The following is a 57,150-nucleotide window of genomic DNA, read 5'->3' on the forward strand; positions in this document are numbered from 1 at the left end:
GACGCTGACCACGCCACGGGCCGGGCTGAACGCAAGGTCGCCGATTTCGACCTGGCTGCTCGGCGCTGCCGGGTGGCTGCGGCGCAATACGGCGCGCAGGCGGGCGGTCAGCTCGCGGGGGTCGCAGGGTTTGGCCAGGTAATCGTCGGCACCCAGTTCCAGGCCGAGGATCCGGTCCAATGGCTCGCCGCGTGCCGAGAGCATCAGCACCGGCAGTTCGGCGTGCTCGCTGCGCAATTGCTTGAGCAGCTCAAGGCCGCTGCCATCAGGCAACATCACGTCCAGCACCACGGCCGCCGGCGCGCATTCGGCCAGGGCCTGACGCGCACTGCGGCCATCATGGCAAGCCCGCACTACAAAACCTTCCTGGGTCAGCCAGCTGCAAAGCAGCTCGCAGAGCTCTTGGTCATCATCAATCAGTAACAGCTCGCTCATGACTCACTCAATTCAACCATTGACGGCGTCTTCTGTGTCCGCCAGTGGCAAAGATACCGCAGACTACCGAGAACAGTGCAACGTCTGCGCCAATTACACAGCACATTTGTCGGTTCGGGATGTTGACTGACGGGGTATCGGCCGCTCGTCGGATTAGATGAGGCCGATGGATACCGGCCCTGCAGGCAGGGCCGGCGGTGCAGCGGATTATGGCATGACCTGCTTGAACGGCTTGACCACCACCTTCTCATACACGCCTGCAGCCACGTACGGGTCGGCATCGGCCCAGGCTTGCGCTGCAGCCAGGCTGTCGAACTCGGCGACGATCAGGCTACCGGTAAAGCCGGCAGCGCCCGGGTCATTGCTGTCGATGGCCGGGTGTGGCCCAGCCAGGACTACGCGGCCTTCGCCTTGCAGCTGCTGCAGGCGCTCGATATGCGCAGGGCGCGCGGCCAGGCGTTTGTCCAGAGAGTTGGCGACGTCGCTGGAGATGATGGCGTAGAGCATGTCAATCCTCGGTCTTGGGGGTAGTTGAGTCGCTGTCGTGCAGGTGGCGCGACAGGTAGACGCCTTGGGCGACCAGGAAGATCACGGTCATGCCGAGGCTGCCGAACACTTTGAAGTCGACCCAGAAGTCCTGGAAGGTAAAGGCCACGAACAGGTTGGCCGCACCGCAGATCAGGAAGAAGCAGATCCACGCCAGGTTCAGCCGTGCCCAGATCGCATCCGGCAGGGTCAGGGCGTGACCCATGATGCGTTTGATCAGCACCCGATCACCGATGAAGTAGCTGCCGGCAAAAGCCAGGGCAAACAACCAGTTGACCACCGGGGCTTTCCATTTAAGGAAGGTTTCGCTGTGGAAAGCCAGGGTCAGGCCGCCGAACAGCAGGCATGCGAGCAGGGTCAGCCATTGGCCTTTTTCCAGCTTGCGCTGGCGGATCAGCAGCGCGCCGTAGACCACCAGCGAGCTTGCGATCAACACCGCAGTGGCGCTGTAGATACCGCCGAATTCGAAGCTGTGACCGGCTACTTCGAGTGGGCGCGGGTCGAGCTTGTAGACGATGAAAAACAGCAGCAACGGAATGAAATCGACGAATTGTTTCACAATGGCAGCCAGAAGCGGGATGTGACGGCATAATATCAAACATCGATTCCAGCGAAAGCGCTCCTCCATGAATGTTGATCTGCACTGTCACAGCACGGCCTCCGACGGCGCCCTGGCGCCTTCGATTCTGGTCGCCCGCGCCCACGAGCACGGCGTGCAGACTTTCGCCTTGACCGATCACGACACCATCGAAGGCCTGCCCGAGGCCCGCCAGGCCTGCATTGAGCGGGGTATGCACTGGGTCAGCGGCATCGAGTTGTCGTGTACCTGGGGCGGCGCGACCATCCACATATTGGGTTACGATTTTCCTCTCGATGCGCCGCCGTTGCTGAGCGCAATCGAAGCTTTGCACCGTGGTCGCTGGCTGCGCGCCGAAGAAATCGACCGACGCCTGGCTGCCAAGGGCATGCCCAACACCCTCGAAGGTGCTCGCGCGGTGCAGCAGGAACTCGGCGACAGCGGCAATGCTCCGGCGCGGCCGCACTTTGCCGACTACCTGGTGCGTGCCGGACACGTCAAGGACCGCGGCGAAGCGTTTCGCAAATGGCTCGGTGCCGGCAAGCTGGGCGATGTGAAGCTGCATTGGCCTACACTCGAGGAAACTGTCGCGACCCTGCGTCAGTCCAACGCTTGGGTAAGCCTGGCACATCCGATGCACTACGAACTGACCCGCAGCAAGCGTAGACGGCTGATTGCCGACTATATTCAAGCAGGCGGGCAAGCACTTGAAGTGGTCAACGGCATGATGCCGGCTGAGCAGGTGGGCACCATGTCCATCCTTACCCGTGAGTTCGGCCTGCTGGCAAGCGCTGGCAGTGATTTCCACGGCCCCGGCACCTGGGGCGAGATCGGTGCCTATCGGCCATTGCCTGAGGACCTGCCACCTCTGTGGCGTCGATTCAAGCATGAGCAGCCTATGGCGGTTTGAACAGGACGATTTAGTGAGCCAATTTTTCCAGATTCATGCGGAGAACCCGCAGCCGCGCCTGATCAAACAGGCAGTGGAAATCATTCGCAAGGGTGGGGTGGTGGTCTATCCGACCGACTCCGCCTATGCCATGGGTTGCCAGATCGGCGACAAGAGCGCCATCGAGCGGGTGCGCCGTTTGCGCCAGCTCGACAAGAACCACAACTTCACCCTGCTGTGCTGCGACCTGTCGCAAATGGGCTTATTTGCCAAGATCGACACTTCCACGTTCCGCCTGCTAAAGGCGCATGTGCCGGGGCCGTATACCTTCATCCTCAATGCCACGCGCGAAGTACCGCGCTTGTTGCTGCATGAAAAACGCCGCACCATCGGCCTGCGCGTGCCGTCCAATCCGATCGTGCTGGCGTTGCTGGCCGAGCTGGGCGAGCCATTGATGAGCGTCAGCCTGATCATGCCCGGCGACGAAGAGCCGATGAATGACCCCTACGAGATTCGCCAGGCGCTGGAACATCACGTCGACCTGATCATCGACGGCGGCTTTGGCAACGTCGAAGGGTCGACGGTGATCAACCTCAGCGGCGACGAGCCTGAAGTGATCCGGGTTGGCTGTGGCGATCCGACGCCTTTCCTGGTGGATGCGTGAATCAACTGGCGCAGCCCGAGGCAGCGGCCAGCGACCTTTCAGTACCGCAGCAACTGCAGCTGGCGCTGGTGTATGGCGAGGCGGTTACCGAGCTGCCGCTGGACCTATACATCCCCCCGCATGCGCTTGAAGTGATTCTTGAGGCATTTGAAGGCCCGCTCGATCTGCTGCTGTACCTGATTCGCAAGCAGAACATCGACATCCTTGATATTCCCGTCGCGGAAATCACCCGCCAGTACATGACCTACGTCGAGCTGATGAAGTCGGTGCGCCTCGAACTGGCCGCAGAATACCTACTGATGGCAGCCATGCTGGCCGAGATCAAGTCGCGCATGCTGTTGCCGCGCTCCAGCGAGGTTGAAGAGGAGGAGGGCGATCCGCGGGCTGAGCTGATCCGCCGCTTGCAGGAGTACGAGCGGTTCAAGGCCGCAGCCGAGGGCATCGACACTCTCGCCCGGGTTGGCCGCGACGTGATCATTCCCAAGCTGGACGCACCGCAGGCGCAGGTGCGCAAATTGCTGCCCGATGTCAGCCTGGAAGAGATTCTGCTGTCGATGGCTGAAGTCATGCGCCGCAATGACCTGTTCGAGAGCCACCAGATCAGCCGCGAGACACTCTCTACCCGTGAGCGCATGAGTGAGGTGCTCGAGCGCCTCAAGGGCGGCGCCTTTGTGCCCTTTGTCGAGTTGTTCACCGTCGAAGAGGGCAAGCTTGGTGTGGTGGTCACCTTCATGGCGATTCTGGAGCTGGTTAAGGAATCGCTGATCGAACTGGTGCAGAATGAGCCCTTCGCCCCGATCCATGTCCGTGCGCGGACCGACTGAAACAAGCCGACCCAACTCCAATGAACCTGAATGAACCGCGCGACCTGGCGTCGCTGATCGAGGCTTTTCTGCTGGCCTCCGGCAAGCCGCAATCGCTTGAACGGCTGTACGAGCTGCTCGATGAAACCGAGCGTCCGGCACCGGCTGTCTTCAAGAAGGCCCTCGAACTGCTGGCCAAGTCCTGCAATGGCCGCGCCTTTGAGCTCAAAGAGGTCGCCAGTGGCTATCGCCTGCAAATCCGCGAGAACTTTGCGCCTTGGGTAGGCCGGCTGTGGGAAGAACGGCCGCAGCGTTACTCGCGGGCCCTGCTCGAAACCATGGCGCTGATCGCTTATCGCCAGCCCATCACTCGCGGCGAGATCGAAGACGTGCGTGGTGTGGCGGTCAACACCAACATCGTCAAGACGCTGATGGAGCGCGAGTGGATCCGCATCGTCGGCTACCGTGAAGTGCCGGGGCGCCCAGCGATGTTTGCCACTACCAAGGCGTTTCTCGATCACTTCAACCTGAAGAGCCTTGACCAGTTGCCAGCCCTGGCCGAGCTTCGCGAGATGGAGCCCGAGCCCCTGCTTGACCCGGACGACGCCCCGGTGCCGGCGCATCTGCAGGCGTTGGCTGATGCCAGCCTGGGCGAGCAAGAGGTGGGCGAGCCGCCGACCGAGACCAGCTTCCGCAGCCTGCTGGTCGAGCTGGATGCGATGGAAGAAGGTCTGAAAATTGATTTTGAAGACCTGCCCGAGGCGCAGCCTGATCCATTGCCCGACGATGACGCCGAACTGAGTTGACCGTTCGGCGCAAAGCCTGGCTGCCTGCGTAAAAGGCGCTACTCTGCAGTGCGCTTGGCTGATGAACCGCGTATAGTGCGCGCCCCTCTGGCCCATTCGTGGCCAGATACCGCATTTCATTCTTACACCGGGAGGTGCCCAGATGAGTGACAAAGAGCTGCTCGATACCCAACCTATTCCTCCATCCGGCGAAAAACTGCAAAAAGTTCTCGCCCGAATCGGCGTGGGCTCGCGTCGGGATGTCGAGGCCTGGATCAGCCAGGGCCGGATCAAGGTCAACGGCGTTGCCGCGACCCTTGGTCAGCGTGTCGACATGCATGACGCGATCTCGGTCGATGGCAAGCTGATCAAGCGCGTGGAGGCCTCCGAGGCCACTCGCCGGGTGATCATGTACAACAAGCCAGATGGCGAGATCTGCACCCGTGACGACCCGGAAGGCCGTCCAACCGTGTTCGATCGCCTGCCACGGCCGAAAGAGGGCCGCTGGATCAACATCGGTCGTCTCGACATCAACACCACCGGCCTGCTGCTGTTCACCACTGATGGTGAGTTGGCCAACCGCCTGATGCACCCATCCTACGAGATGGACCGCGAGTACGCGGTACGTGTGCGCGGCGAAGTCGACGACGAAATGCTCGATCGACTCAAGGCTGGCGTGGTGCTTGAAGATGGCCCGGCGAAGTTCACCGACATCCAGAAAGCGCCGGGTGGCGAAGGCTTCAACCATTGGTACCACTGCGTGGTGATGGAAGGCCGTAACCGCGAAGTACGTCGCCTGTGGGAGTCGCAGGGTGTGATCGTCAGCCGTCTGAAGCGTGTGCGCTTCGGTCCGGTGTTCCTCAACTCCGACCTGCCAATGGGTCGCTGGCGCGAAATGAGCCAGTACGAAATCGACATCCTTGCCGCTGAAGTGGGCCTGCAGCCGGTTGCGCTGCCGACCTTGAACCTCAAGGCCAAGGACAAGATGGAGCGTATGCAGCGCAAGTCCAGCCGTCCGCTGGGCCGTGGCGAACGCGTACGCAATCTGCGCCCGGCGCAGGAAGGCCAGGCCGAGCGCCCGGCCCGTGCGCCGCGTGAAGACAGCGCGGCTGCGCGCAAGGGCAGCCGTGCCCCGGTCGCCAGTGCAGTAGCCGAGCGTCCGAGCGATGTACGCAAGCGCACCAACAAGCCTGATGGTGCCCGCACCAGTGGCGGTCGCCCAACTGGTGGCAAGCCTGCTGGCGGTGGTCGCGGCAAGCCGCGCGGCTGATAGCGTGTGATCTGGGGCCGTTTTGCGGCCCCAGTGGTTTCGATGGCAAACCCAGGCGCAATGCCTGGCAACTTTTCCATCCGCTTCGTAAAGAAATCCTTACGGAATCTCCCGATTCCCCAAGCAAACGCTCCCCGCGTAACGCAAACTTGCCAAACCCCCGCCCCAGAGCCCTCCCTGCACCCAACCAGGCCCTTGCCCAGTGCCCCGCAACACGCTGATATAGCCCCATGCCCTGTGCACAGCCCGGCCAAAGAGCCCGGCTAATAAAACAACAAATGGAGGCGCAATGTACGCCGATCAGTTCGCCACAACTGGCTCTTCCCACCGGATCGGTGCGCTTTTCCTACAGGAAATGACGCATCGCGTTGACGCCTGTGCGCTTGCGAGGGTATACAATGCGCCGCGTTTTACCTGTGACCCCCTTGCGTACCGCGCATTTCTGCTGACTCCCGGCTGACCGATCCTGGGCCTGTTGCCCGTCGCGTCCGGTGAATCCAGAAAAAATCCAAGGTAACCACCTTGCCCATTCCGCTGCGCCACGAGTGCGGTGGGTCCGATTCCGTCACAGATAAAAACAAGCAGGTGACTTCGTTCATGAGTGGACAAATCAAGCAGTCAGGCGAGCTCAAGCGGGGCCTGAAAAACCGCCACATCCAGTTGATCGCCCTCGGCGGCGCGATTGGTACCGGCCTGTTCCTCGGCTCAGCCGGAGTGATGGCGTCTGCCGGCCCGTCGATGATCCTCGGCTACGCCATCTGCGGCTTCATTGCCTTCATGATCATGCGCCAGCTCGGCGAGATGATTGTCGAGGAGCCTGTGGCAGGTTCCTTCAGCCACTTTGCGCACAAGTATTGGGGCGGTTTTGCCGGCTTCCTGTCGGGCTGGAACTGCTGGGTGCTGTACATCCTGGTGGGCATGTCGGAGCTGTCGGCAGTGGGCAAGTATGTCCATTACTGGTGGCCCGAGATCCCGACCTGGGTCACTGCGGCGGCGTTTTTCCTGCTGATCAACGCCATCAATTTGATGAACGTGAAGGTGTTCGGCGAGACCGAGTTCTGGTTCGCGATCATCAAGGTCGTGGCCATCGTCGGCATGATCGGCCTGGGCGCCTACATGCTCACCTCAGGCAGTGGCGGCCCGGAAGCGTCGGTCACCAACCTGTGGGTGCATGGCGGGTTCTTCCCCAACGGCGTCACGGGGCTGGTGATGGCGCTGGCGATCATCATGTTCTCGTTCGGCGGCCTGGAGATGCTCGGTTTTACGGCGGCCGAGGCTGACAAGCCGAAAACCGTCATCCCCAAGGCGATCAACCAGGTCATCTACCGCATCCTGATCTTCTATATCGGTGCACTGGTGATCCTGCTCTCGCTGACCCCTTGGAATACCCTGGTCGCCAGCATCGAAGCCGCCGGCGGCAGCTACGGCAGCAGCCCGTTCGTGCAGGTGTTCTCGCTGCTGGGTAGCGACGTTGCTGCGCACCTGCTCAACTTCGTGGTATTGACCGCGGCGCTGTCGGTGTACAACAGCGGCACCTACTGCAATGCGCGCATGCTCTACGGCATGGCCGAGCAGGGCGATGCGCCAGCAGGCCTGGCCAAGATCGACAAGCGCGGCGTGCCGGTTCGTTCGATTCTGGCTTCGGCAGCGGTCACCCTGGTAGCGGTGCTGCTCAACTACTTCATGCCGCAGCATGCGCTGGAGCTGCTGATGTCGCTGGTAGTGGCCGCGCTGGTGATCAACTGGGCGATGATCAGCTTCTCGCACCTCAAGTTCCGCCAGCACCTTGACCGTACAGGCCAGAAACCGCTGTTCAAGGCGTTGTGGTACCCCTACGGCAACTACCTGGTGATGGCTTTTGTGGTGCTGATCCTCGGCACCATGCTGATGATCCCGGGTATCCAGGTGTCGGTCTACGCCATCCCGGTATGGCTGCTGGTGATGTACCTGGCCTATGTCCTCAAGGGCGGCAAACGTGCCGGTCCTGCCGAGGCAGTTGTAGAGAGCGTGGCCAAGTAAACGGTCGCGGGCTTTACCCAAAACCCGATGTCAGGTCACTGACATCGGGTTTTTTATTGGCTGCGGATCAGATCTGCGCCAGCAACCAGCTACGGAATGCCCGCAGCGAGGGCAACGCTTCGTTGCGCGGCGGATAGATCAGGTAGTAGCTGCGCTGGCTGGCAAAGGCTGCGCCGGGGCTGTACAGCTCGCCTTTGGCCAATTCTTCCTCGACCAGAATTCGCGGCACCAGGCCAATGCCGATGCCGGCGCGCACCGCCTGGATCAGGTGCGAGGTCAGCTCGAAGCTCGGCCCCAGGCGCATCGATCGGTGTGGCAGCTCCTGATGGGAGAACCATTCGCCCCATGCATGAGGGTTGTTGGCCACGTTCAGCAGTACTTCCTGGCTGATCCGCGTTGGGTCCCACTGCTGGCCATCGCGAGCTGCGTCCGGCGGCAAGATCACCAGCAGTTGCTCGGCATGCAGGCGATGGCAGATCAGCCCGGGCAAGTCATTGCTGGCCACGCCGATGGCGGCATCGATTTCGCTGGTGTCGAAATTGATCGCTTCGATGCGCGAATGAATATGCACCAGCATGCCCGGGTGCGCCGCGTAAAACTCATGCAGGCGTGGCAGCAGCCATTTCGAGCCGAAGGTGGGCAGGGTGGCCAGCCGCAGGGTGCCCACGCCGGACTGGTACGCCAAGGCCTGCAAGGTCGCGCTGCGGATGCGCCCGAGCGCCTCGCTGAGCTCGCCCTGGTACAGCCGGCCGACGTCGGTGAGCTGCACCTGACGGCCCTCGCGGCGAAACAGCGTCAGGCCCAGTTGCTGTTCCAGCGCCTGGACTTGGCGGCTGACCGCGCTTTGGGTTAGCGACAGCTCGGCGGCGGCGCGGGTGTAGCTCTCATGCCGGGCGGCTGCCTCGAAGGCCAGCAGCAGTGACATCGAGGGCGTCAGGTGGCGGTAATTCATTCATAAAGCTCATCAATAGCGGCAGGAATATCCGTTTGCCCCCAGCGGCAAACTACAGGAACATTGGCCTATTCGTCATCAGTGCCTGCGCGATGCATGCCGCACTGACAGGTTTACCGTGAATCAGCCCATATCAAGAGGCCATCCAACGATGATCGCCCAGTTGCACACCAGCGCGCCTGCCGCCAATTACCCAGAATTCCTCGAAGCCCTGCGTGGCAGTGGCTTCGCCGGCCAGATCAGCGCCGACTACGCCACCCGTACCGTGCTCGCGACCGACAACTCGATTTACCAGCGCCTGCCGCAGGCGGCGGTGTTTCCGTTGCACGCAGACGACGTGGCCAAGGTTGCAGCACTGATGAGCGAGCCGCGCTTTGCCGGCATCAAGCTGACCCCGCGCGGCGGCGGCACTGGTACCAATGGCCAGTCGCTGACCGATGGCATCATCGTCGACCTGTCGCGGCACATGAACAACATCCTCGAGATCAACGTCGAGCAGCGTTGGGTGCGGGTCCAGGCGGGTGTGGTCAAAGACCAGCTCAATGCTGCGCTCAAACCGCACGGGTTGTTCTTCGCCCCCGAGCTGTCTACCTCAAACCGCGCCACCGTTGGCGGCATGATCAACACCGATGCCAGCGGCCAGGGCAGTTGCACCTACGGCAAGACCCGCGACCACGTGCTCGAACTGCACAGCGTGCTGCTCGGCGGCGAACGCCTGCACAGCCTGCCGATCGATGACGCTGCGCTGGAGCAGGCCTGTGCCGCACCCGGCCGCGCCGGTGAGGTGTATCGCATTGCTCGCGACATTCATGAAACCCAGGCAGAACTGATCGAGACCACCTTCCCCAAGCTCAATCGCTGCCTGACCGGCTATGACCTTGCGCACCTGCGCGACGAGCAGGGCCGCTTCAACCTCAATAGCGTGCTGTGCGGCGCCGAGGGTTCGCTGGGCTATGTGGTCGAAGCCAAGCTAAACGTGCTGCCGATCCCCAAATACGCAGTGCTGGTCAACGTGCGCTACAGCAGCTTCATGGATGCTCTGCGCGATGCCAATGCGCTGATGGCGCACAAGCCGCTGTCGATCGAAACGGTCGATTCCAAGGTGCTGCTGCTGGCGATGCAGGATATCGTCTGGCACAGCGTCGCCGAGTACTTCCCGGCGGATGCCGAGCGGCCAACCCTGGGCATCAACCTGATCGAGTTCTGCGGTGATGACCCTGCCGAGGTGAATGCCCGGGTGCAGGCTTTCATCGGCCATCTGCAGACTGACAAAGGTGTAGAACGGCTCGGCCACACCCTGGCCGAGGGCGCCGAGGCGGTCACCCGCGTATACACCATGCGCAAGCGCTCGGTCGGCCTGCTGGGCAACGTCGAAGGCGAAGTGCGCCCGCAGCCGTTTGTCGAAGACACCGCCGTGCCGCCCGAGCAGTTGGCCGACTACATTGCCGAGTTCCGCGCGCTGCTCGACAGCTATGGCCTGGCCTATGGCATGTTCGGCCACGTCGATGCCGGCGTACTGCACGTGCGCCCGGCATTGGACATGAAAGACCCGGCCCAGGCGGCGCTGGTCAAACCGATCTCGGATGCAGTGGCAGCGTTGACCAAGCGCTACGGTGGGCTGCTCTGGGGCGAGCATGGCAAGGGCCTGCGCTCGGAATACGTGCCGGAGTATTTCGGCGCGCTGTACCCAGCCTTGCAGCGCCTGAAGGGCGCGTTCGATCCGCACAACCAGCTCAACCCCGGCAAGATCTGCACCCCGCCGGACAGCGCCGAAGGCTTGACCAAGGTCGATGGCGTGACCCTGCGTGGTGACCTCGACCGGACCATTGACGAGCGCGTCTGGCAGAGCTTTGGCAGCGCGGTGCACTGCAACGGCAACGGCGCCTGCTACAACTACGACCCCAACGACGCCATGTGCCCGTCCTGGAAGGCCACCCGCGAGCGCCAGCATTCGCCCAAGGGCCGTGCCTCGTTGATGCGCGAGTGGCTGCGCCTGCAAGGGGCGGCGGATATCGACGTGCTGGCCGCGGCACGCAGCAAGGTCTCCTGGCTCAAGGGCTTGCCGACGCGGCTGCGCAACAACCGTGCACAGCAGCAGGGGGAGGTCGACTTTTCCCACGAGGTGTACGACGCAATGGCCGGTTGCCTGGCCTGTAAATCCTGCGCAGGCCAGTGCCCGATCAAGGTCAACGTGCCGGACTTCCGCTCGCGCTTCCTTGAGCTGTACCACGGCCGTTACCAGCGGCCACTGCGCGATTACTTGATTGGCTCGCTGGAATTCAGCATCCCGTACCTGGCCCACGCGCCGGGCCTGTACAACGCGGTGATGGGCTCGGAGTGGGTCAGCAAGTTGCTGGCCGACAAAGTCGGCATGGTCGACAGCCCATTGATCAGCCGCTTCAACTTCCAGGCGACGCTGACCCGTTGCCGTGTGCAGATGGCCACTGTGCCGACCCTGCGCGAACTGACCCCCGCCCAGCGCGAGCGCAGTATCGTGCTGGTGCAGGATGCCTTCACCCGTTACTTCGAAACGCCGCTGTTGGCGTCATTCATCGAGCTTGCCCATCGCCTCGGCCACCGTGTTTTCCTCGCGCCCTACAGCGCCAACGGCAAGCCGCTGCACGTGCAGGGCTTCCTCGGTGCGTTCGCCAAGGCGGCGATCCGCAACGGCAGCCAGCTCAAGGCACTGGCCGACTGTGGCGTGCCATTGGTAGGCCTGGACCCGGCCATGACCCTGGTGTATCGCCAGGAATACCAGAAGGTCGAGGGGCTGCAGGACTGCCCGAAAGTGCTGTTGCCGCAGGAATGGCTGATCGATGTGCTGCCTGAGCAAGTGCCAGCCACTGGCGCCAGCTTCCGCTTGATGGCGCACTGCACCGAGAAAACCAACGTACCGGCCAGCACTCGGCAATGGGAGCAGGTCTTCGCACGTATGGGCCTGACATTGGTCACCGAGGCCACCGGCTGCTGTGGCATGTCTGGCACTTATGGGCATGAGGCGCGCAACCAGCAGACCTCGCGGACTATCTTCGAGCAGTCGTGGGCGACCAAGCTGGATAAACAGGGTGAGCCCCTGGCGACTGGCTATTCCTGCCGCAGTCAGGTCAAGCGCCTGGCTGACAAGCAGTTGCGCCATCCGCTCGAAGTCGTGCTGCAGTTTGCCCTGCGCTGAATTTCAGCGAGGTGGGGGGAGTCATGGAGAGGTGACCGCAGGAGGGGGCGGTAGGTCTGGCTGATGAGGCTGGGCTTGCCAGCTGCACTCTGGACGGTGTGAAAACGTGATGAAGTGGGGTTTCCCGTGTTCAGCCGTTTTCACACTGCCGTGCGCGGTTATTCCTGATCAGCGCTGGATGTATCGTCGCCATTCTGCTCGACGGCTGGCGTCGGTTCAGAGTGGGCGGCAACGGTGTGCTCTTCGGGGTTCAGGCTTGGGAAGGGATGATTCGGGATCTCATGCATCTCGTCGTCCTCGCAAGTGTGAGTTGAAAAGGCTGCGCCAGGCGCGTGTGTAGCTTTGAAAAAGCTTGGGCAGGATACAGCAGTCGACATGACAGTTTGAACTTTTTGCCGATCAGCTGTCGGCTAGCGGGCGGATATCGGACGCAGCGCGTGGCAGGGGATGCAGTTGAAACGGCAAGCGCCCGCAGAGTCCACGGCCTCTGCGGGCGCTGCCAGGCAGGTTACTTGCGGCCTTCGGCGTTCTTGGCCACTTCATCGGTGCGGGCGCACATGATGAAGTCGTTGCGGTGCAGACCTTTGATCGAATGGCTCCACCAGGTCACAGTGACTTTGCCCCATTCGGTCATCAGACCAGGGTGGTGGCCTTCGGCTTCGGCGATTTCACCAACGGCATTGGTAAAGGCCAGGGCATGCTTGAAGTTCTTGAACAGGAATACCCGTTCCAGCTCCATATGGCCGTCACGCACTTCGATGTTCCAATCGGGGATCTGCCGGATCAGCTCGGGCAGTTCGGCTTCGCTGACCTGCGGGGCGTCGGCGCGGCAGGCTTCGCAGTGGGCTTGATTCAAGGCATTCATGATGTGGTTCCAATTCGAGTTGTTATCGTCAAGGTGGCTTCAGGCAGCAACCTTGGGTGGAAACTTGGGTGCGTGCAGGCCCAGCTGCATGCCCTGGTGGACCATGCCCATGATGTCTTCATGGGCCAGGTCGAACAGGCGCTTGAGGTTGGGCAGGACGAAGTACACCGGCTGCAGGATATCGATGCGATAAGGCGTGCGCATCGCCTCGATCGGGTCGAAGGCCTGATGCTCAGGCTCGCTGGACAGACTGTAGACGGTCTCCTTGGGTGAGGAGAGGATGCCGCCGCCGTAGATACGTTGGCCTTGCGCGGTATCCATCAAGCCGAATTCGATGGTCATCCAGTACAGCCGGGCCAGGTACACCCGCTCTTCCTTGGTCGCAGCCAGGCCCAGCTTGCCATAGGTGTGGGTGAATTCGGCGAACCATGAGTTGGTCAGCAGCGGGCAGTGGCCGAAGATTTCATGAAAGATATCCGGCTCTTGCAGGTAGTCCAGTTCTTCACGGGTGCGGATAAAGGTAGCCACCGGGAAGCGCTTGCTGGCAAGCAGTTCGAAAAAGGTCTGGAACGGGATCAATGCTGGCACGCGTGCAACCTGCCAGCCCGTGGTGGCGCCAAGCACTTTGTTGATCTCGCCCAACTGGGGAATGCGCTCATGGGGCAGCTTGAGCTGCTCGATGCCGTCCAGGTACTCCTGGCACGCACGGCCTTCGATCACCTTTAACTGGCGGGTAATCAAGGTATTCCAGACTGCGTGCTCGTCTTGCGGGTAGTCGATAAAACCGTTCGCATCGGGCTCGCGGGCCACGTAGTGCGTCTGTTTCATGTGGCTCTCCTGGTGAGGGCTTTATTGTTTTGATTGCGACTGCCCTTAGGAATATCCCGTTGCCGAAGGTTTTGCATCGGGTTAACGCGTACGTTAACCCGCTTCCGGTTGTGGTTTCGTAACGTTAATTTTACAAAATGCCGGTGATCCCGGAAAATCACGGCCATGCGCGGTAGCTAAGCGCTATTTTTGTCAGCTTATCTTTACGACTTTTCTGCGTGCCGGTTAAAAATCGGCTGCTTCGAGATCTCTACATGCGTATCAAAGTGCATTGCCAGAACCGCATCGGCATCCTGCGGGACATCCTCAACCTGCTGGTGGAGTACGGCATCAACGTGCTGCGCGGTGAGGTAGGCGGCGACCATGGCAATGCGATCTACCTGCATTGCCCGAACCTGGTGAACCTGCAGTTTCAGGCGTTACGGCCCAAGTTCGAAGTCATCACCGGCGTATTCGGCGTCAAGCGGGTCGGCCTGATGCCCAGTGAGCGCCGGCACATGGAGCTCAACGCCCTGCTGGGCGCGCTCGAGTTTCCGGTGCTGTCGGTGGACATGGGCGGCAGCATCGTCGCCGCCAACCGGGCCGCCGCGCAGTTGCTGGGCGTGCGTGTGGATGAGGTGCCGGGCTTGCCGCTGGCGCGCTATGTCGAGGACTTTGACCTGCCTGAACTGGTCCGCGCCAACCAGTCGCGGATCAACGGCCTGCGGGTCAAGCTCAAGGGCGATGTGTTTCTGGCAGATATCGCGCCGCTACAGTCCGAGCACGATGAAAGCGAAGCGCTGGCCGGTGCTGTGTTGACCCTGCACCGCGCCGACCGCATCGGCGAGCGTATCTACAATGTGCGCAAGCAGGAGCTGCGCGGCTTTGACAGTATCTTCCAAAGCTCGAAAGTAATGGCGGCGGTAGTGCGCGAGGCGCGGCGCATGGCGCCTCTGGATGCGCCGCTGTTGATTGAAGGTGAAACCGGCACGGGCAAGGAGCTGCTGGCGCGCGCCTGTCACCTGGCCAGCCCGCGCGGTCAGGCGCCGTTGATGGCGCTCAACTGTGCCGGCTTGCCGGAGTCGATGGCCGAGACCGAGCTGTTTGGCTATGGCCCGGGCGCATTCGAAGGTGCCCGCGCCGAGGGCAAGCTCGGTCTGCTCGAGCTGACCGCAGGCGGCACCTTGTTCCTCGATGGCGTTGCCGAGATGAGCCCGCGTCTGCAGGTCAAGCTGCTGCGCTTTTTGCAGGACGGCTGCTTTCGTCGGGTCGGCAGTGATGAAGAGGTATACCTGGATGTACGGGTCATCTGCGCGACCCAGGTGGACTTGTCCGAGTTGTGCGCGCGGGGTGAGTTCCGCCAGGACCTGTACCACCGCTTGAACGTGCTCTCGCTGCACATTCCGCCGCTGCGTGAATGCATGGATGGCCTGGACGGCTTGGTCGAGCATTTTCTGGATCAAGCCAGCCGGCAGATTGGCTGCCCACTACCCAAGTTGGTGTCGGCGGCCATGGATAAACTCGCGCACTATCACTGGCCGGGCAATGTGCGCCAACTTGAGAATGTACTGTTTCAAGCCGTTTCATTGTGTGAGGGCGGTGTGGTTAAAAGTGAGCATATCCGTTTGCCGGATTATGGTGTGCGCCAACCGTTGGGCGAGTTTTCCCTGGATGGGCAACTTGCTGATATTGTCGGGCGTTTTGAAAGGGCGGTGTTGGAATCGTTGTTGGCGGAGTTTCCAAGTAGTCGTGCGTTGGGTAAACGCTTGGGCGTTTCACATACGACCATCGCTAATAAGTTGCGAGAATATGCGCTAGGTAAAGCAGCGGATCAATAGTGCGGATTAAGCGAAAGGGGCCTTGCGGGCCCCTGTTTCATGCTGCTTAACCGTTCGAGCAGCCGTTGCCCATCACTCGGTATTCGAGAATGTGCTGTTGGCCCTGCGAGTCTTCATAGGTCATGCGGGCCGGTACCACTTCGCAGACATTGGGCACCGCGCTCATCGAGATAACGCGGGCGATGTCCAGGTGCTGCGAGTAGTTGTACTGTTCAACCGGGATCTGCTTGGCGTTGTTTGCAAGGTCGTCGGCCAGTGCCGCGGTGCTGCAAAGAGTGCCAAGTGCCAATACCAGTAACGCTTTCATTTTCAGTTTACCTATACAGGGGCGAGAGGGTGCACGCAGCGCGTTTGGCGCTGCGCGTAAAACGATAATCAAGGGTTTTAATTATCTTGGGATTAACACCTGCCGGGTGGGGGCTACTGTCGGAAGTTAATCGCCTTGCCGTTGTTGGCGAGATGAATTTTAGGCCGCGGTGTACGGCTGAAACAGAGCGGGTTTTGATAAAGACTGTTGGCAGATTCTGTAACAATCCTGCGCCGCTGTGCTGTGACCAGACTGGCGAAGTGCTGGCATGGTTGATCTAGAGCCATCGCTGAGGGAGCAGTGGGTAAAGGAGGGGGACGCTACTACCAACGTCGAATGGCCCTGAGCACTCTGTTACAGTTAAAAACGGTTCCATACAAAAACAACTATTACACCGAGGTATCACAGATGAGTGCGGCTCCACTGTATCCCGTTCGTCCCGAGGTTGCGGCGACCACCCTGACCGACGAGGCCACCTACAAGGCCATGTACCAGCAATCGGTGATCAACCCCGATGGTTTCTGGCGCGAGCAGGCTCAGCGGCTGGACTGGATCAAGCCGTTCACCAAGGTCAAGCAGACCTCGTTCGACGACCATCATGTCGATATCAAATGGTTCGCCGATGGCACCCTCAACGTTTCCTACAACTGCCTGGACCGTCACCTTGAAGAGCGTGGCGATCAGGTAGCAATCATCTGGGAGGGCGACGACCCTTCCGAGAGCCGCAACATCACCTACCGCGAACTGCACGAGCAGGTCTGCAAGTTCGCCAACGCCTTGCGTGGCCAGGACGTGCACCGCGGTGACGTGGTGACCATCTACATGCCGATGATCCCCGAAGCTGTGGTCGCCATGCTGGCCTGTGCCCGCATCGGTGCGATCCATTCGGTAGTCTTCGGTGGTTTCTCGCCAGAAGCACTTGCGGGGCGGATCATCGACTGCAAGTCGAAGATCGTCATCACTGCCGACGAGGGCCTGCGAGGCGGTCGCCGTACTCCGCTCAAGGGCAACGTCGACCTGGCGCTGACCAACCCGGAAACCAGCAGCGTGCAGAAGATCATCGTCTGCAAGCGCACCGGCGGCGACATCGCCTGGCACCAGCATCGCGATATCTGGTACGAAGACCTGATGAAGGTTGCTTCCAGCCACTGCGCACCGAAAGAAATGGGCGCCGAAGAAGCGCTGTTCATCCTCTACACCTCAGGTTCCACCGGCAAGCCAAAGGGCGTCTTGCACACCACCGGCGGCTACATGGTTTACGCCGCGCTGACCCATGAGCGGGTATTCGACTACCGCCCGGGTGAAGTCTACTGGTGCACCGCCGACGTCGGCTGGATCACCGGCCACAGCTACATCGTCTACGGCCCGCTGGCCAACGGCGCTACCACCCTGTTGTTCGAGGGTGTGCCAAACTATCCGGACATCACTCGTGTGTCGAAGATCATCGACAAGCACAAGGTCAATATCCTCTACACCGCACCGACCGCGATCCGCGCAATGATGGCTGAGGGGCAGGCTGCAGTCGAAGGTGCCGATGGCTCAAGCCTGCGCCTGCTCGGCTCGGTCGGCGAGCCGATCAACCCGGAAGCCTGGAACTGGTACCACCAGGCCGTAGGCAAGGGCCGTTGCCCGATCGTCGACACCTGGTGGCAGACCGAAACCGGCGGCATCCTCATCAGCCCGCTGCCAGGCGCGACTGGCCTCAAGCCGGGCTCGGCGACGCGGCCGTTCTTCGGTGTGGTGCCGGCGCTGGTCGACAACCTCGGCAACCTGATTGATGGTGCGGCCGAGGGTAACCTGGTGATTCTCGATTCGTGGCCAGGCCAGTCGCGCTCGCTGTATGGCGATCACGACCGCTTCGTCGATACCTATTTCAAGACCTTCCGCGGCATGTACTTCACCGGCGACGGCGCCCGTCGCGATGAAGATGGATACTACTGGATCACCGGTCGTGTGGATGACGTGCTCAACGTTTCCGGCCACCGCATGGGTACCGCCGAGATCGAAAGCGCGATGGTCGCTCATGCAAAGGTCGCCGAGGCGGCGGTGGTGGGTGTGCCGCACGACATCAAGGGGCAGGGCATCTATGTCTATGTCACCCTCAACTCCGGTATCGAGCCTAGCGAGCAGTTGCGCCTTGAGCTGAAAAACTGGGTGCGCAAGGAGATCGGCCCGATTGCTTCGCCGGATGTTATCCAGTGGGCGCCAGGGCTGCCGAAGACCCGCTCGGGCAAGATCATGCGGCGGATCCTGCGCAAGATCGCCACGGCTGAGTACGATGCCTTGGGTGATATTTCGACCTTGGCCGACCCTGGTGTGGTGCAGCATTTGATCGATACGCACAAGTCGATGAACCTGGCTTCGGCTTGATCAAACGGTGTGGAGGGGGCGCGCAGCAGCCCCACTCCCCAAGGCCCCGCTTCGGCGGGGTTTTTGCATTCTGTTACTTCGACATTCATCGGTAACCGATTCTGTCACCGCCCCTGCACCAAGGCGGGGCGTGGCTACCCACTCGGGCCCCAAAACAGGGCTGCCGTAGCTGTCAGCAAAACCGATGACACGCTGCACTTGCCGTATTACAAGGCTTTGCCAATAATAGGCGCACTTATTGCTTCGTTTACAGGTTGTTTCCTTTTCGCTCTTGCATAAATCGTAAGGGCTGTCAATATCGCCCGCTACTGTTTCATGCGCTTCTATAACTAGTTGTCGCTTTGAAGAAATATCGACTAACGGGCTGTCGTTAGAATGCCACTCACTCGCTCGTGGTCTGCGGCCCTGGTCGATACCTCTCGCGGCTTGCGTTGTACCCATTCGCATTCGGGCAGCTGTTACCCCCCTGCCTTGTATTGCCCCGTACCGATGGAGTTACCTGATGAAGAAGCTTGCACTGCTTGGCGCCCTGGCGCTGTCCGTGTTTTCCCTGGTATCGCACGCCGATGAAAAACCGCTGAAAATCGGTATCGAGGCCGCTTACCCTCCGTTTGCTTTCAAGCAGCCTGATGGCAGCATTGCCGGCTTTGACTACGACATCGGCAATGCCCTGTGCACCGAGATGAAGGTCAAGTGCACCTGGGTCGAGCAAGAGTTCGACGGCCTGATCCCGGCACTCAAGGTGCGCAAGATCGACGCGATCCTGTCGTCGATGTCGATCACCGACGATCGCAAGAAGTCGGTCGACTTCACCAATCGCTACTACCTGACCCCGGCACGTCTGGTGATGAAAGACGGCACCACCGTCAGCGACTCGCTGGCCGAGCTCAAGGGCAAGAAGATCGGCGTGCAGCGCGGCTCGATCCACAACCGCTTCGCCAATGAAGTACTGGCCCCGCAAGGCGCAACTGTCGTGCCTTACGGCACGCAGAACGAAATCTACCTGGATGTCGCTGCCGGTCGTCTCGATGGCACTGTCGCCGACGCCACCCTGCTCGAAGACGGCTTTCTCAAGACCGACGCTGGCAAGGGCTTTGCCTTTGTAGGTCCGGCCTTCACCGACGCCAAGTACTTCGGCGACGGCATCGGTATCGCCGTGCGCAAGGGTGACAAGGCCAACCTCGATCGGATCAACGCTGCCATTGCCGCGATTCGCGCCAACGGCGAGTACAAGAAGATCCAGGACAAATACTTCAATTTCGACATCTACGGGCCTGAGGCCAAGTAAGACGTCGGACCGCAACTGTGCAATGGTGCAAACAGCAGAGGCTCTGAGGTTTGCACCATTTTTCATTCCCTAGGTCTGAGGAATCCCAATCATGTTGAAAGGCTACGGGGCAGTCATCCTCGATGGGGCGTGGCTGACGCTACAGCTCGCCCTGTCGTCGATGGCCCTGGCCATCGTGCTCGGTCTGATCGGCGTGGCGCTGCGCCTGTCGCCGGTGCGCTGGCTGGCCTGGCTCGGCGATATGTATGCCACGGTCATCCGCGGCATCCCGGATCTGGTGTTGATCCTGCTGATTTTCTACGGTGGCCAGGACTTGCTCAATCGGCTCGCGCCACTGTTGGGCTATGACGACTACATCGACCTCAACCCGCTGGCTGCCGGTATCGGTACGCTGGGGTTCATCTTTGGCGCGTACCTGTCGGAAACCTTCCGCGGCGCGTTCCTGGGTATCCCCAAAGGGCAGGCCGAAGCCGGTGTGGCTTACGGCATGAGCAGCCGCCAGGTGTTCTTCCGGGTGATGGTGCCGCAGATGATCCGCCTGGCCATTCCGGGCTTCACCAACAACTGGCTGGTATTGACCAAGGCGACCGCGTTGATCTCGGTGGTCGGTCTGCAAGACATGATGTTCAAGGCCAAGCAGGCGGCTGATGCCACCCGCGAACCCTTCACTTTCTTCCTGGCGGTGGCTGCGCTGTACCTGGTGCTCACCAGTGTTTCGCTGCTGGCGTTGAAATACCTTGAACGGCGCTACTCGGTAGGCGTCAAGGCGGCAGAACTATGATCTTTGACTACAACGTCATCTGGGAAGCCATGCCGCTGTACCTGGGCGGCTTGCTGACGACCCTGAAATTGCTGGCGTTCTCGCTGCTGTTCGGTTTGCTGGCAGCGGTACCGCTGGGGCTGATGCGGGTGTCCAAGCAGCCGCTGGTGAATGTGCCGGCCTGGCTCTACACCTATGTCATTCGCGGCACGCCAATGCTGGTGCAGCTGTTCTTGATCTACTACGGCCTGGCTCAGTTCGAGGCAGTGCGCGAGAGTATCTTCTGGCCGTGGCTGTCCAGCGCGACTTTCTGCGCGTGCCTGGCGTTTGCCGTCAATACCAGCGCCTATACCGCTGAGATCATCGCCGGCAGCCTCAAGGCCACGCCCCATGGCGAGATCGAAGCTGCCAAGGCGATGGGTATGTCGCGCTACAAGATGTACCGCCGGATCCTGCTGCCGTCGGCCATGCGCCGCGCGCTGCCGCAGTACAGCAACGAAGTGATCATGATGCTGCAGACCACCAGCCTGGCCTCGATCGTGACCCTGATCGACATCACCGGCGCGGCGCGTACCGTCAATGCCCAGTACTACCTGCCTTTCGAGGCCTACATCACCGCGGGTGTGTTCTACCTGTGCCTGACCTTCATTCTGGTGCGCCTGTTCAAGATGGCCGAACGCCGCTGGCTGGGCTACCTGGCGCCGCGCAAGCACTGACCGCTCTGTGAGAACCGACAGCATGTACAAACTCGAAGTCCAAGACCTGCACAAGCGCTACGGCAGCCATGAAGTGCTCAAGGGCGTGTCCCTGGCGGCCAAGGCCGGCGATGTGATCAGCATCATCGGCTCCAGCGGTTCGGGCAAGTCGACCTTCCTGCGTTGCATCAACCTGCTCGAGCAACCGCATGCGGGCAAGATTCTGCTCAACAACGAAGAGCTCAAGCTGGTTGCCGGCAAGGAAGGCGCGCTCAAGGCGGCCGATCCGCGCCAGTTGCAGCGGATGCGTTCGCGCCTGTCGATGGTGTTTCAGCATTTCAATCTGTGGGCGCACATGACCGCGCTCGAGAACATCATCGAAGCGCCGGTGCATGTGCTCGGCATGAACAAGAAAGAAGCCCTGGAGAAAGCCGAGCATTACCTAGCCAAGGTCGGCGTCTCGCACCGCAAGGACGCCTACCCTGGGCATATGTCCGGTGGTGAGCAGCAACGTGTGGCGATTGCCCGTGCGCTGGCCATGGAGCCGGAGGTGATGCTGTTCGACGAGCCGACCTCGGCACTCGACCCGGAGCTGGTCGGTGATGTGCTCAAGGTCATGCAGTCGTTGGCCCAGGAGGGCCGCACCATGGTCGTGGTGACCCACGAAATGGGCTTTGCCCGCGAGGTCTCCAATCAGCTGGTGTTCCTGCATAAAGGCATCGTCGAGGAGCGTGGCAATCCGCGTGAAGTGCTGGTCAATCCGCAGTCGGAACGGCTCCAGCAGTTTCTCTCGGGCAGCTTGAAGTAACGCTGCACCTTTGCACCAGAATAGGGCATGCTGCGCAGCGAGCGCAGCCATCCCCGGCGCAACTGACGCCACCTCTTCTCAGGTTTCGGACCACGCCCTATGACCACCCAGCGTATCGGCTTTCTCATCTGGCCCAACACCCGGCCGCTGACCTTGGCCCTGGCCGAAGAAGCACTGCTGGTGGCTCAGCGGGTACATCCGGAAGTTATCTACGATCTGGTGTTTCTCCAGGCTGAGCCTGGCGAGCAGCAGGGCTGGCAGTTGCCGGGCGAGGCCTGGAATGGTCGGCTCGAAGGTTTCCAGAAGCTCTTCGTGCTGGCTGACGAGCCGCCGCAGGCGGTCACGGCCGCGCTGTCGTCCGGGCTCAAGCAGCTGGCTCGCAGCGGTTGCGTCATTGCCGGGCTGTCGGCGGGCGTCTATCCCCTGGCGCAGCTCGGCCTGCTCGATGGTTATCGCGCGGCGGTACATTGGCGCTGGCAGGATGATTTTGCCGAACGCTTCCCCAAGGTGATTGCCACCAGCCATCTGTTCGACTGGGACCGTGATCGCCTGACCGCCTGTGGTGGTATGGCCGTGGTCGACCTGCTGCTGGCCGTGCTGGCCCGTGACCATGGCGCCGAGCTTGCCGGTGCGGTGTCCGAGGAGCTGGTGGTCGAGCGCATTCGCGAGGGCGGCGAGCGGCAGCGTATCCCGCTGCAGAACCGCCTTGGCTCGAGCCATCCCAAGCTGACCCAGGCCGTGCTGTTGATGGAAGCCAACATCGAAGAGCCGCTGACCACCGATGAGATCGCCCAGCATGTGTGCGTCTCGCGGCGCCAGCTGGAGCGGATCTTCAAGCAGTACCTCAATCGCGTGCCGAGCCAGTATTATCTTGAGCTGCGCTTGAACAAGGCGCGGCAGATGTTGATGCAGACTAGCAAGTCGATCATCCAGATCGGGCTGTCGTGCGGGTTCTCGTCGGGGCCGCATTTTTCCAGCGCCTACCGCAACTTCTTCGGCGCGACGCCGCGGGAAGACCGCAACCAGCGGCGCAACAACAGCCCGTTCGAGTTGAGTTCAGCGACTTCAGTCGACAAGTAGGATGATGGGCCGTTGCATGGCCCTTCGCGGGCAAGCCCGATCCCACATTGGGTAGCGCTCAAGCCTGTGGGAGCGGGCTTGCCCGCGAAGGGTCGTGCAACGGCCCCAACTATCATGTGAACAACTGTTCTCTCAATTACCCGCCACCTCTCCCCGACAGTTCCTCGCTCCTTTACACTGCGCGATTGCGACAGTGTTTGTCGCATTGCCGAAAACCTCTGTGAAACACGGTTTAGCGCTGTAACAAGTTGTCGCTTGGCGGCAAGGACAGGCGCTGATCAGTCCTTACAATCCCCCCATCGCTCGCCAATCCCAGGCCAGCGTTTCTCTTCAGGAGACTCAGATGTCCGTTGAGCAAGCCCCGGTGCAACGTGCCGATTTCGACCAGGTCATGGTTCCCAACTACGCCCCGGCGGCGTTCATTCCGGTGCGAGGCGAGGGCTCTCGAGTCTGGGACCAGGCGGGCCGCGAACTGATCGACTTTGCCGGCGGCATCGCGGTAAACGCCCTGGGTCATTGCCATCCGGCGCTGGTCAAGGCACTGACCGAGCAGGCCAATACCCTCTGGCATGTATCCAATGTTTTCACCAACGAGCCGGCGTTGCGTCTGGCGCACAAGCTGGTCGACGCGACCTTTGCCGACAAGGCATTTTTCTGCAACTCCGGCGCCGAGGCCAACGAGGCTGCGTTCAAGCTGGCCCGTCGGGTTGCCCATGATCGCTTCGGCCCGGACAAGCACGAAATCATCTCCACCGTGAACAGCTTCCACGGTCGCACCCTGTTTACCGTCAGCGTCGGTGGCCAGCCGAAGTACTCCGACGGCTTCGGCCCGAAGATCACTGGCATCAGCCATGTGCCGTACAACGACCTTGAAGCGCTCAAGGCACAGATCTCCGACAACACCTGCGCGGTGGTGATCGAGCCGATCCAGGGTGAGAGCGGCGTAGTGCCGGCTGACCTGGCTTACCTGGAAGGTGCGCGCAAGCTGTGTGACGAGCACAACGCGCTGCTGATCTTCGACGAAGTGCAGACCGGGGTCGGCCGTACCGGCCACCTGTATGCCTACCAGCATTACGGCGTGATCCCGGACATCCTCTCCAGCGCCAAGAGCCTGGGCGGCGGCTTCCCGATCGGCGCCATGCTGACCACTGACGATATTGCCAAGCATCTGGTCGCCGGTACTCATGGCACTACCTACGGCGGCAACCCGCTGGGCTGCGCCGTGGCCTGTGCAGTACTGGATGTGATCAACACCCCGCAGACCCTGGCCGCTGTCACTGCCAAGCACGAGCGCTTCAAGGCACGCCTGGAGAAGATCGAGCTGTTCAGCCTCGTCCGCGGTGTCGGCCTGCTGATCGGCTGCGTGTTGACCGATGCCTGGAAAGGCAAGGCCAAGGACGTGCTCAACGCCGCCGAGAAAGAAGGCCTTATGGTGTTGCAGGCTGGCCCGGATGTAGTGCGTTTTGCACCGAGCCTGGTCATCGAGGATGCCGATATCGACGAAGGCCTGGACCGCTTCGAACGCGCGGTAGCCAAGCTGCTGCAAGGCTGACATACAGCGATTCTGTCGTCGCTGTCAGCAGTGCCAGCGGCGACAGCAGAATTCCAGCGCGGGTGCCTTGTCTCAGGCGGGCACCCGCCGTTTTGCCGCACCACGCTGTGCGGCCCGTATTCCCGAAAGGAGTGACACCATGCTGGTAATGCGCCCCGCGCAAATGGCTGACCTGAATGAAGTGCAGCGCATGGCTGCGGACAGCCCGGTTGGTGTCACTTCGCTGCCTGATGACGCTGCGCGTCTGGGCGACAAGATTGCCGCGTCGGAAACCTCGTTTGCCGCCGAGGTCAGCTTCAATGGCGAAGAGAGCTACTTCTTTGTGCTCGAAGACACCAGCACCGGCAAGCTGGCCGGCTGCTCGGCCATCGTCGCCTCGGCGGGCTACTCGGAGCCGTTCTACAGCTTTCGTAACGAGACCTTTGTGCATGCTTCGCGCGAGCTGAAGATCCACAACAAGATCCACGTCCTGTCGCTGTGCCACGACCTCACCGGCAACAGCCTGCTGACCAGCTTCTACGTGCTGCCGGAGCTGGTGGCCAGCGGCTTTGCCGAGCTCAATTCGCGCGGCCGCCTGCTGTTCATGGCCGCCCACCCGGAGCGCTTTGCCGACTCGGTGGTTACCGAGATCGTCGGCTACAGCGACGAGCAGGGCGAGTCGCCGTTCTGGGATTCGATCGGGCGTAACTTCTTCGACCTGAACTATTCCGACGCCGAGCGCCTGTGCGGGCTGAAGAGCCGGACCTTCCTCGCCGAGCTGATGCCGCATTATCCGATCTATGTGCCGCTGCTGCCGGACCACGCTCAGGAGGCGATGGGTCAGGTGCATCCGCGGGCGCAGATCACCTTCGACATCCTCATGCGTGAAGGCTTCGAGACCGAGCATTACATCGACATCTTCGACGGTGGCCCGACCCTGCACGCACGTGCCTCGGGGATCCGCTCGATCAGCCAGAGCCGAGTAGTCCCGGTCAAGCTCGACGAGGCCTCAGTCAAGGGTGGCCGCTCGTACCTGGTCTGCAATGGCCAGTTGCAGGACTACCGCGCCGTGTTGCTGGAGCTGGACTGGGTGCCGGGCAAGCCGGTCAGCCTGAGTAGTGAAGCGGCCGATGCCCTGGGCGTCGGTGAAGGTGCCAGCGTGCGCCTGGTCGCTGTTTGACCGGCCTGGCCATAGCGCCAGCGCTCGCGACCCGCACCCGTCTTGCGGCCGGCACAGACCGCCGCTCAAGGAGATAGCATGATCGTTCGTCCTGTACGCAGCAGCGATTTACCCGCGCTCATCGAAATGGCGCGCAGCGCCGGTACCACTGGCCTGACTACCCTGCCGGCCAACGAAGAGCGGCTGGCTCAGCGCGTGCGCTGGGCTGAAAAGAGCTTCACCGGTGAGGCCGGGCGGGCCGACACCGATTACCTGTTCGTGCTTGAAAACGACGAAGGCCTGGTGGTCGGCATCAGCGCCATCGCCGGTGCCGTCGGCCTGCGTGAACCCTGGTACAACTACCGGGTCGGCCTGACCGTCAGCGCTTCGCAGGAGCTGAATATCTACCGCGAGATCCCGACCCTGTTCCTGGCCAACGACCTCACCGGCAACTCCGAGCTGTGTTCGTTGTTCCTGCGCAGTGATCACCGCAACGGCCTCAACGGCCGCCTGCTGTCGAAGGCGCGCATGCTGTTCATCGCCGAGTTCCCTGAGCTGTTCGGCAAGAAGGTCATCGCCGAGATGCGCGGGATCTCCGACGCCGCAGGCCGCTCGCCGTTCTGGGAGTCGCTGGGCCGGCACTTCTTCAAGATGGAGTTCAGCCAGGCTGACTATCTGACCGGCGTGGGCAACAAGGCCTTCATCGCCGAATTGATGCCCAAGTTCCCGCTGTACACGTGCTTCCTTTCCGAGGCTGCACGCAGTGTGGTCGGCCGGGTACACACCGACACCGAGCCGGCGCTGGCCATGCTCGAGCGCGAAGGTTTCAACTACCAGGGCTACGTCGACATCTTCGATGCAGGCCCGGCAATCGAATGCGACACGGCGAAGATCCGTGCCGTGCGCGAAAGCCAGAATCTGGTGCTGGCAGTAGGCACTCCAGGCGATGACGCCACGCCGTACCTGATCCACAACCGCAAACGCGAAGACTGCCGCATCACCGCAGCGCCAGCGCGGCTGGCGGCCGGCACGCTGGTGGTCGACGCGCTGACGGCGAAACGCCTGCGCCTGGGCGTGGGTGACCACGTGCGCGCAGTCACCTTGTCCGCCAGTCGGGAGGCGCAGTGATGACGACCCATTACATCGCAGGGCAATGGCAGGCTGGCCAGGGTGAGGCGCTGCAGTCGCTGAACCCAGTCACCCAGGCGCTCGTCTGGGCGGGGCAGGGCGCTGCTGCTGGCCAGGTTGCCGCCGCAGTAAGTGCGGCTCGCGAGGCGTTCCCGGCCTGGGCGCTGCTCAGCCTGGAAGCACGCATCGCGGTGCTGGAAGCCTTCGCTGAGCAGCTCAAGGCCCATGCTGACGAACTGGCCCGCTGCATCGGTGAAGAAACCGGTAAGCCGTTGTGGGAGTCGGCAACCGAAGTCACCAGCATGGTCAACAAGGTGGCGATCTCGGTGCAGAGCTATCGTGAACGCACTGGTGAAAAAAACGGCCCGCTTGGCGATGCGACTGCCGTGCTGCGGCACAAGCCCCATGGCGTGGTGGCGGTGTTCGGCCCGTACAACTTCCCTGGCCATTTGCCCAACGGGCATATTGTGCCGGCGCTGCTGGCCGGTAACTGCGTGGTGTTCAAGCCAAGTGAGCTGACCCCGAAAGTGGCCGAGCTTACGGTCAAATGCTGGATCGCGGCGGGTTTGCCTGCGGGTGTGCTCAATCTGGTTCAGGGCGCCCGTGAGACTGGCGTGGCGCTGGCTGCCGATGCTGGTATCGACGGTTTGTTCTTCACCGGCTCCAGCCGCACCGGCAACCTGCTGCACCAGCAATTTGCCGGGCGCCCGGAAAAGATTCTGGCGCTGGAAATGGGTGGCAACAATCCGTTGGTGGTCGATCAGGTCAAGGATCTCGACGCGGCCGTCTATACCATCATTCAGTCGGCGTTCATTTCTGCCGGCCAACGCTGCACCTGCGCGCGTCGCTTGCTGGTGCCCGAGGGCGCCTGGGGTGACAGCCTGCTGGCGCGGCTGGTCGAGGTCTGCCGCAGCATCACGGTTGGCGCCTATGACCTGCAACCCGCGCCGTTCATGGGGTCGGTGATTTCCCTGGCGGCGGCCCAGGCCCTGCTTGATGCTCAGCAAGCGCTGATCGGCAAGGGTGCGCTGGCGCTGCTGGCGATGACTCAGCCGCAAGCAGGTGCAGCGCTGCTGACGCCTGGCATCATCGATGTCACAGGCGTTGCAGAGCGCCCTGATGAAGAGTTCTTCGGGCCGTTGCTGCAGGTCATTCGCTACGCCGACTTCGACAGCGCGATCGACCAGGCCAACGCCACCCAATACGGCCTGGCCGCCGGTTTGTTGTCTGACTCGCATGCGCGCTACCAGCACTTCTGGCTGCGTAGCCGCGCCGGTATCGTCAACTGGAACAAACAGCTCACGGGGGCCGCCAGCAGTGCGCCATTCGGTGGCGTCGGCGCCAGCGGCAACCACCGCGCCAGCGCTTACTACGCGGCCGACTACTGCGCTTACCCCGTGGCATCGCTGGAGACCGCCAGCCTCGCCTTGCCGGCGACATTGACGCCGGGCGTCACCCTATAACAAATGGTCTCGGAGCCTTGCCGATGAAATCCTATGAAGTGAATTTTGATGGCCTGGTAGGGCCGACCCACAATTACGGCGGCCTGTCGTACGGCAACGTGGCCTCGCAGAGCAACAGCCAGCAGTGCTCCAACCCGCGCGAAGCGGCGCGTCAGGGCCTGGCCAAGATGAAGGCGCTGAGCGACATGGGCTTCAAGCAGGGCGTACTCGCCCCGCAGGAGCGCCCGGACGTTGCTGCCCTGCGCCGGCTCGGCTTCAGCGGCAGTGACGCCGAGGTGATCCGTCGCGCCGCCCAGGAGGCCATGCCCTTGCTGGTTGCCAGTTGCTCGGCTTCGAGCATGTGGGTGGCCAACGCGGCAACGGTCAGCCCGAGCGCCGACACTGCCGATGGCCGCGTGCATTTCACTGCCGCCAACCTCAACTGCAAGTACCACCGCAGCATCGAGCATCCGACCACCAGCCGCGTGCTGGCGGCGATGTTCGCCGATGAGCAGGTATTCGCCCACCACCAGGCGCTGCCGGCGGTGGCCCAGTTTGGTGACGAAGGCGCGGCCAACCACACGCGCTTCTGTCGCAGCTATGGCGAGCCCGGCGTAGAGTTTTTTGTCTACGGCCGCAGTGCCTTCGACAGCCGCTACCCGGCGCCGCAGAAGTACCCGGCACGCCAGACCCTGGAAGCTTCGCAGGCCGTCGCTCGCTTGCACGGCCTCAGTGCTGATGGGGTGGTCTACGCTCAACAGAATCCAGCGGTGATCGACCAGGGCGTGTTCCATAACGACGTGATTTCGGTAGGTAACGGCGAAGTGCTGTTCTACCACGAGGATGCCTTCCTCGAGACTGATGCGGTGCTTGCCCAGCTGCAGGCTAAACTGGCCGGCAAGGGTGGCAAGTTCCAGGGCATCTGCGTGCCACGGGCGGCGGTGGCAGTGGAGGACGCGGTGCGTTCCTACCTGTTCAACAGCCAACTGCTGTCACGCGAAGACGGCTCGATGCTGCTGGTGGTGCCGGAAGAGTGCCGCAACAACCCGCGCGTCTGGGACTACCTGAGCCAGTTGACCAGCCAGGGTGGCCCGGTCAAGGAGGTCAAGGTGTTCGATCTCAAGCAGAGTATGCAGAACGGCGGCGGCCCGGCGTGCCTGCGTCTGCGCGTGGCCTTGAAAGAATCCGAGCTGGCGGCGGTCAATCCAGGGGTTATCATGTCGGCGCCGCTGTACGACAGCCTGATCCAGTGGGTCGATCGGCACTATCGCGATCGCATGAGCGACAGCGACCTGGCCGACCCGCAACTGCTCACCGAATGCCGTACGGCCCTGGATGACCTGACCCAACTGCTCAAGCTGGGCTCGGTCTATCCGTTCCAACGCCAACCCTGAAGAGAGAATTACGTAATGTCTGACGCCCTGCGCCTGATCCTGGAAGACGATGATGGCACCCAACTGGAAACCTCCTGCACGCGCTTTGCCGTGCTCTGGCAGGGCAAGGAAGTCTGGATTCAGCAGGACGGCCGCGGCCAGCTGCTGATCGGTGTGGATGTCGCTGAAGGCGATGCTGAGTTCGCCAACCTGCTGCTGCGCCCGATGGCCACCAACCTGGTCAGCCTGCAGCTGGAGATGGAGCCGGCTGAGCTGGGCGACGACGATGAGGATGGCCACGTGCACGGCCCGGATTGCGGTCACCACCACTAAGGATGTGCCTATGCTCGCCCTCGGCAAACTGCTTGACCTGACGCTTGGCGGCCGTGAGCCGGGCGAGAAGACTCAATCGACATCAGCAGGTCTGCGCCTGCGTTGGCTGGGGGAGGGCGCGCTGGAAGTGACGCCGCCGAAGGTGGACGACGGCACCTTGCACCTGCTGCTGTCGGCGGGTATTCACGGTAACGAGACCGCGCCGATCGAGTTGCTCGATCAATTGCTGCAGGGCATCGCCAGGGGCGAGATCGTGCCGCAGGCGCGAGTCCTGTTCCTGTTTGGCAGCCCAATAGCGATGCGTGCAGGCCAGCGTTACCTTGAGCAGGACCTGAACCGCTTGTTCAACGGTCGGCACGAATCGTCGAGCGGTTTCGAAGCGCTGCGTGCTGCCGAGCTGGAGCAGTACGCCCGCACGTTCTTCAGCGTGGCTGGGCGCAATCGCCTGCACTACGACCTGCACACCGCGATCCGCGGCTCGAAGATCGAGCAGTTTGCCCTGTACCCGTACAAGGACGGCCGCCAGCATTCGCGCCGCGAGTTGGCGCGCCTGAGCCAGGCCGGGATGCAGGCGGTGTTGCTGCAGAGCAAGACCTCGATCACCTTCAGTGCCTTCACCTACGAACAGCTCGAAGCCGAGGCGTTTACCTTGGAACTGGGCAAGGCGCGCCCGTTCGGGCAGAACGAAGAGGTCAACCTTGACCGTTTGCACAAGCGCCTGGTGCAGATCATCGAAGGCAAGGAGCCGGCGGTCGACGACAGTTTCGACGGCCTGCAACTGTTCAGCGTGGCCCGCGAAATCATCAAGCACAGCGACCACTTCCACCTGCACCTGCCGGATGACATCGAAAATTTCTCCGAACTGAGCAAGGGCTACCTGCTGGCCGAAGATCTGGCTGAAACTCGCTGGATCGTCGAGGAGGAAGGCGCGCGGATCATTTTCCCCAACCCCAAGGTGCGCAACGGCCTGCGTGCGGGCATTCTGATCGTGCCCGATTCAGGCCAGCGCCTGAGCTGATCCGTACCATTTGTCGCTGGCTGCGCGCTGCGCGGCCAGCCTCGAGCGGCGCATCCTGGCTGATTTTCCCTGCCCCAGCGGTAATTGGCTTGCCAGCGGCCAAACCCTCGCCTTAGCATCCCCTTCAAGTTTTTAGCCGTGCTGACCTGAAATTGCCCGCAAACGACCTTTCAGGGCGCATAAACACACTGCATCCAGCTTGCAGGACCGATATAATGCGGCCCTTTGCCGTCGTTTCGACGTGTTTGCCTTAACGGCCGCCGTTTCCGTGGAAGAACCTATGAAAAGCGCAGAAATCCGTGAAGCCTTCCTTCGCTTCTTCGAGGAGCAGGGCCACACCCGTGTTGCCTCCAGCTCCCTGATCCCGGGCAACGACCCGACCCTGCTGTTCACCAATGCCGGCATGAACCAGTTCAAGGACTGCTTCCTCGGCCAGGAAAAGCGCGCCTACACCCGCGCCGCCAGCAGCCAGAAGTGCGTCCGCGCCGGCGGCAAGCACAACGACCTGGAAAACGTCGGTTACACCGCGCGTCACCACACCTTCTTCGAAATGCTGGGCAACTTCAGCTTCGGCGACTACTTCAAGCGTGACGCGATCACCTATGCCTGGACCTTCCTGACTTCGCCGCAGTGGCTGAACCTGCCCCAGGAAAAACTCTGGGTCACGGTCTACGCCAGCGATGACGAAGCCTACGACATCTGGACCAAGGAAATCGGCGTGCCGGCCGAGCGCATGGTGCGCATTGGCGACAACAAAGGCGCGCCTTACGCTTCGGACAACTTCTGGACCATGGGCGACACCGGCCCATGCGGCCCGTGCACCGAGATCTTCTTTGACCACGGCGCCGATATCTGGGGTGGCCCACCCGGCTCGCCAGAAGAAGACGGCGACCGCTACATCGAGATCTGGAACAACGTCTTCATGCAGTTCAACCGCACCGCCGATGGCGTCCTCCACCCGCTGCCAGCGCCGTCGGTGGATACCGGCATGGGCCTGGAGCGGATCAGTGCGGTGATGCAGCATGTGCACTCGAACTACGAGATCGACCTGTTCCAGAACCTGCTGGTAGCCGCAGCCCAAGCCATCGGTTGCAGCAACGTCGGCCAGCCTTCGCTGAAAGTCGTCGCCGACCATATTCGTTCGTGCGGCTTCCTCATCGCCGATGGCGTGCTGCCGTCCAACGAAGGTCGCGGCTACGTGCTGCGCCGGATCATTCGCCGCGCTTGCCGTCACGGCAACAAACTCGGTGCCAAGGGCAGCTTCTTCTACCAGATCGTCGCTGCGCTGGTCGCCGAGATGGGCCAGGCCTTCCCTGAACTGAGCAGCCAGCAGGCGCACATCGAGCGCGTCCTCAAGAGCGAAGAAGAGCAGTTCGCCAAGACCCTCGAGCAGGGCCTGCGCATCCTCGAGCAGGACCTGGCCCAGCTGCAGGGCACTACCGTCCCGGGTGACGTGGTGTTCAAGCTGTATGACACCTATGGCTTCCCGATGGACCTGACCGCCGACATCGCCCGTGAGCGCGAGCTGACCATCGACGAAGCCGGTTTCGAGCGCGAGATGGAAGCCCAGCGCGAGCGCGCCCGCTCCGCCAGCGCCTTCGGCATGGACTACAACAGCCTGGTCAAGGTCGATGTTGCCACCGAGTTCCTCGGCTACCAGGCAACCACGGCCCAGGCCAAGGTCGTCGCGCTGTACAAGGACGGCCAAGCCGTCGAGCAGCTGCATGAAGGCGACGAAGGCGTGGTGGTGCTTGATCGCACGCCGTTCTACGCCGAGTCCGGCGGCCAGATTGGCGATGCCGGCTACCTGCAGGCCGCCGACGTGCGCTTTGATGTGCGTGATACCACCAAGACTGCCGGTGCTTTCCTGCACCATGGTGTAGTCGCCACTGGCGCGCTGCGCGTAGGCGCCGAAGTTGAAGCGCAGGTGGATGCCGAAGTGCAGCACGCCACCTCGCTGAACCACTCCGCGACTCACCTGCTGCACGCGGCGCTGCGCCAGGTGCTCGGCGATCACGTCCAGCAGAAAGGCTCGCTGGTCGACAGCCAGCGCCTGCGCTTTGACTTCAGCCACTTCGAGGCGGTCAAGCCAGAGCAGCTCAAGGCGCTGGAAGACATCGTCAACCGCGAAGTGCGCAAGAACTCCGAGGTGCAAACCGAAGAGACCGACATCGAAACCGCCAAGCGCAAAGGTGCAATGGCGTTGTTCGGCGAAAAATACGGCGACAGCGTGCGCGTGTTGAGCATGGGCGGTGATTTTTCGGTGGAGCTGTGCGGTGGTATCCATGCCAAGCGCACCGGCGACATCAGCCTGTTCAAGATCATCAGCGAAGGCGGCGTGGCTTCTGGCGTGCGCCGTATCGAAGCGATCACCGGGGCTGCGGCACTGGCTTACCTGAACGCTGCTGAAGAGCAGGTCAAGGAAGCTGCGCAATTGGTCAAGGGTAACCGTGACAACCTGATCGACAAGCTGGCGGCGGTGCTCGAGCGCAACCGTCAGCTGGAAAAACAGCTTGAACAGCTGCAGGCCAAGGCCGCCAGCGCTGCCGGAGATGATCTCTCCAACGCAGCCGTTGAGGTCAAAGGCGCCAAGATTCTCGCCGCTCGCCTTGACGGGCAGGATGGCAAGGCTCTGCTGGCGCTGGTCGATCAACTGAAGAACAAGCTCGGCCACGCAGTGATCCTGCTGGGCAGTGAGCATGAGGGCAAGGTCGTGCTGGTGGCTGGCGTGACCAAAGACCTCTCCGGCCAACTCAAGGCCGGCGATCTGATGAAGCAGGCCGCTGCGGCGGTTGGCGGTAAAGGCGGTGGTCGTCCGGACATGGCCCAGGGTGGCGGCGTCGACGTCGCTGCACTGGACAGTGCCCTGGCCCTGGCTGTGCCGTTCGCCGAACAGCGGCTTTGAGATGAAACGGCCCGCTAGTGATAGCGGGCCGTTTCAGGTTGGATTGTTTATTGGGTGCCCATCACGGGCAGAGGCAGCTTTGAAATGGCGTTGATCGTACAGAAATTTGGCGGCACCTCTGTCGGATCCATCGAGCGGATCGAGCAGGTTGCCGACAAGGTCAAGAAATTCCGCGAGGCAGGCGATGACCTGGTCGTGGTCCTGTCGGCCATGAGCGGGGAGACCAACCGCTTGCTGGACCTGGCCAAGCAGATTAGCGACAAGCCGGTTCCGCGTGAGCTGGACGTGATCGTGTCGACTGGCGAGCAGGTGACCATTGCCCTGCTGGCCATGGCCTTGATCAAGCGTGGCGTGCCGGCGGTGTCCTACACCGGCAATCAGGTGCGCATTCTCACCGACAGCGCGCACAACAAGGCGCGCATCCTGCAGATCGACGACCAGAAGATTCGTGCCGACCTCAAGGCTGGCCGTGTGGTTGTCGTGGCGGGCTTCCAGGGCGTCGACGAGAACGGCAGCATCACCACCCTCGGTCGTGGCGGTTCGGACACCACCGGTGTGGCCCTGGCGGCCGCGCTGAAGGCTGACGAGTGCCAGATCTACACCGACGTCGATGGTGTCTACACCACCGACCCGCGGGTGGTACCGCAGGCGCGCCGTCTGGAGAAGATCACCTTCGAAGAGATGCTGGAAATGGCCAGCCTCGGTTCCAAGGTGCTGCAGATCCGCTCTGTCGAATTCGCCGGCAAGTACAACGTTCCGTTGCGCGTGCTGCACAGTTTCAAGGAGGGTCCAGGTACCCTCATTACCATTGATGAAGAGGAATCCATGGAACAGCCGATCATTTCCGGTATCGCCTTCAACCGTGATGAAGCCAAGCTGACCATTCGTGGCGTGCCGGATACCCCAGGCGTTGCCTTCAAGATCCTCGGCCCGATCAGCGCTTCGAACATCGAAGTCGACATGATCGTGCAGAACGTTGCCCACGATAACACCACCGATTTTACCTTCACCGTGCACCGCAACGAGTACGAAGCGGCGCACAAGGTGTTGGAAAACACTGCGCGCGAGATCGGCGCCCGTGAAGTGATCGGCGATACCAAGATTGCCAAGGTATCGATCGTCGGCGTCGGCATGCGCTCGCACGCCGGCGTTGCCAGCCGTATGTTCGAAGCGCTGGCCAAGGAGACCATCAACATCCAGATGATCTCCACGTCCGAGATCAAGGTTTCGGTGGTCATCGAAGAGAAGTACCTCGAACTGGCCGTGCGCGCCCTGCACACCGCCTTCGAGCTGGATGCGCCTGCCCGCCAAGGCGAGTAACGCGTAGCCAGGAGGAGGGCGCGGCTTGCCGCGCCCTTCGCGTTTCCGGCCGCCGGATGGGCCCTGTCCTGTCCTCTCTGGCGGCCACACACGCTGACTGTGCGTCCCGCAGCCAGCGCGCTACCTCAGACTGTTGTCCCTGATTGAACTGCGTAAGGAGAAAGCTATGTTGATTCTGACTCGTCGGTGCGCCGAGAGCCTGATCATTGGTGACGGTGAGATCACCGTTACGGTCCTGGGTGTCAAAGGCAACCAGGTACGAATTGGCGTTAGCGCGCCCAAGGAAGTCGCGGTTCACCGCGAAGAAATCTACCTGCGAATCAAGAAAGAGAAGGACGAAGAACCAACCCTTTAATTTTTATCAGATTTTTTTTAAAAAAGGGTTTGCAAACGGGGAGGGCTCTGGTTATAGTACGCCCCGTGTTGCGGTGAGGTGGCCGAGTGGCCGAAGGCGCTCCCCTGCTAAGGGAGTATACCTCATAAGGGTATCGGGGGTTCGAATCCCCCCTTCACCGCCATTATTCGCTTAGGGCGCTTCAACTGGCCAAGATTACTAAGTCGTTGAAATTAAACGAAAAAGTACTTGGCAAATCGGTAAAGCGATCTATAATGCGCGGCAAGACATGGACTCATAGCTCAGCTGGATAGAGTACTCGGCTACGAACCGAGCGGTCGCAGGTTCGAATCCTGCTGAGTCCACCATACAACATGAAGGTTTTGCTCGCAGAGCCGGATTGTTCAACCAGTGGTAATCTGGTCTAAAACTACCAACTTGGACTCATAGCTCAGCTGGATAGAGTACTCGGCTACGAACCGAGCGGTCGCAGGTTCGAATCCTGCTGAGTCCACCATATAGCACGGTGGTTGTGCTTGCACAGGCACCTTGTTTCAACCAGTGGTAACCTGGTCTAAAACTACCAACTTGGACTCATAGCTCAGCTGGATAGAGTACTCGGCTACGAACCGAGCGGTCGCAGGTTCGAATCCTGCTGAGTCCACCATCTTCATCAAGAAGCCCGCTTTTATAGCGGGCTTTTTGTTGTCTGCAATTCACCGAATTGTCAGTAAGCCGGACTAGACTGTGCGAGTAGGCGCCCATGCGACAGGTCCTGCGCCTATGTGCTTTTTGTCTGGCGCCCACCGTCGCACTGATGGCTTTGCGCGTTGTCACAAGATAATCGCGTAAACGATTGTTCTGACCAAAAATTTAAGCAATCCGACAGCTCTTGCAGTGTATGATTGCGCCCGTCAGCCCCGCCGGGGCTTGTGGAATACCACCATGGACTTACCCAGTAGTTACCCCTTAATCCGATTTGCCAAAATAGATCTGATCGATTGATCTCCCCGGCGTGCTCCGCTGCTGGGAGTGGAGTTCGCCTATGACCGAAGTCGAAGTAAAGAAAAGCCAAGACAGCCTGCAGGATCGCCTGGCCCAGGTGATTGACCTGCTGCAGCGTCAGCGTGTTGTTGAAGACCTGACCCACCGTCAGGAGGGGCAGCACAATAGCCTGGTGGAGAGCCTCGTCCACCGCCAGAACCTGGTCGAGCTGCAACGCAAGCTCGATGACCTGCACCCTGCCGACATCGCCTACATTCTCGAAGCACTGCCGCTCGACGACCGCCTGACGGTCTGGCAGTTGGTGCGCTCTGATCGTGACGGCGACATCCTCCTGGAAGTATCCGACGCCGTCCGCCAGACCCTGATCGCCGACATGGACGATCACGAGCTGTTGGCCGCTGCCAAGGAAATGGACGCCGACGAACTCGCTGACCTGGCTCCCGAGCTGCCGCGTGACGTTGTCCACGAGCTGATGGAGACCCTCGACGCCCAGCAACGCGAGCGGGTCCGCTCGGCGCTGAGCTACGACGAGGATCAGGTCGGTGCACTGATGGACTTCGAGATGGTCACCATCCGCGAAGACGTCAGCCTGGAAGTGGTACTGCGTTACCTGCGCCGGCTCAAGGAGTTGCCAGGCCACACCGACAAGCTGTTTGTGGTCGACTCCGATGGCATGCTCAAGGGCGTGTTGCCGATCAAGCGCCTGCTGGTCAATGATCCGGACAAGCAGGTGGCTGAGGTCATGGCTACCGACCCGGTCAGTTTCCACCCTGACGACGACGCCTACGACGCCGCGCAGGCGTTCGAACGTTACGACCTGGTATCTGCCCCTGTAGTCGACAAGAGCGATCGCCTGATCGGCCGTCTGACCATCGACGAGATGGTCGACCTGATCCGTGAGGAAAGCGAAAGCGAAGTCCTCAACATGGCCGGTCTGCGCGAAGAAGAAGACATTTTCGCCTCGGTCTGGCGCTCGCTGCGCAACCGTTGGGCGTGGCTGGCGATCAACCTGATTACCGCGTTCCTCGCCTCTCGCGTGATTGGCCTGTTCGAAGGCTCGATCGAGAAGCTGGTGGCATTGGCGGCATTGATGCCGATCGTTGCTGGTATCGGCGGCAACTCGGGCAACCAGACCATCACCATGATCGTCCGCGCCATGGCGCTGGACCAGGTCAGCCCGGGCAACACCTCGCGATTGATGCGCAAGGAGCTGGCGGTGTCATTGATCAACGGCCTGGTCTGGGGTGGTGTAATCGGGGTAGTGGCGTATCTGCTCTACGGCAGCTGGTCGCTGGGCCTGGTAATGACCGGAGCAATGACTCTGAACCTGCTGTTGGCGGCGCTGATGGGGGTTTTGATCCCGATGACCTTGGTCCGCCTCGGGCGTGACCCGGCGATGGGTGCCAGTGTGATGATCACGGCAGTGACAGACAGTGGCGGCTTCTTCATCTTCCTTGGCCTGGCCACGATATTCCTGATGTAAACCCACTGCCGGCGCTTGATTGAAGAGCGCCGGCAGCCAGAAACAATAAAGCCAGCTTGCGCTGGCTTTGTTGTTTCTGGCGGTTTGATCAGGACGCGTCGGCGGCCATTTCCACGTCGTGGGCAATCAAGGCTACCAGAGCGTTTTGTTGGCGGTGGGAGAGCTGGCGGAAGCGTTGCAGCAGCTCGCGCTCGTGCAGGCTCAGCTCAGGGCTGTCCAGGCGCATGCTCAGCTCGTCGCCCAGTGCACCTTCCTGGATAAGGCTCTGTTCCAGGCGGGCAATGATCTCGGAGTTCATGCTGCGGTGATGGTTGCGGGCTACCTCGGCAATGCGCTCACGCATCCCGTCTGGCAGACGAACGACAAACTTGTCAGCGGTGCGGCTTGAATAAATAGCCTGTTTCAATGGGCGCATATAAATTGACCGGTTTACTGGTTCAGGGGAAGCGGTTGTCGAATGCCGCGCGGTGGAAATCTGACCGTCGCGACGGCAAAATGTTCAACCGTCGTGTATTTTTGGCGTTCATCATGCCTAAAATCTGCCGTTTCCTTGGCGTCAATTCTGTGACAAATAGTGATCCGCATAAAGGCTTTTTGCCAGTACCAATTATCAGAAATGAGCACTGGTTTGAAAAGTTTAGCGTTTTTCGGATCTACTGAATGTCAGACCTCTGCCGTCAAAATCTGGTAACAGTCGGAAAAGGGCAGGGATAACACCTAGAATGCGCTCGGTCCCTAACAGTGAGCATAGTGGCTATGCAATATGACGCAAGCGGCAGTCCATCGACAGTAGGTAGGTTGATATTCCTCGTTGGACCCTCTGGATCTGGAAAAGATTCCCTGATCGACGCGTCTTGGGCGAAATTGACCGAGCACGGCATCATGGTTGCTCGCCGCGTCATTACCCGCTCGCCCGAAGCACTGGGCGAGGCCGCGCAGGGTGTCAGCCCTGAGCAATTCGAGCAGATGCGCGCAGGTGGGCATTTTGCCATGTATTGGCAGGCAAATGCTTTGGCATATGGCATTCCGGCGCAGATTGATCAGTGGCTGCAGGCTGGCAAACACGTTTTGGTAAACGGATCGCGGGCTTACTTGGCCGAAGCGCGGCGACGTTACCCGGACCTGCTGGCAATCCGCCTCGAGGTAAACCCGACCGTCCTGCGTCAACGTTTGCTGGCGCGCGGCCGTGAGACCCCGCAAGCCATCGAGCAGCGTTTGCAGCGCAGCGCCAAACTGCAGGTGACCGCCGCCGCCGACGTGCATGTGCTGGACAACTCGCAGACGCTGGAGCAATCGGTCACCAGCCTGTTTGCCTTGCTACAGGCCGAAGGTTTGCTTCAAGCCTGACCGCTATGACAAGTCTTACGTGGCAAAAGCCCGAATCGGGCATGACAAACGGTCTGGCGCTGGTTAACATGCTCGCCGTCACGCTCATCGGCGCTCGCCGGTGGCACTGGTCCCAGTAGCTCAATTGGATAGAGCATCCCCCTCCTAAGGGGAAGGTTGGCCGTTCGAACCGGCCCTGGGACACCATCTCTCGCGCTGCAGGCGCCCACGCAGCACCGTCAGCTCCCCCATACATTTCCCGCCGGACCTGGCACTTTCATGCTAGATTCTCGGAAATCTCCGACCATTTCCATGCTGCAACGCCCAACTTGATCCCAAACGATCGGGATTACTGCGCTGGGCAGGCTTATTTACTACTCTGTGGAAGACATCACGATGCAGCAATCTTCTGCCGACGAGACCATTCGTGCGGCATTGCAGAGATCCCATGCGCGGCTTCATCGCCAGCATGAGTTGGTGGTCGAGTTTGGCGTCGCCTCGCTCAAGGCGAGTGACCTGGACCTGTTGCTTACCAAGGCTTGCGTGGTGGTTGCCGAAGGCATGCAGACGCGCTTTGCCAAGGTGCTGACGCCGCTGCCCGACAGTGAAGACTTGCTGCTGTCGCACGGGGTTGGCTGGGACGAAGCCGATATCGGTCACGCGACGCTGGGTGGTGACGTCGCCAGTCCGGCGGGTTATGCCATCGCCACCTACCGCCCGGTGCTGTCCAATCATCTTGGTCAGGAGCACCGTTTTCGCACCCCCGAGTTGCTGAAGAAGTACGGTATCGAGCGTGCCATCAACGTGCCGATTCGTGGTGCGATGACGCCGTTCGGCGTACTCGAAGCCGACAGCACCGACGGTGATGATTTCATCGAGAGCGATATCGTCTTTCTCGAAGGCATCGCCAACGTGCTATCGATGGCAGTCGAGCGGTTGGCGGCTGGTAACGCCGAGGCGCTGCCCGACCCGTATTCGGAGAGCATGCTCAACGCCAGCCCGGACTGCGTGAAGGTACTGTCGACCGATGGCGAAATCGAGTTCATGAATGACGCCGGCATGTGCCTGATGCAAGTCGGCGATCTGGCCAAGGTCAAAGGCAAGTCTTGGCCGCAGCTGTGGCCAGAAGAGTCCAAGGACCTTGTGCTGGGCGTTATCGAGAAGGTCAGCAGCGGCGAATCCGCCCGCTTCGAGGCGTTCTGCCCGACCGCCAGCAACGAGCCCAGGTGGTGGGATGTCACCGTGGCGCCGATCGTCAGCCCGGACGGCGAGATCAGCAAGCTGATCGCGGTGTCCCGCGACATTACCGAGCGCCATCACCATGAGGCCAAGCTGCTCTCACTGATCGCCGCGCAGAACTCCAAGCTCAACGAAAGTGACCTTTTCCTTGAAGAGATTCACCACCGGGTCAAGAACAGCCTGCACCTGGTCAACACCTTGCTTATGTTGCAAGCCAACCTGACAGCGGACGAAGCGGTCAAGCTCCAGCTGGAGACTGCCGCTGGGCGCGTAGTGACGATTGCCAGCGTGCACGAGCGCTTGTACCAGGCGACAGAAAGCCAGGACCTCGATGTGGTTGAGTATCTGGGAGCGCTGTTGGGTGATCTGGGCAATGCGTTGGGTGATCGCAAGATCTCGTTGGAGGCTACGTCGTTTGTGCTGGCGCAAGAAAGAATGGCGCCGCTGGGGATGGTGGTGTCCGAGCTGATCACCAATGCGCTCAAGTACGGCAAGGGAAAAATCGAGGTCAGCCTGCACAAGGCTGAGGATCATGCCTTGATCACCGTGACCGACCAGGGTGACGGCTTCCCGGAGACCTTTCCCAAACCCAGTGGCACCGGACTGGGCATGCGCCTGGTCAAGAGTTACTCGGGTTACGGCGACAGCGCCATTTCGATTGATCGGCTGGAAGGCAAAAGCACCATCCGGGTCCGCTTCAAACTCTGATCCAGACCCAAGCGTGCAGCGCAGAGCGCGGTGCACGCCGGTCCTGCCGTTAGATATGCAATGCATGCCCCAAAGCGCGCAACGCGGCTTCCTGCACCGCCTCACCCAGGGTCGGGTGGGCATGGATGGTACCGGCTATGTCCTCCAGCCGCGCGCCCATCTCCAGCGACTGAGCAAACGCCGTCGACAGTTCTGAAACTGCCACGCCTACTGCCTGCCAACCCACGATCAGATGGTTGTCGCGCCGCGCTACCACGCGCACGAAACCGGTCTTTGACTCGAGTGTCATGGCCCGACCATTGGCCGCGAACGGGAACTGCGCAACGATGCAATCCAGACCTTGCTGGCTGGCCTGCTCCGGCGTATGCCCAGCCACCACCAACTCTGGATCGGTAAAGCACACTGCGGCAATCGCGGTGGGCGCAAAGCGCCGTGCGTGGCCGGCGATCAGCTCGGCGACCATTTCGCCCTGGGCCATGGCGCGGTGCGCCAGCATTGGCTCACCCGCCACATCGCCGATGGCCCAGACGTTGCGCATGCTGGTCTGGCAGCGCTCATCAATGGCCACGGCAGCACCGTTCATACTCAGCCCCAGGCTTTCCAGATTGAAGCCTTGCGTGCGTGGCCGGCGACCGACGGCGACCAGCACCTGATCGGCCTCCAGCAGCAGTTGTTGGCCGTCGGCAGTGCGCGCCTGCAAGGAGCCGCCCTCATAGCCTTCGACGCTGTAGCCCAGGTATGTAGCGACGCCGAGCTTTTTCAATGACTCGGCAACCGGTGCAGTCAATTCGGCATCGTAAGTCGGCAAGATCCGCTCACGCGCTTCGACCACGCTGACCTGTACCCCAAGCTTGCGATAGGCGATACCCAGCTCCAGGCCGATGTAGCCGCCGCCGACGACCACCAGGTGCTGGGGCAGTGCCTTGGGCGCGAGTGCTTCAGTGGACGAGATCACCGCGCCGCCCAGCGGCAGCATCGGCAGTTCAACGCTGCTGGAGCCGGTGGCCAGCAGCAGATGATCACAACGGATCAACTGCCCATCGACCTCGACGCTTTTGCCATCGACGATCTTCGCCCAGCCATGGATCACGGTCACCCCGTGCTTTTTCAGCAAGGCCGCGACACCACTGGTCAAACGATCGACAATGCCGTCTTTCCAGGCCACGCTGCGGCTGATGTCCAGCTGCGGTGTGGCCACGCTGATGCCCAGTGCGGCGTGTTCGCTGTGTCGGCAGGTCTGGTGAAACTGCTCGGCTACATGGATCAGCGCCTTGGACGGGATGCAGCCGACATTCAGGCAGGTGCCGCCGAGCGCCTGACCTTCGATCAATACGGTAGGGATGCCCAGCTGGCCGGCACGGATCGCTGCGATGTAGCCGCCAGGACCGCCACCGATGATCAGCAGGGTGGTGTTGAGGGTCTGAGTCATGCTCACTCCACGAACAGGCAGGCGGGTTGCTCAAGCAAGCCGCGCACGGCCTGGATGAACAAGGCGGCGTCCATGCCATCGACCACGCGGTGATCGAACGAGCTGGACAGGTTCATCATCTTGCGCACGACGATCTGGCCGTCGACCACCACCGGCCGTTCGACCATGCGGTTGACGCCGACGATCGCTACCTCCGGGGTGTTGACCACGGGCGTGCTGACAATGCCGCCCAGGGCGCCAAGGCTGGTCAGGGTGATGGTCGAGCCGGTCAGCTCGTCGCGGCTGGCCTTGTTGTTGCGCGCCGCGTGGGCCAGGCGGGTGATCTCGCTGGCATTGCTCCACAGGCTGCCGGCCTCGGCGTGACGCAATACCGGCACCATCAGGCCGTTGTCGCCCTGAGTGGCAATGCCGACATGCACCGCACCATGGCGGGTGATGACCTGGGCTTCGTCGTCATAGGTGGCGTTGATCTGCGGGAAGTCGCGCAGGGCGACGACCATTGCCCGCACCAGCAACGGCAGCAGGGTGAGTTTGCCGCGGCTTTCGCCGTACTTGCGATTGAGCTGTTGGCGCAGGGCCTCCAGCGCGGTCACGTCGATTTCTTCAACGTAGCTGAAGTGGGCAACACGGCGCTTGGCATCCTGCATGCGCTGGGCAATCTTGCGGCGCAGGCCGATCACCGGCACCTGTTCGCTGTCGGTGCGCCGGCTGTAACCACTTGGCGCTTGCCCGGCAGCGGACTGTGGTTTGCTCATGAAGTTGTCGAGGTCTTCATGCTGAATACGCCCGGCCGGGCCACTGCCGTGCACATAACGTAATTCGATACCGGCATCCAGCGCGCGCTTGCGCACGGCAGGGGAGGCCAGTGGTTTTTCGTTGGCCTGGCGCGGCACGATTTCAGCGCTGGGCTTGCTCGCCGCAGGCTGGCTGGCGACACTGGCCGGTGCAACTACGGGCGCTGGCGATTCAGTGCGGGCAGTGCTGACGGCGGGCGCGGTGGCAGCTGCTGCGGCCGGTTTGCTGTCTGGCGCGTCAACATGGTTGCCACTGCCTTCGACTTCGATGCGGATCAGTTCGCTGCCGACCGCCATGACTTCACCCGGCTGGCCGCCGAGGGCTACTACCGTGCCGCTGACCGGCGAGGGAATTTCCACCGTGGCCTTGTCGGTCATGACATCGGCCACTACCTGATCTTCGGCAATCACATCGCCGACCTTGACGAACCACTCAACCAACTCGACCTGCGCGATGCCTTCGCCGATGTCCGGCATCTTGATGACGTGCGTGCCCATTCAGACCTCCATGACCTTTTTCAGTGCCGCGCCAACCCGCGAGGGGCCTGGGAAGTACGCCCATTCCTGCGCGTGCGGGTAGGGCGTGTCCCAGCCGGTGACGCGCTCGATAGGCGCTTCGAGGTGATGGAAGCAATGCTCTTGCACCAGCGCGACCAACTCGGCACCAAAACCGCAGGTGCGTGTGGCTTCGTGTACGACCACGCAGCGGCCGGTTTTTTTCACCGAATCGACAATCGCGTCCAGGTCCAGCGGCCACAGGCTGCGCAGGTCGATGACTTCGGCGTCGACGCCGGTCTCTTCGGCAGCCACTTGCGCGACATAGACGGTGGTGCCGTAGGTCAGCACGGTCACGTCGTTGCCGGGCCGCACGATCGCAGCCTTGTCCAGCGGCACTTTGTAGTAGCCGTCCGGCACCGCGCTCTGGGCATGCTTGGCCCATGGCGTCACCGGGCGGTCGTGGTGGCCGTCGAACGGGCCGTTGTACAGGCGCTTGGGCTCGAGGAAGATCACCGGGTCGTCGCATTCGATCGAGGCAATCAACAGGCCCTTGGCGTCATACGGGTTGGACGGCATGACCGTGCGCAGCCCGCAGACCTGGGTGAACATCGCCTCAGGGCTCTGGCTGTGGGTTTGTCCGCCATAGATGCCGCCGCCGCAAGGCATGCGCAGGGTCAGCGGCGAAATGAACTCACCGGCCGAGCGATAGCGCAAGCGGGCCATCTCCGAGACGATCTGGTCGGAGGCCGGGTAGAAGTAGTCGGCGAACTGGATTTCCACCACCGGGCGCAGGCCATAGGCACCCATGCCGACAGCAGTACCGACGATGCCGCTTTCGGAAATCGGCGCATCGAATACCCGCGACTTGCCATACTTGGTCTGCAGACCTTCAGTGCAGCGGAACACACCGCCGAAATAGCCGACGTCCTGGCCATAGATGACCACATTGTCATCGCGCTCAAGCATCACATCCATGGCCGAGCGCAAGGCCTGGATCATGGTCATGGTAGTGGTGGACATGGCGGTTTCCAGGTCGATGCTGTTGTTGTGATCGTTCATGTTCAGACCCCCAGCTCTTGGCGCTGACGGCGCAGGTGCTCAGGCATTTCCTTGTACACGTCCTCGAACATCGAGGCGGCACTGGGGATCTGGCCATTGCTCATGGTGCCGTACTGCTCGGCTTGCTTCTGTGCCTTGATCACTTCGGCTTCGAACTCGGCAGTTACTGCCTGATGTTCTTCTTCGGACCACTGGCCGATGTGAATCATGTGCTGCTTGAGGCGGGCGATCGGGTCGCCCAGCGGGAAGTGGCTCCAGTCATCGGCAGGACGGTACTTGGAAGGGTCGTCCGAGGTCGAGTGCGGGCCGGCGCGGTAGGTGACCCATTCGATCAGGGTTGGCCCAAGGCCATGGCGGGCGCGTTCAGCGGCCCAGCGCGAGGCGGCATACACCGCAACGAAGTCGTTGCCGTCGACGCGCAGCGAGGCGATACCGCAGCCAACGCCACGGCCGGCAAAGGTGGTCGACTCACCGCCGGCGATTGCCTGGAAGGTCGAGATCGCCCACTGGTTGTTGACCACGTTGAGAATCACCGGCGCGCGGTAGACATGGGCAAAGGTCAGGGCAGTGTGGAAGTCCGACTCGGCGGTAGCGCCGTCGCCGATCCAGGCCGAGGCGATCTTGGTATCGCCCTTGATCGCCGAGGCCATCGCCCAGCCGACGGCCTGGACGAACTGGGTGGCGAGGTTGCCGCTGATGGTGAAGAAGCCGGCTTCGCGCACCGAGTACATGATCGGCAGCTGACGGCCCTTGAGCGGATCGCGCTCGTTGGACAGCAGTTGGCATATCATGTCGACCAGCGACACGTCGCGGGCCATCAGGATGCTTTGCTGGCGGTAGGTCGGGAAGCACATGTCGCTGCGGTTCAGGGCCAACGCCTGAGCGCTGCCAATGGCCTCTTCGCCAAGGCTTTGCATGTAGAAAGACATCTTCTTCTGGCGCTGGGCAACCACCATGCGGCTGTCGAAGATACGCGTCTTGAGCATGGCGCGCATACCCTGACGCAGGATTTGCGGGTCGATGTCCGCAGCCCATGGGCCAACGGCGTTGCCGTGCTCATCGAGCACGCGCACCAGGCTGTTGGACAGGTCTGCGGTTTCGGCAGGCTCGACATCGATAGGGGGCTTGCGAACCTGGCCTGCATCGTTCAGACGCAGGTAGGAGAAATCAGTCTGGCAGCCTGGCCGGCCGGTAGGCTCGGGCACATGCAAACGCAGGGGGGCGTACTCGTTCATGCTGTTTACGCTCGCTCGAATATTGTTTTTGTGAGCTTTGAAGCGGTCGCCGCTGAATGCCGGCTCGTGACCAGCAGGTCAGTGCTGACTACATGGTAGTGGGAGCGCAGGAGAATATTTCTCTCTTGTTGATTGCCTTTGCCCTCACGCCCAGATAAACATTCCGCATAAACACAAAAAACTGGTGATTTTGTCTCATGCGCAAACTCGATCGCACCGATATCGGCATTCTCAACAGCCTGCAGGAAAACGCCCGCATCACCAACGCCGAGCTGGCCCGCTCGGTCAACCTGTCACCGACGCCGTGCTTCAACCGGGTCAAGGCGATGGAGGAGCTGGGCGTGATTCGCCAGCAAGTGACCTTGCTGTCGCCTGAGGTGCTGGGGCTGGACGTCAATGTGTTCATCCATGTCAGCCTGGAAAAGCAGGTCGAGCAGTCGCTGCATCGCTTCGAGGAAGAGATCGCCGAGCGGCCCGAGGTGATGGAGTGTTACCTGATGACCGGCGACCCGGATTACCTGCTCAGGGTGTTGTTGCCGAGTATTCAGGCGCTCGAGCGGTTTCTCGACTACCTGACCCGCTTGCCGGGGGTAGCCAACATCCGCTCCAGCTTCGCCCTCAAGCAAGTGCGGTACAAAACGGCGTTGCCGCTGCCAGCCAATGGCATGACCTTGCGTGAATGAGATGGACGATGTGCGAGGGTGTACAGGAACTCTGCCGTGACCCACTCATCGAAGCTAGACCTTTTTGCTGACTACTGCCTGCAGCCCGGCCTGTTTGCCCTTATGCTTGCCAGCATACCCTCCACCTGAATCGGGAGCCCCTCAGGGACGCATGCGCCAGATCTGGAAGTCTTTTCGTTCACTGTACTTTGCTGCGCTGATGATGCTGATCGGCTCCGGTCTGCTCAGTACCTACCTGGCGCTGCGCCTGGCGGCTGAAAACGTCGACAGCCTGTGGGTGGGTGCCTTGATGGCGGCCAACTACTTTGGTCTGGCGCTGGGCGGCAAGATCGGCCACCGGCTGATTGCCCGGGTTGGGCATATCCGCGCCTACGCGACCTGCGCCGGTATCGTCGGCGCGGCGGTGCTCGGCCATGGCCTGACCGATCTGTTGCCGGTGTGGGTTGGGCTGCGGGTGATCGTCGGTCTGGGCATGATGTGTCAGTACATGGTCATCGAGAGCTGGCTCAATGAGCAGGCCGATGCCAAACAGCGCGGTGCCGTATTCAGCGGCTACATGATCGCTTCGTATCTGGGCCTGGTGCTGGGTCAGTTGATTCTGGTTGTGCACCCTGAACTTGGCCCTGAGCTGCTGATGCTGGTCGCCATGTGCTTCGCCCTGTGCCTGGTGCCCGTGGCGATGACCCGGCGCATTCACCCGGCGCCTTTGCATCCGGCACCGATGGAGCCGAAGTTCTTCATCAAACGTGTGCCGCAGTCGCTGAGTACCGTGCTTGGCGCGGGGCTGATCGTCGGCTCGTTCTATGGTTTGGCGCCGCTGTACGCCTCCAATCAAGGCCTGAGCACAGAGCAGATCGGTTTGTTCATGGGTTGCTGCATCTTTGCCGGGTTGTTGGTGCAGTGGCCGCTGGGCTGGTTGTCCGACCGTTATGATCGCGCAGTGCTGATCCGCAGCGCGGCGGGCGGCCTGGCGCTGGCGGCGTTGCCGCTGGCGATCCTGCCAAGTGTGCCGTTGGAAGTGCTGTTTGCGGTCGGCTTTGTCATCTCGTTGTTGCAGTTCTGCCTGTATCCGCTGGCGGTGGCTTTTTCCAATGACCATGTCGAGAGCGAGCGGCGGGTGTCGTTGACCGCGATGTTGCTGGTTACTTATGGCGTGGGCGCCTGTATCGGGCCGTTGGCGGCAGGCGTGCTGATGAAGCTGCTCGGGCCGCAGATGCTCTATGCATTCTTCCTGTTCTTCGCGCTGGTGCTGGTGTGGCGGATTCGACCGAAGGCGGTTACCGGTTTGCACCAGGTGGAGGATGCGCCGCTAGGACACGTCGCGATGCCGGCTGCTGGCTCGCCATTGTCGGCGGCGCTCGACCCGCGGGTGGATGAGCAGACTGTGCAGGATGTGATGCAGACGCCAGTGGCGGCGGAGGATACCGAGGAGGATCAGGTCGGTCCTGAGGGCAGGCCTTCCGAGCTGTAAGGGCTGGGCCCGCATAGCGGGCCCGGAATCTCAGTAATCGTCTTTATCGAATCGCCGCGCTTCACGCTGCAGCTGGTAGACAAAACTTTCGATCTTGCGCTGCGCCTGGCCACTCAGGTTGTGGAAGCGCACGCCAGCGAAGGTGGTATTGATGCGTTCTTCGAAGTGCAGATGACGCAGCTCGACCATCACGTCCACCAGCCCCAACGGGTTGCCCGCCTTGAATCGCTCGTAAACCTGGCCCAATTGCAGACGCTCTTCTACGTCGCCTTCAAAACGCATCTTGCAGCCGGTGGCGGAGATGTCCAGCAGCTTGCCGCGCAGTGCGCCATTGCCCTTGATATGGGTACCATCCAGCGTCACATCGACCAACTGGGATAGTTTCAGCGCAGCGCGGAACGCGTTGCGGCGCTGGTGGTAGACGACTTCTTCCGGCAGGGGGCCGCGGTAGCTGCGGTGGCCATCGACCTCGGTGATGGTCAATGGCGAGTTGCATTCCCAGGCGATACGCACGCCGTCATGGAAGCCTTCAACGCGGAACGGTTCGCCGTTCTCTATGAATTTTTCCCCGTCGCGCGGGATCATTTCATCCAGTGCCACGCTGTTGCTGTCACGGTCAACATCCACTACATAGCTCTGAAACCGCTGGCTACGCTCGTGGAAAGTGATGATCAGCGGATCGTGGCTATCCAGCAGTTGACGCAAGTTGGCGACAATTTCCAAAGGGGTATTGAGCACCTTTGGCGGCTGGGGAGCATCGGATTCATTGAACACGGGTTATAAATCTCCAGGCAAAAACGACACACGCAATTAACGGCATTTTGCCAGTAGTACCGTGCAATGTCAGAAAAATCACACTTGGCTGAGCGCCCGCGGTTTGACCATTGGCGAGGTTGCGCCACGGCTGTCATACAGCGACGGAGAGTCGCCGCCCATGAGGATGCGGATTTGATTGGATGTGGCGTTTTGCTGGACCTGGATGATCCGCCCGTTGGTCTCGTTGACCTGTTGGCAGGTATCCATCAACTGGGTCAGCACGCCGAGCTGCTGCATGATCAGCTCGCCGTTGGGCGAGAGGTCGGCAACTGCCTGCACACCGGCGCGATCCGCCGTGAGGCCGAGGCTGGTGAGCAGGTGATTACGGCGCTGGCCCTGCTGCTCGAGCAGCACGATCAAAGACTGCTTGCGGGCGAGAATGGTCTCGAGCACCTCGATTTCACGGCCATGCAGGGCGACTGCCTCGTTCTGTAGCAGCTCGAGCAGTTCCTGGGTGGGCGCGATGTCGTCTTCGATCAGTTGCAGCAGGGTTGTGTCGTGCATGGCTGGCTCTTTGGCTTGTAGCGTCCTTGAAGTCAGCGCGCCGAAGGCTTAGCGCTGAGCTTCGAAATCAAGCAGTTTACTGGCGACCCGGCTGGCATCGACCTGGTAGCTGCCGTCGGCGATCGCTTGTTTCAACTCAGCCACGCGGGCGCTGTTGACTACCGGCTGGTCGCGCAGCTTGTCGCTGATCTTCTGCAACTGCTGAGCCTCTTGGCTGAAATGTACCGCTTCTCCGCTGACGCTGGAGCGCGCTGGTGTTTCGCTGGCTTCACCGCTTTTTTCGGTGCTGCCGGCCGCGGTGCCACCGCGTATGCCGCCGACTGACGGCGAATTGTTCAAACGACTGAAGTCGATGACCATGATCAGAAACCTCTGGGTATTAAGACGCTTGCCTTGTTTTCGGCCAACCCGAAGAAAACTTTAGGCACGAATACGAAGCTGCCTGTCAGCAAGCTTTCGCTACCCGATTTCTGACACAGTTTAGGTAATGCGGTTCCTTACCGCCAGCACTGTTACATCGCTACTTCGACCTGGCCGGGGCCGGTCACCCGCGCCTTGACCACCCGCTTGGAGTTGAGGTTGCGCACTCTGATCTGTTCGCTGAAGCCGCCCTTGCTCAGTGCTTCGCCGGGCATGCGTACGCTGAGGGTGCCGCTGCGGGCCACGATCACCACTTGATCGCCCTTGCGGATCAGCTCTGCCTGTTCAAGGTGCTGCGGGGTCAGCACCTGGTCGAGCACCACCGGTCGCATCAGTTTCATGCCCACAGCCTGGTCCAGACTGCCGAGAAAACCCTGGCTGAGGGTGCCGACGTCGCGCTCGCGCAGAGTCACGTCGTCCTCGCTCACCACGCTTTCGCGCTTGAGCGGGCGGGCCATGACCACCACTTCGCGAAACAGCCTGACCTGGGCCGGTACAAACACCGTCCACGGCGCCGCGCTGTCACAGCGCACGCGTACCGTCACACGTCCGAGCGGCTGCGCCGGGCTTTCCAGCGACGCATCCAGCGGCTGGCTGCACAATGGCATGCGCAGGCGCGGGTCCAAGTTGTTGATCTGGATTTCGTAACGTCCGGCGGTCTGGCTGGTGGCCAGATAATCTTCGACGGTGAATTCAAGAAACCCTTGGGTGACACCGATAAGCTGTTCAGGCAAGGTTACCGCGTCGGCCAGCGCCCGAGCGGCAGGTGCCAGCAGGCACAGCGCAGCCAGGCTAGAGGCCAGCAAGCGGGTCAATCGTCGGGAAAATGTCGTTTTCATGTACATGACGCTCAAAAAAGCAAAGCCCGTGCCGACTTTAATAAGAAGGCAGAAACGATAAGGAGTCTGGCATGGCTGGTGTTATGGATTCGGTCAACCAGCGCACGCAGCTGGTTGGGCAGAATCGTCTGGAACTTTTGCTGTTTCGCCTCAATGGCGCTCAGTTGTACGGGATCAACGTGTTCAAGGTCCGTGAGGTGCTGCAGTGCCCGGCATTGACCGTGTTGCCCAAGTCGCACCCGGTGGTGCGCGGCGTAGCCAATATTCGCGGTGCGACCATTCCGATTCTTGATCTGTCGATGGCAACCGGCTTGCCCGGCCTGCAGGAAGACATCCGCAACAGTTTCGTGATCATCACCGAGTACAACACCAAGACGCAGGGCTTTTTGGTGCATTCGGTCGAGCGCATCGTCAACATGAACTGGGAGGAGATTCATCCGCCACCCAAGGGTACTGGCCGCGACCATTATCTGACGGCAGTGACCCGGGTCGACAACCGCATGGTCGAGATCATCGACGTGGAGAAGGTGCTGGCAGAAGTTGCGCCATCGTCCGAGTCGGTGTCTGTCGGTGTGGTCGACCAAGAGGTGCACAGCAAGGCGGTGTCGCTGCGCGTGTTGACGGTGGATGACTCGTCGGTAGCGCGCAAACAGGTCAGCCGTTGCCTGCAGACGGTCGGGGTCGAGGTGATCGCCCTGAATGATGGCCGTCAGGCGCTGGATTACCTGCACAAGCTGGTCGATGACGGCAAGCGTCCGGAAGAGGAATTCCTGATGATGATTTCCGACATCGAGATGCCGGAAATGGACGGCTATACCCTGACTGCGGCAATTCGTAGTGATCCGCGCATGCAACAATTGCACATCGTCCTGCATACTTCGTTGTCTGGGGTGTTCAACCAGGCCATGGTCAAGAAGGTCGGGGCCGATGATTTCCTGGCCAAGTTCCGGCCGGACGATCTGGCTCAGCGGGTTGTTGACCGGATCAAGGCTACGCATTAAACCGGTCGGGGTGCGCCCCGGCCTCAGCGATTGAAAAGAGGCGGTTGCATTGTCTACGGGTAATTTGGATTTCGAACAGTTCCGGGTCTTCCTGGAAAAAGCCTGTGGCATCCTGCTGGGCGAAAATAAGCAGTACCTGGTCTCCAGCCGTTTGAACAAGATGATGGAGCAGCAGGGGATCAAGTCGCTTGGTGAGCTGGTGCAGCGTATCCAGACCCAGCCGCGCAGCGGTCTGCGTGAGCAGGTAGTCGATGCGATGACCACCAACGAGACGTTGTGGTTTCGCGATACCTATCCGTTCGAGGTGTTGAAGAACAAGGTCATCCCGGAGTTCATCAAGGGCAATCCGGGGCAGCGCCTGCGCATCTGGTCGGCGGCCTGTTCGTCGGGGCAGGAGCCTTATTCCCTGTCGATGTCGATCGACGAGTTCGAGCGGGGCAATCTTGGCCAACTGAAAATGGGCGCGCAGATCGTCGCGACCGATTTGTCGGGGACCATGCTGACCAACTGCAAAAGCGGCGAGTACGACAGTCTGTCGATCGCCCGTGGCTTGTCGCAGGAGCGTCTGCAGCGCTACTTCGATGTGAAGGCGCCGGGGCGCTGGGCGATCAAGGCGCCGATCCGCAGTCGGGTCGAGTTTCGTTCGTTCAACCTGCTCGACAGCTATGCGAGCCTGGGCAAGTTCGATGTGGTGTTTTGCCGGAACGTGCTGATCTATTTCTCGGCGCAGGTGAAACGCGACATCTTGCTGCGCATCCATGCCACGTTGAAGCCTGGGGGGTATTTGTTCCTGGGGGCTTCGGAGGCGCTCAATGGGTTGCCTGATCATTATCAGATGGTCCAGTGCAGTCCCGGGATTATTTATCAGGCCAAGTGATATGGCCCCAGTCACGTTACGCTGACTGTTGGGGCGGCCTTGCCGGATGGTCGTAAACGGTCGCGCAGCGGCCCCGACAAGCCCAAGGCCATGAACAAAAAAGGCCAGCGTCAATCGACGCTAGCCTTTTCCAGAACAACAACCAATCAACCCCTCACAAGGTCAACTCAGAAGTCATACCGTACCTTGGCCGAGAACACATCGGCGTCAAATCCGGACTTGCCGATGTAGTCATAATTCAGACCCACCGTCACAGCGCCCAGCTTGTAATCAGCCCCCACGCCCGCTTCGTAACTGTTGCGTACCGCATCAGCTCCGTGCGTCACAAACGGCGTATTGCCCAGCAGGAAGGTAGACGTACTGCTGGCCTGGTCGGCCGCGAAGTCGTGATAGCCCATCAACTTGAACTGCGGTTCCAGCGTCCCGGCGCCCAGGCCAACGCTTCCGGCAACCCGAACCCCAGCCCCCAGCTCGATCGCTTCATAACGCTGATCTTCGATCTTCAGCGCAGCAGAAGAACCTTTCTCACGATAACCATCGATTTCCACTCGGCTGTAACGCGCCGCCAGGCGCGGCTCGATCAGCAACTGTGGGTTGATCCGGTAGGTATAACCTCCAACCAGATTCAGGCCCAGCAGGTCGCTGTCGTAGTCAGCCTTGGCGCGGGTGCCGGCGATGTCGCGCTTGCCTTCGTTGTCGTTGAAGCCGTAAGTCAGGCTGGCGTCAACGAAGTAGTTACCCTGCTCAAAGCCGCCGTACAGGGTGAATGCGTGGCTGTCGACTTCGGTCTGGTTGCCGCTTTTGCCGTTGACGTCGGTATTGATGAAGCTGTACGCCAGGCCCAGGGTCAGCTGGTCGTTGAGCTTGCCATCAGCACCTACCGCGATGCCGCGGCTGTAGGCGTTGTAGCCGGCAATGCCGTCGCGTTGGCCTTGGGTCGCATCGCTGTACAGCGACTGAATCCACACGCCGGTCTGCTGGAGCGCGTCGCCCGACGAAGCGCCGCGCAGGCCGCTGGTGCGGCTGGTGGTCACGCCGTTGACCAGGCTTTGGCTGGTGGTCGCTGCCTGGGTAGCTCCGCCGTTGATTTCCGGGGTCAGCTGTTCGGCAATCTTGGCCAGCTGCTTGCTGTCGGCGTTGACCGCAGCACGCAGCAGGGGGTCATTGGCGGCAAGCTTGGCGAGGACGCCGTCCTTGGCCAGGGCGCCGAGCGCGCGTTTGTGGTTGATGGTGCCGCCATTCAGATCCAGTACGTGGTCGATGCCTTGCTGATCCTTGGTGGTGACCACCGCCACGACTGTGTTGCCTTCGACAGCGCTGGTGTCGACATCGAGCAGTGCCGAGGTGCTGGTGACCAGCGGAGCACCTTGCAGCTCGCCGGCCTCTATCAGCTTGAAACGGCTGCCGTTGGCGCTGAAGTCATTACCGCGTGCAGTCAGTTTCAGTTGCGCACCTTCGCCGAATTCAGCGGTGCCGCTGACGCTGACGACAGCGCGAGCAGGGTTGGTGTCGGCGCCCAGGGTCAGGCCCAGTGCCGAGTTGCCAGCAACATACAGGTTGCCGTCGATGGTGGTGTGCGCCGACTGCAGCGCCAGGGTCGCCGAGTTGCCGCCCGAAACCGAACCGACGTCGATCCAGCCGTTGTCCTTGAGGCGAATGTTGGAGCCGTCAGCGGAACTGTCGGTGCCAGTGAAGGAGGTGTCGGCCTCGACTTCGATGTTCGACAGGTCGATCAGGTTGCCGACGATCACGCTGCCTTTGCGCAGGATCAACTCGACCGGGCGGTTGGCTTCGGAGGCATCGATCGCTTCATCCTGAGAGATGATGGTGCCGCTGTTGAAGATGTTCAGATCACCGTGCAACTGGTACTGAGGTTGCAGGCCCGGGCCGTCGAAGTCGACGTTGCCGATGCTGATTGCCGCGTCTTCGGCAATGATGGTGCCGGTGTTGAGCAGGTGTACGCCATCGGCGGTGCTCAGGCTGGCGCCGTCGAGCATGATGCCGTTGGCGTCGTTGCCGGTGGCGATGATGGTGCCGTGGTTTTCGATGCCGGCCAGGTCGACCATGTCGCCGCGGTTGCTGGTGGTGGCGTCGATGGCAGTGGCGCCTTCGCCGCTGACGACGATGCTGCCGTAGTTGATCACCTTGCCATTGATGGTGCCGCCTTCGAGGTTGATCCCGCGGGCGCTTTCGCCGCTGGCCACGATACGGCCGCTGTCGGCGTTGATCAGGTCGCCTTCGATCAGCGAGGTGCCGGAGAAGTCCAGCGCGCGAGCGACATCGGTGCCGCCGCCGTCTGTCAGTGGCTCGCCGATGGCCGACAGCAAACCCTGGTTGATCAGGTTGCCGCCGATCCGCGCTGGATCGATCATCAGCGCGTTGGCGCCGCCGCCGGTGGCGCTGATGCTGCCTTTGTTGATGACGTCGCCGGCGATGTCGTTGCGTGCCCAGCCCAGGCCATCTTCCCAGCTGTCCATGTCCACGCCGCCGGCAAAGTCGCCGCTGCTGTCGATGGTGCTGTTGAGGATCAGGTCGCCGGTAATCGTCGAGCCGTTCAGTTCAATGGCGTCTTCATCGCTGCCGCCGGTGTAGCTGCCAGTGAATTCGAGATTGCCGTAGTGAGTCTGGTGCTCGCTCTTGAAGCCGGCGTTGGTCAGGTTGACCACCTGGTTGGCGAGCGGCACGGCAAAGGCGGGGAGGGCGCTGGCGGTGATGGCCAGGGCCAGCAGGGTCTTGCGGAAGATAACGGGAGCCACGGTTCTGTCCTTGAAAAACGGGGGAGCAAACGGCGCGCATCCATGCATGGCTCGAGGCAGTAAGTCAGGCGACTACGGCCAGCGGGGCCGCATGTCTGCGCGGCGCGAATCCTATCCTAAAATAGTGGCCAATTGACATTTTCGTTGGCGTCAATTTTTTGATTTGCCGCTTTTGCCGTCCAACTATTGCCGCCCGCCTCCCATCAAGCGGAAGCACTTTGCCGCTTTTCTGGCATTCCTATGCTCGCAAGCAAGGCTGAACGCCCTGATCCCGTGCCTTCCAGCTGGTTGGCACAGGCCTTGCTATAACTTCGCCAACGACACTCCGGCCCCATCGGCGAAGGTTTGCATCCATGAGCATCAGTTTCGACAAAGCGCTTGGCATCCATGAAAAAGCCCTGGGCTTTCGCGCTCAGCGCGCAGAGGTCCTGGCCAACAACATCACCAACGCCGACACGCCCAACTACAAAGCGCGTGACATGGACTTTTCGTCGGTGCTGGCTGCCGAGAGCGACAAGCAGCAAAACGGCCGCATCGCGCTCGACCGCACCAACACTCGCCATATCGAAGCGCAGGGCCTGGCCATGGGTGACGACACCCTGAAGTACCGTACACCGACACAGCCGTCGGTCGACCAGAACACCGTTGACGCTCAGGTCGAGCAGGCCAACTACACCGAAAACGCGATCGGTTTCCAGGCCAGCTTCACTTTGCTCAACAGTAAATTCAAAGGGCTGGTATCGGCCCTGCGCGGAGAGTAACCATGTCCCTTTCCAACGTTTTCAATATCGCCGGTAGCGGCATGAGCGCGCAGAATACCCGCCTCAACACCGTCGCTTCGAACATTGCCAACGCCGAGACGGTCTCGTCGAGCATCGACCAGACCTACCGCGCACGTCACCCCGTGTTCGCCACCACCTTCCAGCAGGCCCAGGCCGGCATGGGGCAGTCGTTGTTCGAAGACCAGGGTGAAGCGGGGCAGGGCGTGCAGGTAACGGGCATCATCGAAGACCAGAGTAATCTGGAAGCCCGCTACCAGCCTAATCACCCGGCGGCCAACAAGGACGGTTACGTCTACTACCCGAACGTCAACGTGGTCGAAGAGATGGCTGACATGATCTCGGCGAACCGTTCGTTCCAGACCAATGCCGAGCTTATGAACACTGCCAAGACCATGATGCAGAAGGTACTGACCCTGGGTCAGTGATAAGGAATCCGGACCATGGCTATCAACAGTACCAACCTCAATGAAGTGATCGCAGCGTCGGGTGTCAGCACCGGGACCAAGAAGGTGACCACCGATACGGCTTCCAAGACCGGCACTGATTCGCTGGGCAAGGATGCGTTTCTGCAGTTGCTGGTTTCCCAGATGCAGCACCAGAACCCGCTTGAACCTCAGGGCAATGGCGAGTTCGTGGCGCAGTTGGCGCAGTTCAGCAGCCTTGAAGGCATCACGTCGCTGAACGAGTCGGTCAATGCAATCACCAGTTCGCTGGGTTCGTCCCAGGCGCTGCAGGCGTCGTCGCTGGTCGGT

51 protein-coding genes, 5 tRNA genes and 1 pseudogene (2 of these 57 cut by a window edge) are annotated in these 57,150 nt (G+C 61.2%); 39 read left to right on the forward strand and 18 right to left on the reverse strand.

Features of this window, described 5'->3' with window-relative positions:
* From CXQ80_RS06540 to CXQ80_RS06550, 4 genes and pseudogenes are all read right to left on the reverse strand, one after another.
* Window positions 1–435: the 5' portion of a response regulator transcription factor gene (locus tag CXQ80_RS06540; protein WP_101317674.1), read on the reverse strand. It extends 243 nt beyond the left edge of the window; 435 of the gene's 678 nt are visible here — the first part of the coding sequence; the start codon lies at window positions 433–435; its stop codon lies beyond the left edge, outside the window.
* A gap of 7 nt (window positions 436–442) precedes the next feature.
* Window positions 443–526: pseudogene (locus CXQ80_RS25255) on the reverse strand (translation initiation factor 2); the annotation flags it as partial.
* 116 nt (window positions 527–642) lie between these two features.
* Window positions 643–942 carry a YciI family protein gene (locus tag CXQ80_RS06545; RefSeq protein ID WP_101317676.1) on the reverse strand — a complete coding sequence of 100 codons (300 nt, stop codon included), beginning with the start codon at window positions 940–942 and terminating at the stop codon, window positions 643–645.
* A 1-nt stretch (window position 943) separates the two neighbouring features.
* Window positions 944–1,540, reverse strand: coding sequence for a septation protein A (locus tag CXQ80_RS06550; protein WP_186698563.1), 597 nt, complete (start codon window positions 1,538–1,540; stop codon window positions 944–946).
* A 67-nt stretch (window positions 1,541–1,607) separates the two neighbouring features.
* On the opposite strand from CXQ80_RS06550, the gene CXQ80_RS06555 reads away from it, so the two are divergent.
* The 6 genes from CXQ80_RS06555 to CXQ80_RS06580 all read left to right on the forward strand — a co-directional run bounded on the left by CXQ80_RS06555 (window position 1,608) and on the right by CXQ80_RS06580 (window position 7,988).
* Complete coding sequence (locus CXQ80_RS06555; RefSeq protein ID WP_101317681.1) at window positions 1,608–2,468, forward strand: PHP domain-containing protein; 861 nt, start codon at window positions 1,608–1,610, stop codon at window positions 2,466–2,468.
* Between the two features lie 13 nt (window positions 2,469–2,481).
* Window positions 2,482–3,111, forward strand: coding sequence for an L-threonylcarbamoyladenylate synthase (locus CXQ80_RS06560; RefSeq protein ID WP_101317683.1), 630 nt, complete (start codon window positions 2,482–2,484; stop codon window positions 3,109–3,111).
* Between the two features lie 110 nt (window positions 3,112–3,221).
* Window positions 3,222–3,935: a ScpA family protein gene (locus CXQ80_RS06565; RefSeq protein ID WP_178080821.1), complete on the forward strand. Its 714-nt coding sequence runs from the start codon at window positions 3,222–3,224 to the stop codon at window positions 3,933–3,935.
* 20 nt (window positions 3,936–3,955) lie between these two features.
* A complete protein-coding gene (gene scpB, locus CXQ80_RS06570) occupies window positions 3,956–4,720 on the forward strand; it encodes an SMC-Scp complex subunit ScpB (RefSeq protein WP_101317685.1) in 765 nt (254 codons plus the stop codon).
* A gap of 142 nt (window positions 4,721–4,862) precedes the next feature.
* Complete coding sequence (gene rluB / locus CXQ80_RS06575) at window positions 4,863–5,969, forward strand: 23S rRNA pseudouridine(2605) synthase RluB (protein ID WP_101317687.1); 1,107 nt, start codon at window positions 4,863–4,865, stop codon at window positions 5,967–5,969.
* A gap of 597 nt (window positions 5,970–6,566) precedes the next feature.
* On the forward strand, window positions 6,567–7,988 hold the full coding sequence (locus tag CXQ80_RS06580; RefSeq protein WP_101317689.1) for an amino acid permease: 1,422 nt from the start codon (window positions 6,567–6,569) through the stop codon (window positions 7,986–7,988).
* Between the two features lie 67 nt (window positions 7,989–8,055).
* On the opposite strand, the gene CXQ80_RS06585 is transcribed toward CXQ80_RS06580, so the two are convergent.
* A complete protein-coding gene (locus tag CXQ80_RS06585; RefSeq protein WP_101317691.1) occupies window positions 8,056–8,940 on the reverse strand; it encodes a LysR substrate-binding domain-containing protein in 885 nt (294 codons plus the stop codon).
* Window positions 8,941–9,091: 151 nt separating this feature from the next.
* On the opposite strand from CXQ80_RS06585, the gene CXQ80_RS06590 reads away from it, so the two are divergent.
* Window positions 9,092–12,112: an FAD-binding and (Fe-S)-binding domain-containing protein gene (locus CXQ80_RS06590; protein WP_101317693.1), complete on the forward strand. Its 3,021-nt coding sequence runs from the start codon at window positions 9,092–9,094 to the stop codon at window positions 12,110–12,112.
* A gap of 508 nt (window positions 12,113–12,620) precedes the next feature.
* Here the strand turns inward: CXQ80_RS06590 and CXQ80_RS06595 are convergent.
* Together CXQ80_RS06595 and phhA are read right to left on the reverse strand one after the other, a co-directional pair.
* Complete coding sequence (locus tag CXQ80_RS06595; RefSeq protein WP_101317695.1) at window positions 12,621–12,977, reverse strand: 4a-hydroxytetrahydrobiopterin dehydratase; 357 nt, start codon at window positions 12,975–12,977, stop codon at window positions 12,621–12,623.
* A gap of 39 nt (window positions 12,978–13,016) precedes the next feature.
* Window positions 13,017–13,805, reverse strand: coding sequence for a phenylalanine 4-monooxygenase (gene phhA / locus CXQ80_RS06600; protein WP_101317697.1), 789 nt, complete (start codon window positions 13,803–13,805; stop codon window positions 13,017–13,019).
* 254 nt (window positions 13,806–14,059) lie between these two features.
* Between phhA and CXQ80_RS06605 the strand changes: the two genes are divergently transcribed.
* Window positions 14,060–15,622: a sigma-54-dependent transcriptional regulator gene (locus CXQ80_RS06605; protein ID WP_101317699.1), complete on the forward strand. Its 1,563-nt coding sequence runs from the start codon at window positions 14,060–14,062 to the stop codon at window positions 15,620–15,622.
* Between the two features lie 46 nt (window positions 15,623–15,668).
* Here the strand turns inward: CXQ80_RS06605 and CXQ80_RS06610 are convergent, their stop codons facing one another.
* Entirely contained in the window at window positions 15,669–15,929 is a 261-nt protein-coding gene (locus CXQ80_RS06610; RefSeq protein WP_101317702.1) for a DUF2790 domain-containing protein, read from the reverse strand.
* Window positions 15,930–16,337: 408 nt separating this feature from the next.
* On the opposite strand from CXQ80_RS06610, the gene acs reads away from it, so the two are divergent.
* The 21 genes from acs (at window position 16,338) to mgtE (ending at window position 37,961) form a co-directional block, all read left to right on the forward strand.
* Window positions 16,338–18,299 carry an acetate--CoA ligase gene (acs, locus tag CXQ80_RS06615; RefSeq protein ID WP_101322966.1) on the forward strand — a complete coding sequence of 654 codons (1,962 nt, stop codon included), beginning with the start codon at window positions 16,338–16,340 and terminating at the stop codon, window positions 18,297–18,299.
* A 502-nt stretch (window positions 18,300–18,801) separates the two neighbouring features.
* Window positions 18,802–19,587 carry an ABC transporter substrate-binding protein gene (locus CXQ80_RS06620; protein ID WP_101317704.1) on the forward strand — a complete coding sequence of 262 codons (786 nt, stop codon included), beginning with the start codon at window positions 18,802–18,804 and terminating at the stop codon, window positions 19,585–19,587.
* Between the two features lie 91 nt (window positions 19,588–19,678).
* Entirely contained in the window at window positions 19,679–20,368 is a 690-nt protein-coding gene (locus CXQ80_RS06625; protein WP_101317706.1) for an ABC transporter permease, read from the forward strand.
* Entirely contained in the window at window positions 20,365–21,063 is a 699-nt protein-coding gene (locus CXQ80_RS06630) for an ABC transporter permease (RefSeq protein WP_101317708.1), read from the forward strand. The genes CXQ80_RS06625 and CXQ80_RS06630 overlap by 4 nt, the downstream gene beginning before the upstream one ends.
* A gap of 22 nt (window positions 21,064–21,085) precedes the next feature.
* Entirely contained in the window at window positions 21,086–21,850 is a 765-nt protein-coding gene (locus tag CXQ80_RS06635; protein ID WP_101317710.1) for an ABC transporter ATP-binding protein, read from the forward strand.
* A 99-nt stretch (window positions 21,851–21,949) separates the two neighbouring features.
* Complete coding sequence (gene argR, locus CXQ80_RS06640; protein ID WP_101317712.1) at window positions 21,950–22,930, forward strand: transcriptional regulator ArgR; 981 nt, start codon at window positions 21,950–21,952, stop codon at window positions 22,928–22,930.
* A 343-nt stretch (window positions 22,931–23,273) separates the two neighbouring features.
* On the forward strand, window positions 23,274–24,482 hold the full coding sequence (locus tag CXQ80_RS06645) for an aspartate aminotransferase family protein (protein WP_101317714.1): 1,209 nt from the start codon (window positions 23,274–23,276) through the stop codon (window positions 24,480–24,482).
* Between the two features lie 139 nt (window positions 24,483–24,621).
* A complete protein-coding gene (gene aruF / locus CXQ80_RS06650; protein ID WP_101317716.1) occupies window positions 24,622–25,641 on the forward strand; it encodes an arginine/ornithine succinyltransferase subunit alpha in 1,020 nt (339 codons plus the stop codon).
* A 78-nt stretch (window positions 25,642–25,719) separates the two neighbouring features.
* Window positions 25,720–26,748, forward strand: coding sequence for an arginine N-succinyltransferase (astA, locus tag CXQ80_RS06655; protein WP_101317718.1), 1,029 nt, complete (start codon window positions 25,720–25,722; stop codon window positions 26,746–26,748).
* Window positions 26,745–28,211, forward strand: a complete 1,467-nt coding sequence (gene astD / locus CXQ80_RS06660) for a succinylglutamate-semialdehyde dehydrogenase (RefSeq protein ID WP_178080751.1) — start codon at window positions 26,745–26,747, stop codon at window positions 28,209–28,211. Before astA ends, astD begins: the two co-directional genes overlap by 4 nt.
* A 23-nt stretch (window positions 28,212–28,234) precedes the next feature.
* A complete protein-coding gene (gene astB, locus CXQ80_RS06665) occupies window positions 28,235–29,584 on the forward strand; it encodes an N-succinylarginine dihydrolase (protein WP_101317722.1) in 1,350 nt (449 codons plus the stop codon).
* A gap of 15 nt (window positions 29,585–29,599) precedes the next feature.
* Window positions 29,600–29,896 carry a topoisomerase II gene (locus tag CXQ80_RS06670; protein WP_101317724.1) on the forward strand — a complete coding sequence of 99 codons (297 nt, stop codon included), beginning with the start codon at window positions 29,600–29,602 and terminating at the stop codon, window positions 29,894–29,896.
* A gap of 10 nt (window positions 29,897–29,906) precedes the next feature.
* Complete coding sequence (gene astE, locus CXQ80_RS06675) at window positions 29,907–30,914, forward strand: succinylglutamate desuccinylase (protein WP_101317726.1); 1,008 nt, start codon at window positions 29,907–29,909, stop codon at window positions 30,912–30,914.
* 280 nt (window positions 30,915–31,194) lie between these two features.
* Window positions 31,195–33,819 (forward strand): alanine--tRNA ligase, encoded by a 2,625-nt coding sequence (alaS, locus tag CXQ80_RS06680; protein WP_101317728.1) that lies wholly within the window; start codon window positions 31,195–31,197, stop codon window positions 33,817–33,819.
* 84 nt (window positions 33,820–33,903) lie between these two features.
* Window positions 33,904–35,139: an aspartate kinase gene (locus CXQ80_RS06685; protein WP_101317730.1), complete on the forward strand. Its 1,236-nt coding sequence runs from the start codon at window positions 33,904–33,906 to the stop codon at window positions 35,137–35,139.
* Between the two features lie 166 nt (window positions 35,140–35,305).
* Window positions 35,306–35,494 carry a carbon storage regulator CsrA gene (gene csrA / locus CXQ80_RS06690; protein ID WP_043209419.1) on the forward strand — a complete coding sequence of 63 codons (189 nt, stop codon included), beginning with the start codon at window positions 35,306–35,308 and terminating at the stop codon, window positions 35,492–35,494.
* 72 nt (window positions 35,495–35,566) lie between these two features.
* Window positions 35,567–35,657, forward strand: a tRNA-Ser gene (locus tag CXQ80_RS06695).
* Window positions 35,658–35,764: 107 nt separating this feature from the next.
* Window positions 35,765–35,841, forward strand: a tRNA-Arg gene (locus CXQ80_RS06700).
* Between the two features lie 72 nt (window positions 35,842–35,913).
* Window positions 35,914–35,990, forward strand: a tRNA-Arg gene (locus CXQ80_RS06705).
* A gap of 73 nt (window positions 35,991–36,063) precedes the next feature.
* Window positions 36,064–36,140, forward strand: a tRNA-Arg gene (locus CXQ80_RS06710).
* 378 nt (window positions 36,141–36,518) lie between these two features.
* Complete coding sequence (gene mgtE / locus CXQ80_RS06715) at window positions 36,519–37,961, forward strand: magnesium transporter (RefSeq protein ID WP_101317732.1); 1,443 nt, start codon at window positions 36,519–36,521, stop codon at window positions 37,959–37,961.
* Between the two features lie 88 nt (window positions 37,962–38,049).
* Here mgtE and CXQ80_RS06720 read toward each other — a convergent pair whose 3' ends face one another.
* Complete coding sequence (locus CXQ80_RS06720; RefSeq protein WP_033699552.1) at window positions 38,050–38,376, reverse strand: Arc family DNA-binding protein; 327 nt, start codon at window positions 38,374–38,376, stop codon at window positions 38,050–38,052.
* A gap of 341 nt (window positions 38,377–38,717) precedes the next feature.
* On the opposite strand from CXQ80_RS06720, the gene phnN reads away from it, so the two are divergent.
* From phnN to CXQ80_RS06740, 3 genes are all read left to right on the forward strand, one after another.
* Complete coding sequence (gene phnN / locus CXQ80_RS06730; protein ID WP_101317736.1) at window positions 38,718–39,308, forward strand: phosphonate metabolism protein/1,5-bisphosphokinase (PRPP-forming) PhnN; 591 nt, start codon at window positions 38,718–38,720, stop codon at window positions 39,306–39,308.
* Between the two features lie 109 nt (window positions 39,309–39,417).
* Window positions 39,418–39,494, forward strand: a tRNA-Arg gene (locus tag CXQ80_RS06735).
* Between the two features lie 189 nt (window positions 39,495–39,683).
* Entirely contained in the window at window positions 39,684–41,234 is a 1,551-nt protein-coding gene (locus tag CXQ80_RS06740) for a sensor histidine kinase (protein WP_101317738.1), read from the forward strand.
* 49 nt (window positions 41,235–41,283) lie between these two features.
* Here the strand turns inward: CXQ80_RS06740 and lpdA are convergent, their stop codons facing one another.
* From lpdA to CXQ80_RS06760, 4 genes are read right to left on the reverse strand one after another with little or no spacing between them, the layout of a single operon-like run.
* Window positions 41,284–42,663 carry a dihydrolipoyl dehydrogenase gene (gene lpdA / locus CXQ80_RS06745; protein ID WP_101317740.1) on the reverse strand — a complete coding sequence of 460 codons (1,380 nt, stop codon included), beginning with the start codon at window positions 42,661–42,663 and terminating at the stop codon, window positions 41,284–41,286.
* Between the two features lie 2 nt (window positions 42,664–42,665).
* A complete protein-coding gene (locus CXQ80_RS06750; RefSeq protein ID WP_101317742.1) occupies window positions 42,666–43,955 on the reverse strand; it encodes a dihydrolipoamide acetyltransferase family protein in 1,290 nt (429 codons plus the stop codon).
* Entirely contained in the window at window positions 43,956–45,014 is a 1,059-nt protein-coding gene (locus CXQ80_RS06755) for an alpha-ketoacid dehydrogenase subunit beta (RefSeq protein WP_101317744.1), read from the reverse strand.
* 2 nt (window positions 45,015–45,016) lie between these two features.
* Window positions 45,017–46,249 (reverse strand): 3-methyl-2-oxobutanoate dehydrogenase (2-methylpropanoyl-transferring) subunit alpha, encoded by a 1,233-nt coding sequence (locus CXQ80_RS06760; RefSeq protein WP_101317746.1) that lies wholly within the window; start codon window positions 46,247–46,249, stop codon window positions 45,017–45,019.
* A gap of 197 nt (window positions 46,250–46,446) precedes the next feature.
* On the opposite strand from CXQ80_RS06760, the gene bkdR reads away from it, so the two are divergent.
* Together bkdR and CXQ80_RS06770 are read left to right on the forward strand one after the other, a co-directional pair.
* A complete protein-coding gene (gene bkdR / locus CXQ80_RS06765; protein ID WP_054891915.1) occupies window positions 46,447–46,932 on the forward strand; it encodes a Bkd operon transcriptional regulator BkdR in 486 nt (161 codons plus the stop codon).
* Between the two features lie 151 nt (window positions 46,933–47,083).
* A complete protein-coding gene (locus CXQ80_RS06770; protein ID WP_101317748.1) occupies window positions 47,084–48,403 on the forward strand; it encodes an MFS transporter in 1,320 nt (439 codons plus the stop codon).
* 30 nt (window positions 48,404–48,433) lie between these two features.
* Here the strand turns inward: CXQ80_RS06770 and CXQ80_RS06775 are convergent, their stop codons facing one another.
* The 4 genes from CXQ80_RS06775 to flgA all read right to left on the reverse strand — a co-directional run bounded on the left by CXQ80_RS06775 (window position 48,434) and on the right by flgA (window position 50,988).
* Entirely contained in the window at window positions 48,434–49,177 is a 744-nt protein-coding gene (locus tag CXQ80_RS06775) for a flagellar brake protein (RefSeq protein ID WP_101317750.1), read from the reverse strand.
* A 78-nt stretch (window positions 49,178–49,255) separates the two neighbouring features.
* The gene (locus CXQ80_RS06780; RefSeq protein WP_101317752.1) at window positions 49,256–49,723 is read right to left on the reverse strand and encodes a flagella synthesis protein FlgN; all 468 of its coding nucleotides are present in this window, start codon (window positions 49,721–49,723) and stop codon (window positions 49,256–49,258) included.
* 48 nt (window positions 49,724–49,771) lie between these two features.
* Window positions 49,772–50,083, reverse strand: a complete 312-nt coding sequence (gene flgM / locus CXQ80_RS06785; protein WP_101317754.1) for a flagellar biosynthesis anti-sigma factor FlgM — start codon at window positions 50,081–50,083, stop codon at window positions 49,772–49,774.
* A gap of 152 nt (window positions 50,084–50,235) precedes the next feature.
* Window positions 50,236–50,988: a flagellar basal body P-ring formation chaperone FlgA gene (flgA, locus tag CXQ80_RS06790; protein WP_101317756.1), complete on the reverse strand. Its 753-nt coding sequence runs from the start codon at window positions 50,986–50,988 to the stop codon at window positions 50,236–50,238.
* Between the two features lie 65 nt (window positions 50,989–51,053).
* On the opposite strand from flgA, the gene CXQ80_RS06795 reads away from it, so the two are divergent.
* Both CXQ80_RS06795 and cheR read left to right on the forward strand, forming a co-directional pair.
* Entirely contained in the window at window positions 51,054–51,983 is a 930-nt protein-coding gene (locus CXQ80_RS06795; RefSeq protein ID WP_101317758.1) for a chemotaxis protein CheV, read from the forward strand.
* Window positions 51,984–52,032: 49 nt separating this feature from the next.
* Window positions 52,033–52,860, forward strand: coding sequence for a protein-glutamate O-methyltransferase CheR (cheR, locus tag CXQ80_RS06800; RefSeq protein WP_101317760.1), 828 nt, complete (start codon window positions 52,033–52,035; stop codon window positions 52,858–52,860).
* Between the two features lie 167 nt (window positions 52,861–53,027).
* On the opposite strand, the gene CXQ80_RS06805 is transcribed toward cheR, so the two are convergent.
* Complete coding sequence (locus CXQ80_RS06805; protein ID WP_371918920.1) at window positions 53,028–55,604, reverse strand: autotransporter domain-containing protein; 2,577 nt, start codon at window positions 55,602–55,604, stop codon at window positions 53,028–53,030.
* 365 nt (window positions 55,605–55,969) lie between these two features.
* Between CXQ80_RS06805 and flgB the strand changes: the two genes are divergently transcribed.
* The 3 genes in view from flgB to flgD are tightly spaced (at most 15 nt apart) and all read left to right on the forward strand, a layout consistent with a single transcriptional unit that may run on beyond the window.
* Window positions 55,970–56,377, forward strand: coding sequence for a flagellar basal body rod protein FlgB (gene flgB, locus CXQ80_RS06810; protein ID WP_101317765.1), 408 nt, complete (start codon window positions 55,970–55,972; stop codon window positions 56,375–56,377).
* 2 nt (window positions 56,378–56,379) lie between these two features.
* A complete protein-coding gene (gene flgC, locus CXQ80_RS06815) occupies window positions 56,380–56,823 on the forward strand; it encodes a flagellar basal body rod protein FlgC (protein ID WP_101317767.1) in 444 nt (147 codons plus the stop codon).
* A gap of 15 nt (window positions 56,824–56,838) precedes the next feature.
* A protein-coding gene (gene flgD / locus CXQ80_RS06820; protein ID WP_101317769.1) for a flagellar hook assembly protein FlgD crosses the window boundary here: on the forward strand, window positions 56,839–57,150 show its beginning. 390 nt of this gene lie beyond the right edge of the window; the window shows 312 of its 702 coding nt (coding positions 1–312); its start codon is at window positions 56,839–56,841; its stop codon lies beyond the right edge, outside the window.

Source organism: Pseudomonas sp. 02C 26 (assembly GCF_002843585.1).
In the GTDB taxonomy this organism is placed as follows: Bacteria; Pseudomonadota; Gammaproteobacteria; order Pseudomonadales; family Pseudomonadaceae; genus Aquipseudomonas; species Aquipseudomonas shirazensis.

Coding starts and splice junctions, on each gene's coding strand:
- CXQ80_RS06545 (WP_101317676.1), bottom strand. CDS start 942: ATGCTCTACGCCATCATCTCCAGCGACGTCGCCAACTCTCTGGACAAA.
- CXQ80_RS06555 (WP_101317681.1), top strand. CDS start 1,608: ATGAATGTTGATCTGCACTGTCACAGCACGGCCTCCGACGGCGCCCTG.
- scpB (WP_101317685.1), top strand. CDS start 3,956: ATGAACCTGAATGAACCGCGCGACCTGGCGTCGCTGATCGAGGCTTTT.
- rluB (WP_101317687.1), top strand. CDS start 4,863: ATGAGTGACAAAGAGCTGCTCGATACCCAACCTATTCCTCCATCCGGC.
- CXQ80_RS06580 (WP_101317689.1), top strand. CDS start 6,567: ATGAGTGGACAAATCAAGCAGTCAGGCGAGCTCAAGCGGGGCCTGAAA.
- CXQ80_RS06585 (WP_101317691.1), bottom strand. CDS start 8,940: ATGAATTACCGCCACCTGACGCCCTCGATGTCACTGCTGCTGGCCTTC.
- CXQ80_RS06590 (WP_101317693.1), top strand. CDS start 9,092: ATGATCGCCCAGTTGCACACCAGCGCGCCTGCCGCCAATTACCCAGAA.
- CXQ80_RS06595 (WP_101317695.1), bottom strand. CDS start 12,977: ATGAATGCCTTGAATCAAGCCCACTGCGAAGCCTGCCGCGCCGACGCC.
- phhA (WP_101317697.1), bottom strand. CDS start 13,805: ATGAAACAGACGCACTACGTGGCCCGCGAGCCCGATGCGAACGGTTTT.
- CXQ80_RS06605 (WP_101317699.1), top strand. CDS start 14,060: ATGCGTATCAAAGTGCATTGCCAGAACCGCATCGGCATCCTGCGGGAC.
- CXQ80_RS06610 (WP_101317702.1), bottom strand. CDS start 15,929: ATGAAAGCGTTACTGGTATTGGCACTTGGCACTCTTTGCAGCACCGCG.
- acs (WP_101322966.1), top strand. CDS start 16,338: ATGAGTGCGGCTCCACTGTATCCCGTTCGTCCCGAGGTTGCGGCGACC.
- CXQ80_RS06620 (WP_101317704.1), top strand. CDS start 18,802: ATGAAGAAGCTTGCACTGCTTGGCGCCCTGGCGCTGTCCGTGTTTTCC.
- CXQ80_RS06625 (WP_101317706.1), top strand. CDS start 19,679: ATGTTGAAAGGCTACGGGGCAGTCATCCTCGATGGGGCGTGGCTGACG.
- CXQ80_RS06630 (WP_101317708.1), top strand. CDS start 20,365: ATGATCTTTGACTACAACGTCATCTGGGAAGCCATGCCGCTGTACCTG.
- CXQ80_RS06635 (WP_101317710.1), top strand. CDS start 21,086: ATGTACAAACTCGAAGTCCAAGACCTGCACAAGCGCTACGGCAGCCAT.
- argR (WP_101317712.1), top strand. CDS start 21,950: ATGACCACCCAGCGTATCGGCTTTCTCATCTGGCCCAACACCCGGCCG.
- CXQ80_RS06645 (WP_101317714.1), top strand. CDS start 23,274: ATGTCCGTTGAGCAAGCCCCGGTGCAACGTGCCGATTTCGACCAGGTC.
- aruF (WP_101317716.1), top strand. CDS start 24,622: ATGCTGGTAATGCGCCCCGCGCAAATGGCTGACCTGAATGAAGTGCAG.
- astA (WP_101317718.1), top strand. CDS start 25,720: ATGATCGTTCGTCCTGTACGCAGCAGCGATTTACCCGCGCTCATCGAA.
- astB (WP_101317722.1), top strand. CDS start 28,235: ATGAAATCCTATGAAGTGAATTTTGATGGCCTGGTAGGGCCGACCCAC.
- CXQ80_RS06670 (WP_101317724.1), top strand. CDS start 29,600: ATGTCTGACGCCCTGCGCCTGATCCTGGAAGACGATGATGGCACCCAA.
- astE (WP_101317726.1), top strand. CDS start 29,907: ATGCTCGCCCTCGGCAAACTGCTTGACCTGACGCTTGGCGGCCGTGAG.
- alaS (WP_101317728.1), top strand. CDS start 31,195: ATGAAAAGCGCAGAAATCCGTGAAGCCTTCCTTCGCTTCTTCGAGGAG.
- CXQ80_RS06685 (WP_101317730.1), top strand. CDS start 33,904: ATGGCGTTGATCGTACAGAAATTTGGCGGCACCTCTGTCGGATCCATC.
- csrA (WP_043209419.1), top strand. CDS start 35,306: ATGTTGATTCTGACTCGTCGGTGCGCCGAGAGCCTGATCATTGGTGAC.
- mgtE (WP_101317732.1), top strand. CDS start 36,519: ATGACCGAAGTCGAAGTAAAGAAAAGCCAAGACAGCCTGCAGGATCGC.
- CXQ80_RS06720 (WP_033699552.1), bottom strand. CDS start 38,376: ATGCGCCCATTGAAACAGGCTATTTATTCAAGCCGCACCGCTGACAAG.
- phnN (WP_101317736.1), top strand. CDS start 38,718: ATGCAATATGACGCAAGCGGCAGTCCATCGACAGTAGGTAGGTTGATA.
- CXQ80_RS06740 (WP_101317738.1), top strand. CDS start 39,684: ATGCAGCAATCTTCTGCCGACGAGACCATTCGTGCGGCATTGCAGAGA.
- lpdA (WP_101317740.1), bottom strand. CDS start 42,663: ATGACTCAGACCCTCAACACCACCCTGCTGATCATCGGTGGCGGTCCT.
- CXQ80_RS06750 (WP_101317742.1), bottom strand. CDS start 43,955: ATGGGCACGCACGTCATCAAGATGCCGGACATCGGCGAAGGCATCGCG.
- CXQ80_RS06755 (WP_101317744.1), bottom strand. CDS start 45,014: ATGAACGATCACAACAACAGCATCGACCTGGAAACCGCCATGTCCACC.
- CXQ80_RS06760 (WP_101317746.1), bottom strand. CDS start 46,249: ATGAACGAGTACGCCCCCCTGCGTTTGCATGTGCCCGAGCCTACCGGC.
- bkdR (WP_054891915.1), top strand. CDS start 46,447: ATGCGCAAACTCGATCGCACCGATATCGGCATTCTCAACAGCCTGCAG.
- CXQ80_RS06770 (WP_101317748.1), top strand. CDS start 47,084: ATGCGCCAGATCTGGAAGTCTTTTCGTTCACTGTACTTTGCTGCGCTG.
- CXQ80_RS06780 (WP_101317752.1), bottom strand. CDS start 49,723: ATGCACGACACAACCCTGCTGCAACTGATCGAAGACGACATCGCGCCC.
- flgM (WP_101317754.1), bottom strand. CDS start 50,083: ATGGTCATCGACTTCAGTCGTTTGAACAATTCGCCGTCAGTCGGCGGC.
- flgA (WP_101317756.1), bottom strand. CDS start 50,988: ATGTACATGAAAACGACATTTTCCCGACGATTGACCCGCTTGCTGGCC.
- CXQ80_RS06795 (WP_101317758.1), top strand. CDS start 51,054: ATGGCTGGTGTTATGGATTCGGTCAACCAGCGCACGCAGCTGGTTGGG.
- flgB (WP_101317765.1), top strand. CDS start 55,970: ATGAGCATCAGTTTCGACAAAGCGCTTGGCATCCATGAAAAAGCCCTG.
- flgC (WP_101317767.1), top strand. CDS start 56,380: ATGTCCCTTTCCAACGTTTTCAATATCGCCGGTAGCGGCATGAGCGCG.